Source organism: Methylobacter sp. Wu8, assembly GCF_036440755.1.
GTDB classification, from domain to species: domain Bacteria; phylum Pseudomonadota; class Gammaproteobacteria; order Methylococcales; family Methylomonadaceae; genus Methylobacter_A; species Methylobacter_A tundripaludum_A.
Window position 1 is genome coordinate 115,344 of sequence record NZ_JAZGVT010000070.1, and the last position, 44,129, is coordinate 159,472.

The following is a 44,129-nucleotide window of genomic DNA, read 5'->3' on the forward strand; positions in this document are numbered from 1 at the left end:
ATCGAGAGCGAGCAACTGGCGCTGGACACGGCGGGTTACCTTAAGGAATTAACGACCCAGCTGAATATCCCTTTTATCTACAAGTCGTCTTTTGATAAAGCCAACCGTTCGTCGCACGAAAGTTATCGCGGTCCCGGCGTGGAAGAGGGGCTAAAAATACTGGAAAAAGTCAAACAGCAAATCGGCGTGCCGGTGTTGACCGATGTGCATGAAGATACGCCGCTGGCCGAAGTCGCGTCGGTCGTTGACGTGATGCAAACGCCTGCGTTTTTATGCCGGCAAACCAATTTTATTCAGCAAGTTGCCTCTCATGGCATTCCTGTCAATATCAAAAAAGGCCAGTTCCTGGCGCCTTGGGATATGGTGCATGTCGCCAACAAAGCCAAGGCGACCGGAAACCAGCAGATTATGGTCTGCGAGCGCGGCGTATCGTTCGGCTACAACAACTTGGTTTCCGACATGCGCTCATTGGCGGTCATGCGCGACACCGGTTGCCCGGTGGTTTTTGATGCGACGCACTCGGTGCAACTGCCCGGCGGACAAGGCACGGTATCAGGCGGACAACGCGAATTCGTACCGGTATTAGCCAGAGCGGCGGTAGCGGTAGGCATTGCAGGACTGTTTATGGAAACCCATCCTAATCCCGCGGAAGCAAAAAGTGACGGCCCCAACTCCTGGCCTTTACACAGAATGAAAGAATTACTGGAAATTTTATTAACTATCGACAAGGCGGTAAAAACAACCGGCCTGATCGAAACAACTCTCTAAATAAGGAAACATAATGACTGCAATAGTAGATATTCGTGCAAGAGAAATTTTAGATTCACGCGGCAACCCGACCCTGGAAGCGGACGTAATTTTGGCGTCCGGCGTGATCGGCAGCGCTATGGTTCCATCCGGTGCATCGACCGGCGAACGCGAAGCGATAGAATTGCGCGACAATGACAAAGGCCGTTATTTGGGTAAAGGCGTATTAACAGCGGTTAACAACGTTAATACTGAAATTCGCGCCGCGGTTGTCGGTATGGATGTTGCCGACCAAGCGGGCATCGACAAAAAAATGATCGCATTGGACGGCACTGAAAACAAAGGCCGTTTAGGCGCCAATGCGATTTTGGCAGTATCGATGGCGGCGGCTCATGCAGCGGCTAAAGAAGCGGGCGTACCTTTATACCGGCACTTGAACACCAGCGGTAAATTCGTGATGCCGGTACCGATGATGAACATCATCAACGGCGGCTCACACGCGGACAACAGCGTTGATTTGCAAGAATTCATGATCCTGCCCGTCGGCGCTCCTACTTTCCGCGAAGCTATCCGTTACGGCGCTGAAGTTTTCCATAACCTGAGCAAAGTTTTAAAAGGCAGAGGCTTGGCAACGACTGTCGGCGACGAAGGCGGATTCGCACCTAACCTGTCTTCTAACGAAGAAGCGATTGAAGTCATTCTGGAAGCGATCGAAAAAGCAGGTTACAAAGCCGGCGTCGATATTTACTTAGGTATGGACGCAGCCAGCTCCGAATACTACAAAGACGGCCGTTATGAGTTATCGGCGGAAGGCAGAAGCTTCAACTCTGTTGAAATGAACGATTTCTTTGTCGAATGGGTTAATAAATACCCGATCATTTCTATCGAAGACGGCCTGGATCAAAACGACTGGACCGGCTGGAAAGATCAAACCGAAAAATTGGGCAACAAAATCCAATTGGTTGGCGACGATTTGTTCGTGACTAACCCCGCTACTTTAAAAGAAGGCATTGAGAAAGGTATTGCCAACTCAATTCTGATTAAAGTAAATCAAATCGGTACTTTGACCGAAACGTTGGATGCGATTAACACCGCTCACGCGGCAGGTTACACCGCTGTCGTATCGCATCGTTCAGGCGAAACCGAAGATACCACCATTGCCGATTTGGCCGTTGCAACAGGAACAGGACAAATCAAAACCGGTTCTTTGAGCCGTTCCGACCGTGTCGCCAAGTACAACCGCCTGATGAAGATTGAAGAAGAGTTAGGCGAGTTGGCGGTTTACGCAGGCCGTAGCGCGTTTAAAATGCTGTAAAAAAGCAGACGAAGGGCGAAAGGCGAAAGACAAAGGGTGGAAATCATGAGTCTTGCGCCTTTAGCCCTTAGCCTTTTGCCTCATCCATGAAAATCCTCATTGCAATCATCATCCTGTTGATTATCCATTTTCAATACCGGATATGGATTGGCGACGGCAGTGTTGCGCAGATTGAAGCTTATCAACAGCGCCTTGATGTTTTGAAAAAACAGGCCGAGGAAAAAAGACAGCGCAACGAAGCGCTTTACGCTGAAGTGCTGGATTTAAGAAAAGGACAGGAAGCCATTGAGGAGCGGGCCAGGGACGAATTAGGGATGATTAAGGAAGATGAAACGTTTTTTCATGTGCTTGAATAAGGCGAAAGACGAAAGGCTAAGGGTGAAAAAAGCACCAGCCTTTCGCCTTCAGCCCTTCGCTTTTTTTATCCATGACCCATTCAATAAAATTCTGGGCTATCGTGCCCGCTGCCGGTGTCGGCAAACGTATGCAGGCCGATCGGCCTAAACAATATCTGGAACTTGCAGGGAAAACAGTCATAGAACATACCCTGTTACGCTTGTTGCAGGCCGATGTTTTTGCAGCCATTGCCGTTGCGGTTTCCGAGGAAGATCCTTACTGGCCTGAGCTGGCCGTATCGCAACATAAAAAAATCATCGCCGCTCCAGGCGGCAAAGAGCGGGCAGATTCCGTGCTCTCCGGGTTAAAGACCATCAGAGATCAGGCGTCCGATGAAGACTGGGTATTGGTGCATGATGCTGCCAGGCCCTGTATTACAGCGTCCGATATTCACTATCTGATTGATTCGCTGGTTAACGACGACGTGGGCGGAATTCTGGCTTTGGCATCGCCCGACACCTTAAAACAGGTGCAAGGTAACAGTATCACCGGAACGCTGGATAGAAGCCATATCTGGCGGGCATTGACGCCGCAAATGTTCCGTTACGGCATGTTAAAAACCGCACTGGAACAGACGCAAGGAAATCCGGCCATCACCGACGATGCCAGCGCCCTGGAATTACAAGGGATGCAGCCGAAAATTGTCGAGGGCCGTCCCGATAACATCAAAATCACCCGCCCGGAAGACCTGGCATTAGCGCAATTTTATATGGAGCAACAATGATTAGAGTAGGTCAAGGTTACGATGTTCACCGCTTCAAAGACGGCGGCGACGTAATACTAGGCGGGGTAAAAATACCTTACGAACAAGGCCTGGAAGCGCATTCCGACGGCGACGTGGTTTTGCATGCCTTGTGCGATGCGATATTGGGCGCGGCGGCCTTGGGCGACATCGGCAAGCATTTTCCCGATACCGATCCCGAATTTAAAGGCGCCGACAGCCGCGTGTTATTGCGCCATGTTTACGGCATCGTGCAGGAAAAAGGCTATAAGCTGGTCAATGCGGATATTACGATTATTGCCCAAGCGCCTAAAATGTCGCCGCATACAGCCACGATGTGCCGCAATATCGCCGACGACTTGCATGTCGATGTCGATTGCATCAACGTCAAAGCGACCACCACGGAAAAGCTGGGTTTTGAGGGACGAAAGGAAGGCATTGCCGTGCAGGCGATAGTCCTTATCGAAAAGTAAATTCAGACATAAAGAATGGAACACGGATGGCACGGATTAGGCTGATAACCGCTGATTAAAAGCAATCAGCAAACTTGGTTGCGGCTTTTAAAATCCGTTTAAATCCGTCTGATCCGTGCCATCCGTGTTCCGTTGAATAGTTGCCTTATGCAAAATATTGAAATCCCCATCTGGCCTTACGTTTACGGCGGGCCGTCCGGCACCGGCAAAATCCGCAGTTTACCCGAAGACTTTATCGTTAAAGAAAATCTGTCGTTCGAACCGTCGGGTGATGGCGAACACGTTTTCTTGCAGATAAAAAAGAAAGGCGAAAATACCGAATATGTCGCAAGGCAGTTGTCCAGGTTCGCCAATGTCAGGCAGCGCGATGTCAGTTATGCGGGCTTAAAAGACCGCTACGCCGTCACGACGCAATGGTTCAGCGTCTGGTTGCCGGGCAAAGCCGATCCTGACTGGACGCTGTTTGAATCGGACAGCATCAAGGTGCTGCAAGCTGTGCGCCATGCCAGAAAGCTCAAGCGCGGCGTATTGTCGGGCAACAGTTTTAAGCTGATTATCCGCAACTGGCAGGGGGATCAAGCAAAAACCATCCGACAACTGGAGCAGATTAAAGTCAACGGCATCGCCAATTATTTCGGCTCGCAGCGTTTTGGCAATGAGGGCCAGAATGTCAGCAAGGCTTTGGGCATGTTTGAGGGAGCGAAAGTGGGCCGGGAGCAACGCAGCATCTATTTGTCGGCGGCCCGGTCTTATCTGTTTAACCTGATTTTGGCTGAACGGGTAGCTCAAAATAACTGGAATCAGCCGGTTGTCGGCGACACCTATCAATTCGATCTGTCGCACAGCTGTTTCCAATCGGATCAGCCGGACGCTGAAATTATCCGACGGCTAGAAGCAAAAGAAATTCATCCCACCGGCGTGTTATGGGGCAGGGGAAATGCCGATGTGTCCGTCGATGCGCTCGCTATTGAACAAGCCGTTATCGATACGCACCCGCAATTGGTTCAGGGATTGATGGCGAGTGATGTTGACCGGGATAGACGCGCCTTAAGGGTTAACGTGCAGGATTTACGCTGGCAGTTTATTGATGATGCGGTGTTAGAGCTTTGCTTTACCTTACCGGCTGGGAGCTACGCCACGTCGGTGTTGCGGGAAATTATTGTATAAAAAGAACACCACGAAGACATGAAAAGCACGAAGAAAAACATAAAACTTCGTGCTCTTCGCGCCTCGGCAATTGCTCCTGCATTGCTCTACCTCCTGCATCCATGCAGTCGTTCGTGGTGAATCAAAGTTTTAATCAGCGGTTTACCACGTTGTACTTAGGAATGTGCATGAAATAATTTGAGTAAGTTTTATTTTTCATTTTTTAACCATGAAGGACATGAAGAGCATGAAGGACATGAAAGGTTTAAGTCTTCATGTCCTTCATGCTCTTCATGGTAATTGCCTAAATTAATTTATGCACGATCCTTAGTCGGTTTTTCTAAGTAAAAACGGCCCCAAAACCAACGCATCCAGACCGGCGGCCTGAAAGGCGCGAATAGCCTCGTCGGCAGTCCGAACAATAGGCTCTTCGTGCATATTGAAGCTGGTGTTAATGACGCTGGGTACGCCTGTAACATCGTAATATTCTTTAATAATATCGTAATAGTCCGGGTTGTCTTCCCGGCGTAACACTTGCGGGCGCGCCGTGTTATCGATATGCACGGCGGCGGGAATATTTCTTTTCGCCAGGTCGGAAACATGGTAGGTAAGCGTCATAAAGCGCGCGGTAATATGATCTTCTTCCCATTCCGGGAAATATTCCTTCGCATGTTCCTGAAGGATAACCGGGGCAAAAGGCATGAACTCGGTGCGGGCAAACTTTTTGTTCAGCCAATCGTTAATGGTTGGATCATTGCACGCCGCCATTACGGTGCGATTGCCCAAGGCGCGAGGGCCGTATTCCATCTTGCCGTCGGCGCGCGCAATCACCTTACCGTCGGCTAATAATCCGGCAACGGTCAATGCAAGATTGTCGGGTTCTTCATACGCGAGTCCCTGTTTTTCGAGTGCGGCTAATGCATTATCGCGGTTAATTTCGGTGCCCAGATAAACTTGCTGATTAAACTGGGGTTCAAAACCCTGATTCAAACGTGAGTAAAGCTCAAATGCGGCGCCTGTCGCCAAACCGCCGTCACCCATGTTCGGATGTACATAAATGGTTTCAACTTCCGGCAACGCCAGGATCAGTTGATTCAGTTTTACATTGGAAAATACGCCGCCGGCTAAGGCCAATTTGGCGACTTTTAATGCTTTGGCTTGATCTTGCACCCACTTGCAAATCAATTTTTCGGTATAGGCCTGAATACCGGCCGCTACATCTTCTTTGGACAGATCGGCGCACAATTCCTTAATAACGGATTGGCCAAGGTCGGACCCGAATTTTAGAACAACCCGGACCAATTTAGAGTCAAAAAGTTCATCCCAATTTTCTCTGTTGGTATGCGCAAGTAAACGGGATAATAACGGCTCCGGCTTACCGAAAGCGGCCAAACCCAATACTTTGCCTTCATGTCTGCTGGGCTTAAAGCCTAAGTAAATGGTAACGGCGGAGTACAATAGACCGATGCTGTTTATCTGATGCAAATGGTCTACATGCCGTAACTTTCCGTGTTCGCCTATCCAAACCGAACCCCAGGAAAAGTCGCCTACGCCGTCCAAAGTAATCACACCTACACGTTCGTTGCCAAAAGGCGAGGCATAATAAGCCGATGCGGCATGGGCTAAATGATGTTCGACCGTTTGATAGGGTTTTTGCGCCAAAATCCCTAGCGGGGTTTTACGCCGGTGAAATACGCGACGATAACGCTCAAATTGCTTTTTCCAGAAAATACTTCTGACTGACGTATCGGTTTTCGCCACCTTGGCCATATGATCGTAATATCGGTTAAGATAAGGTATTTGTTGCCGGCGCGATAAATTAGCCTTGGCGACTATATCAACATCTTCAGCGTTCAATCCCGCTATAGCTAAAGCTTCATCGATTGCGGCATGAGGAAAGGAGCCGTCATTTTTAATCCTGGAAATACGTTCCAATTCAATAGAAGCAACCAATTTGCCATCGATTAAAATTGAAGCGGCGGAATTATGATGGCAACGATCATTAATGCCGAGAATAATCATAAAAAACTCCAAAGAAATTGTTCTTAAGGTGGAAACTATGGCGGATGCAATCATTATCCGCTGGGTGAATATGTCATAATCCGTCAACAGAGACATTTTATCATATATAAAGTTCATGTAATCAACGCCCCCCTTAAGGGGCTCATGGGGTATCAGCAATCCGAGTTAACGCGATTAACAGGATGAGGAGATAAAAACAGTTTATAACGCCACTTGCATAGAAAAATAGAGTTTGGAAAGGGGGATGATTTAAACAGTATTCAGTAAAATGAGGCCGACTCAATGCATTAAAAATAGTATAAGTATGTTGTTTATATAGTTATTATATTTATCGTCGGCAAGTATTTGGCCTGTATTTTAGATTTTTAGCGCTAAGTTGTGTGAGCATATAAGTTATGTGGATTCGATAATAAAATAAATAATTTTCATTATCTGTGGTTAAATGCAAGCCTAAATCATATTGATTTTTTAATTTTCAATGCCGCTCATTTTCTTTATACAGGAATTAATTATGCAGACTAAACTTGAATTCTTGCTGGATAAAATAAAAGTCCTGGAAAACGAACTGGTCGATGAGTTACAAAAGCAACAGGAAGAGTTTGCCTACGAAGTTACTAAACGGCGGGTTTATTTTGAAGAAAACGTTATTATTCGGCATAAGGAATATGCCAAACATTTATTTAAATATATAACCGATGCGAAACTGAAACATATAATCAGCGCTCCATTTATCTGGATGTGTATTTTCCCTGTGATATTAATGGATGTAACTATCAGCCTGTATCAGGCAGTCTGTTTCCCTATTTACGGTATCCCCAAAGTAAAGCGGCAAGACTATATCGTCTTCGATAGACAATATCTCAACTACTTGAATCTTATAGAAAAGATAAATTGCGCCTATTGCAGCTATGTCAATGGCTTGTTTGGTTATTTGCAGGAGATAGCCGGTCGCACAGAACAATTCTGGTGTCCGATTAAACACGCCAAACGCATTAAAAACTTACACAGCCGCTATCAGAAATTTACCGATTACGGCGATGCCGAAACATATCGCTCTAAACTTGAGCTAACCCGGCATGATTTTAACGATTTATAATAAAATCAAGGCATGCCTGAATAACTCATTAGCCCGGAACATTCGTTGCTAAGGGTAAACAATACTGGCTTGCGGGCCGAGATCGTCGGTTTCTTCGATATAGCGAATTTCATCGCCCACTTTTAACGAATCAAACCCGGTCCCTGATACACTGTTTCGGTGGAAATAAATTTCCCGGCCATCTTCCGATTCAATGAGGCCGTGGTCTTTTTCCTGTAATAACCGGATTACGGCGCCTCTGCTTTGCAAGTCATGCGTTTTAACCTTACCGCGTTGAATTCGTGCGTAATCCTCCAGTTGTCTGGTCGCAGCATCAAATGCATCGCGGATCGCTACGTAAACATCTTCATAAGCCTGCTTGTCATGGTGCTCTCGGCTGATGACCAATTCCTTGCGCGGCGTAGTGATGTCAATGCGGATATGGTATTGATTGCCTTGATGGTGATGGTGATGTTCGGCTTCGACCGCAACCCGGCAACTCATAATATGCGAGTGGAATCTGTCCAGTTTGCCCGCTTTTTCGCGAATTCTGGCTTCTACAGCATCAGAATGAGGTATTCCGCGAAAAGTGATTTGTAATGGGATTTGCATGTTAGTCACCTTATTGAACTTAGCTAAAAGCAAGAGTTTACTGTTGCTGGAGCAAGGAATAATTAAATCTTCATCTTTTTCTGCGTTATATTGAATTTAACTGCCCCTTTATTTGTTTTATCGGCATAATCAAAAATATTAAATAATAAACCTATCAGTTAAAGAGTTCCGGTTTTATTTCTTTATAAATAGTATTAAATGCTGATAGTGAAACAAAAAGTTCAGTGTAAACCTATTGGTATAAATACTTAGAGCCACAGTAGTTTCAGTATTGCGCTGAAAGATAAATGAATCTTTATGGCAGTTTGATAGGCGGCATGGGTGGGACCGCCGGTTATATCTGTCCAAACAGTGTCGGGAACAATGTTCTGGAAATGCGCTTAAATGGCGGTTATCATCAAAATACGGATCTCATTGCTGTGTCCGGTGTGTTTAATGGTCGATATTTAACTTAAAATCGGTCATAACCTTTATTATACGGTAATCATTTTTTACACAAACGCATGCTTAATGCTGGCAATCAATAAAACCAAGCTCTCCGCGAAGACTATATAACCTATGAAAAACAAACCGTTGGATCCTGCGCAACTCTATAAGCCATGCAATATTGAACAATTAAAATTCAACTCCACCGAGGAGCTTGAAGACATAGACATTACCGTCGGCCAGCAACGCGCCGTAGATGCCGTCAAATTGGGTATCCGCATGCATAAAAACGGCTACAACATCTTCGCAATGGCGCCTTCCGGCACAGGCAAACTGACTACCGTAAGACAGTTGGTCGAGCACGAAGCCAGCCGCCAAAACATTCCTTCGGATTGGTGTTATGTCAACAACTTTAATCAGCCTGCCAAACCGAAAGCGATTAAGTTAATGCCGGGGCAAGGCAAGGTTTTCAAGCACGATATGGCGCAGTTGATTGACGAGTTAAGCATCGCCATTCCTACAGCGTTTGACGGTGAAGAATACCGTTCCAGAACGGGTGAGATTGAAACCGAATCGCGGCAACGGGAAATAAGCGAACTCAACCAGTTACGCGAAGAGGCCGTTAACGCCCATATTATCCTGACGGAAACTCCGACCGGTTACGCATTTTCGCCGTCCGATGAAAACAACGAGATTATCAGCCCCGAGCAGTTCGGCAAGCTGGATAAAGACAAGCAGCACGAAATTCAAAAATCCATTTTTGAGTTGCAGGAACGCCTGGCCAAGCTGCTGAAAAATTTTCCGATCTGGCGCAAGGAAACCAAACGCAAGCTTCAAGCGCTCAACCGCGAAGTTGCTGAGCAGGCCGTCAATCATTCCATAGACGATCTGATCGAAAAATACGCCAAACAAGAGGCCGTCCTTGACTACCTGAATGAGGTTCAGAAAGATATTGTCGAACATGTGCTGGATTTTCTTCCGCGTAGCGAAAAGATGTTTCCTTTCATGGAATTGCAGCAGGAATCCAACCCGTTTAAACGCTATTACGTTAACCTGATGGTGGATTTCAGCGACAAGAAATCGGCGCCGGTCATTTACGAAGACCATCCCAATTACAGCAATCTTGTCGGCCGTATCGATCATCAGGCCTATATGGGGTCACTGGTCACCGACTTCACGATGATCAAGCCCGGTGCGCTGCATAAGGCCAATGGCGGCTACCTGATTATCGATGCCCGGAAACTGCTGACTCAACCTTATGCCTGGGATACGCTTAAAAGGACCCTTCAGTCCGGCGAAATCCGTATTGAATCGTTGGAGCGGGCGCTCAGCCTGATCAGCGCCTCATCGTTGGAGCCTGAATCGATTCCGCTTAATTTAAAGCTTGTCCTGATGGGCGAGCCGCTGATTTATTATCTGCTGAGCCAGTATGATCCTGAATTTCATGATCTTTTTAAAATCGCGGCCGATTTTGACGAATCGGTTTCCAGGGAAGACAGCGTTAACGATTACGCCCGTTTGCTGGCGACGATCGCACGCCGCGAGAAGTTACGACCGCTGAGCCAAAATGCAGTCGCCCGGATTATAGAACACAGTTCCAGGATGGTCGGCGATGCGGAAAAACTGCTGACTCATTTGCGCAGTATCACGGATTTGTTAACGGAATCGGACTATTGGGCCGAAAATAACGGTCACGAACATATCGTTAACATCGACGTGCAACAAGCCATCGATCACAAAACTCATCGGCTGGATAAACTCAGGGAAAAGCTGTACGAGAATATACACCGGGGCACCGTATTAATTGACACGGAAGGCCGGGTCACCGGTCAGGTCAACGGCCTTTCGGTATTGCAGCTGGGCGAATTCAGTTTCGGGCAACCCTCACGGATCACTGCAACCACCCGCTTAGGCAGCGGCAAAGTGGTGGATATTGAGCGCGAAACCGAATTAGGCGGCGCTATTCATTCAAAAGGCGTATTGATCTTATCGAGTTTTATCGCCTCCCGGTATTCCAGAACAACGCCGTTCTCGGTAGCGGCTAGTCTGGTGTTCGAGCAATCCTATGGACATATTGAAGGCGACAGCGCCTCTCTGGCCGAGCTTTGCGTTATCCTGTCGTCGATTGCCCAGGTCCCGTTACGGCAGGATCTGGCGATCACCGGTTCGGTCAATCAGCTGGGGAATGTGCAGCCGATAGGCGGGGTTAATGAAAAAATAGAAGGTTTCTTCGATATTTGCACCCAAAAAGGTTTAACCGGCAGTCAGGGAGTGATCATTCCCGCCACTAACATTAAGCATTTGATGCTGCGCTGGGATGTGGTGCATGCCGCTAAATCCGGCCAATTCAGTATTTACGCGGTATCAACCGTAGATGAGGCGTTTGAGCTACTGACCGGAATGGAGGCCGGCGTTACCAACGAGCAAGGCGTTTATCCGCCGGAATCGTTTAACGGCCGGGTTGACGCACAGCTGTCGCAATTTACCAAAATTAAAAAGGAGTTTAATAGAAAACAGATTAAGGAAGCATCAAACCCAGGTTCGGACGACTGAAGCTTGTGACATCCCTATGTCCCGGCAATCGGACATAGGGACATCTTAAGGCAAAAACAATTGCGCGGCGGCACTGGGGTTTGAAGCAAAGTAGCAGTGCAGGTAACTGGCCGTTAACCGTTTTAGCTGATAAATGGCTTCCCCTTCCGAAGTGTTTTGCACTCGCTCACCAAAGGCGGCAGGGACAAGCGGCGACTCTATCAGGGAATGGTGAAAAGTGTGGCCGCGCAATAATCCGCCGGGCATCGGCGCGGATTGATATCCCAAGCCTTTCAGCCGGTTTTGCATAACGGTGTGTCCGGGTAACAGGCCGACCATGTCACCGCGCAAACCGGCTTTATCGGTCAATGATTCCAGCAAATACAACATGCCGCCGCATTCGGCGTATATCGGTTTGCCCTGTTGGAAGTGTGTTTGCAACGCCGACTTCATCGCCCGATTATCCTGAAGCGTTTGCAAATGCAGTTCGGGATAACCGCCCGGCAGGTAAATACTGTCCACATCGGGCAGCACCGCATCGGCAAGCGGCGAGAAGAAAACCAGCGTCGCTCCCATCGCCCGCAGCAGATCCAGGTTGGCGGCGTAAATAAAGGAAAAAGCGGTATCGCGGGCTATGCCGATGCGGATGCCGGCAAGCAGCTGAGGCGGCGCTTTATGAGCGGGCGATATAAATTCGACGGCTTCCGGCAAGTCTGCCAGCCCGGTTGCAGCAATTGCCGCTGCGGCGGCCGACATCCTCGATTCGAGATCATGCACTTCTTCGGCCTGAACTAAACCCAGATGGCGTTCCGGCAATACAAACCGGTTATCGCGCGGCATCCCGCCGAAATAGCGCAGATCGGGCGGCATGCCTTGCAGGATCATTTCGTTATGCCGGATGCTGGCGACGTTGTTGGCTAAAACGCCGGTAAATAATAAGTTAGGCCGATAATTGGCAAGTCCGTAAGCAATAGCGCCGAGCGTTTGGGCGGAGCCGGTGGCATCGATCGCCGCCAGCACCGGCACCGAGAATAATTCGGCAATATCGGCGCTGCAAGGTTCGCCATCGAACAAGCCCATGACGCCTTCGATCAGGATCAAATCCGCTTCCAGCGCGGCTTCGTACAACAATCGCCTGCATTCGGCTTCACCGATCATCCAAAGGTCGAGCTGGTACACCGGCAAGCCGCAAGCGCGTTCCAGTATCATCGGATCGAGAAAATCGGGGCCGGATTTAAATACGCGGACTTTGCGGCCTTGCTCGACATGATAGCGGGCCAGCGCGGCAGTTATCGTGGTCTTGCCGTGATTGGATCCGGGCGCGGTGATGAACAGGGCAGGGCAGGATTGTGAGTGTGAACTGAAAGATGTCATTACACAGATGGTAATAGATTAATGAGGTATTTTCGTGCTTTTGCTGCTTCTTTGGCTCGGGCAGATGGATGGTGGATTCGATAGCAGCGAATGTCTTTATATAAATCAAATTCCCAGAGTTGATGGTTTGAAATGCCTTCGTTTGAGTAGTCTCGGCCATTCGTACACACTTGATTTTCACCGTGAATGGGAAAAAGATCGCGTCGATAGGGGACTGAAGTCATTCCATTGGCAAAGATTATTATTTGTGGTTTAAGAATCTCAATTTGAGCTTTAAGCAATAGCGCTGAATATTTTTTTATGGTTTCAAAATATTTACAATGAATTGGACTTCCTTCTTTCCAAGCAAAGCAAAACAAATTTGAATAAACTAACCCGTCTTTTCCGCATTTATCTGATACATCCCTTGTAAAGTTATGGAATGCGTATCCTTTTGAATCTTTTTCTTCTTCCAGTTTGTTTTTGAAAAATTTTTGATGTTTGTTCATTGATCTTTCAATGTAGTCATTCAAGTTAGTAAATTCTTCATTTTTTTTCAGAATATTCCACTCTCTTGTTTCGCTTCCAATAATCATGATTTTGTTTTTTGCGAGAGGATATTCATCAAATACGCTCGTCAAAAAAAGTCCAGACAGATTAGCCGGGCTTTTCCCTTCTGGATGTTTCCTGTCAAGATACATAATATCCAGGTTTTTTAATATTTTAGAATATTCATTGGCAAGAGAATTGTTATCCATTTAAGTTTTCCTTGTATACCAGTTTCTGGTTTTAAGTTTTATTTCCAATTGGTTGCAGTCATCTGAGATAACAGCACCGCGACCGTGTTACGGTTCAGGTGATAGCCGATAAAAACCAGCTCCGAATCCTTTGCGGATTGTTTGGCGGTATCGGCGCTTATAGCCACCCGTGTACGCACGCCCTGTACCAGAATGGATTGTTCAGGTGTGGATATAAAGCCTTTGCAGCGCAGTAAAGGTTCGGCTTTTGCCGTCTCGATCAACGCGTGTTTCAGCGTTTCCGCCTGCTGCGGCTCTTGGCAGCGCAATACGAACGACAGCCAGCCCGGATCCTGTTCGTGGAAATGTTTGTGCGTTGCCAGTCCGTGACTATGGCCCGCCAAACCGGAATGGGCGTGGCCGTTCAGTCTTAGATGGCTCGTCAAGGTCGGCGTATCGGAACCGGGTATCGGCGTAAACCGGTGGCTGTGCGGCGTGAAGGTCGGCTGGTGCAGGCGCAGGCCCAAGGCCAGCCGGATGTCCAGTTGCGCGTTGTAAGCGAGTTCGAGGAAACGCACGTTCGGTGCGCGGTCGCGAACCCGTTGTTCCGCTTGTAACAAAGCCTCTTCATCCAACGCGTCGACTTTGTTCAACACCACCACATCGGCAAATTCGAGTTGCTGCTCAAACAAGGTCGCGACTGAATCGGCAACCGCAGCATGCGGGCTGTCAGGATTGTGTTCACGGTCGAATTGATCGGACAGCAGCAGCGGCGTATCCACGACGGCCAGCGTCGCATCCAGGATGAAATCCTTGGCCAATTCGGGCGTCTGCAACAGCTCCATGACCGCAGTAGGCAACGCGAGCCCGGAGGTTTCGATCAGCACATGATCGACATTGGCCCGCCGCCCGGCGATGGCCTGCATGGTCGGGATAAAGTGTTCGTCATCGCCGTAGGCAATCAACCCATAAGGAAAATCATGAATCCGCACATGTTCGTCATCGCCAACGCAGTCGTTAATCAGCGCGCCGTCTATCGAAACCTCGCCGAACTCATTAATCAATAGGGCCAGGCGGCGGCTTTGCCGGGTTTTAATCAGGCTGCTCAGCAAGGTGGTTTTACCGGAACCGAGAAAACCGGTAACGATGGTGACAGGAATCATGCTTCGATATTCCATGCTTGCAACTGCGCTAAGACCTTATCGAAAATCGAGGCGGCGAACGGGTATTCAAGTTTCGGACGCTTGATGACCAGCAACGGTATATTCAGCGCCTGCGTTGCGGCCACTTTGGCGTTATAGCCGCCTGCATCGCCGGAATCCTTGGTGATTACGCAATCTATTTTCAAATCGCGCCACAAGGCTTCATTGAACGCTTGCGAGAACGGCCCCTGCATCGCGCAAATATGGCTGCGCGGCACGCCCAGATCGATGGCCCGTTGGATGAATTCAGGTTCGGGCGTCATCCGTACAAACCATTCGCGTTCGGCGGCGCCCGGCGCTTGAAGAAAGGTAGCCAAATCCTTTGAGCCGGTAGTCAGGAAAATGCGTGATCCGAAGGCGATGGCTTGTTTGGCAGCTTGCTCTGTAGACTCGCATTCAATGCCGCTGTCTGCTGCAAAAGAGCTGGGGCGCTCATAGCGCAGATAGGGGATAGCCAAACTTTTCGACAAGCCCATCAATTGTTCCGAGATCAGGCTGGCGTAAGGATGCGTTGCATCGACAATTGCCCGCGCCTGATTTTGGCTTAGCGCCTGTTTTCGCGCTTCAACGCCCTGATGCCCGGCCCAGACCGACACGCCCGAACAATGCCGGGCCGCAACCTCGCCGCCGTATTCAGTCGCCGCGGACACCACGACCGGATAACCTTGCCCTGCCAATTCGTTAGCCAGTGCATTGCCGTCGCCGGTGCCGGAGAACACCCATAGCGCGTGCTTGGGCAGTTCATCAACAACCGGCTGTTCGGCGGGCGTATCCCAGTTATTGTAGCCACGCGGGGTAAAAATAAAGCTGCGTTTGCGCTGGGTGAAGCGGTTGCCGATCACGATCGTGGTCAGCATGTCGAACTGCAAGGACAGCAAGTCCTCCAGATGGTGAATGCTGACTTTCTGGCCGGGCCGATAGGCATTGTGTATTACGCCGCACAGTGTCTTAGGCGATTTGGATTCCAGCATGATGTTGATAATGCGGTACACGCCTTCCTGCCGACCGGCGCTTTGTACGTTATACAACACGCAGGCGAGGTCGGCCTGGGCGATATGGCGTCCGCGCTGTTCTATCCAGTCCCAGGGGCATAAAAGGTCGGACAGGCTCAGCGTCGCAAAGTCGTGCGACAACGGCGAGCCCAATAACGAGGCGCAGGCATTGGCGGAAGTAATGCCCGGTATCACGTTGACCTCATAGTCGTCATCTTCGCGCATTTCATCGAAAGCCAGCGCCGCCATCGCATAAATGCCGATGTCTCCGCTGGAAATCAGCGCGACTTTAGCGCCGCTACGGGCTTTTTCAATCGCCAACAAAGCGCGCTCACGTTCCTGAGTCAGCGGCGGCGTGTGGATTTCCTTGCCGGTAATCCAGGGCTCTATCCAGTGCAAATACAGGTCATAAGCAACGATCACATCGCTGTCCCGCAACGCCGCTTGGGCCCTAGGGACGATCAAGTCGCTAAATCCCGGTCCGACCGAAACCAAATTCAATACACCTTTCATTCTTTTATCCACTGATTATTGCTCTGTATATTTAAAAGCTATCACCACGAAGGCGCGAAGAACTCGAAGAAAAAACTTCGTACTTTCGTGGTGAATTTGTTTTTTTCGCGCGGGTTCCCAAGCTGGAGCTTGGGAATGAGCGATCTGGCGCACGGCGCGCCCTACATATTATCTTCAACCACGGCAACGGCCACTCCACCCAAGGCCGTTTTCGGCACGATCAATCTGCCGCGCGAACCGGTAATCAATGCACAAGGTTCGCATACGCCCGGCAACCCCACATTCTGCTGCACCCAGTCCGAGGCTTTAGTCACCCAGGGCCTAGCCGCGACTGTCGCACTTGCCAATACGCGCAACGGTAAATCGTGCTGGCGGCAAAACTCCAGCAAACCCGGTTCGTTGGCCTTCAAGTCTATGGTCGCTATTTCGCGCACTTCATTTAACTGCCGATCGCCGAGCGCCAGTTTTACTGCTGCCGTGATTTGTCCGGCAGTGACGCCTTTGCGGCAACCTATACCGACGACCAGCGGTTTCAAGGCTTCGGTCGCCGTGGTGATGACCGGCACCGCACCGATTGCATTGGCGACGCGATAAGCCAAACGGTTTGCGCCGCCTTCATGACCGGCCAACAGCGACACCGCGAATCGTCCTGCTTCGTCGAGCACCACGACGGCCGGGTCGCTATGCTTGTCCTGCGCCAAGCCATCGAGAAAGCGGACCGCAATGCCGCCGGCCGCTATCATGATCCATTGCGCATGCTGCCGGTAGGCGGCGGCAAACTGTTGTTTTTGGCCGGTGACAGTATCGAGCCAAGGCCGATAAAGTACGCCGCCAAGCCGTTCTTGCAAGGTTAAAGCCAAGGCTTCGCTTTCCGGCCGCACCAGCCAGATGCCGCAATCAGTCATGCCGCTGCCTTTTCTTCTGAAACACACATTAACTTAAGCAAACAAACCATATATTCAATCAATAAAATGTAAGTCGATTAATTCACCACGAAGAAAAGCTAAAGTAGAACCTTCGTGTTCTTCGTGTCTTCTTGGTGAAATGTTTTAGGAACATGCATGAAAATAGTTTTATTCATGAACCATGAAGAACATGAAAGGCATGAAGAATTTAACTCTTCATGTCCTTCATGGTAATTGTTTAAATTAATTTATGCATATCACTTAAGTTGTCGAGGGCGACTTTTGCTTTTTCACGACCCGGAATATATGCGTGAAGTCTTTCGAATACAAACTGGATTCGGTTTGATCTTCGCGCCCCAAAGCTCTACCCACTAATAGCATCGTGGTCAGGTTCCACTCGCTTTTCTTGGTTTCTTTAAGAATGGCGCCCAAAGTCCCCTGGTAAGACCGCTCTTCCGGCCAAGTTGCCCGATAGACCAGCGCCACCGGCGTGTCATCCGGGTAATGCAGGCGCAGGTCGGCGACTATTTTTTTCAAATGCGGCCCGGACAGGAAGATGCACATCGTCGCTTGGTGTTCGGCCAACCGTGCAATCGATTCGAGTTCCGGCACGGCGGAGGCGCGGCCGGAAACACGGGTTAGGATCACGGTTTGCGAGACTTCCGGCTTGGTCAGCTCGGCTTTAATGGACGCCGCCGCCGACGTGAACGAAGACACGCCCGGCACAATTTCGTATTCGATACCGAGGGCATCGAGCCTGCGCATTTGTTCGGCGGTTGCGCCGTAAATGGCAGGGTCGCCGGAATGCAAACGCGCCACATCGGAAGCGGCTTCCTGAGCGCGACGGTAGCAGGCTTCCTGTTGTTCAAGGTCGAGCGTGGCGGTGTCGATCAGTTCCGCATCGGGGCGGCAATGTTGCAGCATGTCGGTAGGCACCAGGGAGCCTGCATACAGCACCATGCTGACCCGGCCGAGAATAGCCGCGCCGCGCAACGTGATCAGATCGGAAGCGCCGGGGCCTGCGCCGATAAAGTAAACTTTCATGCGTGTCTTCTCTCTCTGGGTGTTTTGCGTATTAATAAGGTGGCGAGATAGCCCATCGCTGAGGTGGCGCATAAATCGCTGACATCGTCGGCCAGCATTTCGTCTTCCAAGCCTATGCGGCGGGCAAATGCGCAGTGCTCGGCGATGCCCATTTCCCGGAGCAGCGCCAGCACCCAGGGCAGGCGCGGGCCGATCTTCATCAGCACGACGATGTCATGGCTTTCGATGTCCTGCCGCAAAGCGGCCGCGTCTTCGGGGCAGGGCAAAATCAAGGTGCGCTCCTTGCCTACGCCCAACGGCCAGCCCATAGCGGAGGCCGCAGCCGCGTAGCTGGTGATGCCGGGAAAAGTGCGGTGCGGCAAACCCGGCAGATATTCGCGCAAAGCTGCCAATATGTAGCCGTAAGTGGAATAGGTCAGGCTGTCGCCTATGGTCAGGTAAGCCACGTTCAGCCCTGCGCGCAAATCGACGGCGATGGTCTCGGCCAGTTGCGCGTAATGATCGCTCAGCACGCTACGGTCGGGGTCCATCGTAAACTCGATTTCCCGTATTCGTTGCTGATTGATGTCGATGCCCGCTAAACATTGCAGGGCCACCGAGGTTTCCGAGCTGTGCGCACGCGGTGCATAGATGATGTCGGCCTGTTGCAGCGCTTCGACCGCCGCCAGCGGGATGTAGCCCGCAGGCCCAGGTCCTACGCCTATGCCCCACAATGTACCTAACAAACTCATACTGCTCCTCTCATAAGTAAGTATTATCTCGTTCCCACGCTTCGGCGTGGGAATTCAGTCTGCAACGCTTCAGCGTTGCGGGACGCTGGCCATTTACTGCGGCATTCCCAAACGGGAGAGACTGTGAAAGTATTATCCAAATTAGGCTAAAAACATTTTTCACCACGAAGGCACGAAGAACACGAAGTTTTCAATGTATTGAATTAAGACGATTGTTTTTCCTCGTGCCTTCGTGTCTTCGTGGTGAATTCTTTAATTTTTTCTAAAAACGAATACTTTCACAGCCTCGGGAGCGTGGGAACGATGTGCCCAAAGCATCGCCTTGTAAATTAAACAGCCTCACTTCGACTTTTTTCACGGCAGGCACACGGCCATGAACAAGCGCGGCGATTCGTTGTTCGACGTCTATCCATAACGCCTGCGAACCGGGTTCGTTCGTTAACCGTTGAATGGCCGCTTCCACCGTGTTGGCCTGTTCCAGTTCCCGCGCCAGAAGACTGTTAAATCCGCGTTCCGCCGCTATCCGCGCCACGACATTCATGGCCATGTCGCTCCTGCTGGAGTGCGTATCCCATACGCCGTCGAGCACTTTGGCAAGTTTGCCCGGATGTCCCAATAACCACAACACATCCAGATGGCGCTGTTGTTCGGTCAAGGCCTGCTGTAAAAAATCTAACGCGTCGCCAAGAAAATTGGCGATCTGCACCGAGCGTTGCTCGGGCAACCCCAGAACGTCTTTGGCATAGACGCGGCCGATTTTGCCGGGCAGCAACGCAATGCTGTTCGCATCATTACCCAGCGCGACCCGCACATAAACCTCTATCGAGGCAATCCATGACGCCAGCGACAAGGGCTCGACGATGCCCGAAGTGCCGAGTATCGAGATACCGCCGACTATGCCCAGCTTCGGGTTGAAAGTCTTTCTGGCAATCGCTTCGCCGTTGACACAGCCTATGGTCAGGTCGAAGCCTTGATCCTTATTACCGCACACTTCGAAGGCCGCCTGCCGCATCATCCAACGCGGAGTAGGATTGATTGCGGGCTCTCCAACGGCCACGCGCAGGCCGGGCTGGGTCGCGGTGCCGACGCCGTCACCGGCGAAAAAGCGTATTTCTCCTTTGTCGTTCCTTCTCACCTCGGCGAAGATGGTCGCTCCGTGCGTGTTATCCGGGTCATCGCCGCCGTCTTTCAAAATTTCGGCGCGTGTTGTGTGTTCATTCAACACGCGGCTGTCCTGTATCGGTACGTTTAAATAATGAATGTCGTCCGGCAATGTTATTTGCACCTGTGTACGTCGCTCGCCGTGCAGTAACAGATACAGCGCAGCTTTAACCGCTGCCGCAGCGCAGCTGCCCGTGGTGCGGCCGCGCCGTAAACCGTTCGCTGCGAGCACGCTGAGATCGAATTCTTTAAGCTCCGTCCGAGCCATACTCTGCAAGCTGGTTCACCGCATCGATCATCAAGCCGTTGACGACAGTCGCCGCCCACGGCGAACCGCCGCGCGTGCCGGTGTTGGTGATGCGCGGCACTTGCAGGCAGCGCTTCAACTCCGCCTTCGACTCACGGGTGCCGACAAAGCCGACCGGCAAGCCGATCACCAGCTGCGGCCGCCAGCCGTGTTCGCGGATCAGGCGTACCGCTTCCATGATCGCAGTCGGCGCATCGCCGATCGACAGCACGATGTCGTTGCCGAATTTTTCGAACGCGCGCCGTATTCCGGCTGCGGAGCGGGTGATGCCTTGGGTTTGCGCCATCAGAACCGTCTCGCGATCATGCACCCCGCACCAGGTTTCGATGCCGAGCTGTTCGAGTAGCGCGCGCTTTAGGCCGGTCTGCACCATAGTTACGTCGGTTACCACCTGCTTGCAGCGCAGCAGCGCGCGGATGCCGGTTTCGACAGCCCCCGCCGAAAAATAAATGTCATCGACCGCGTTAAAATCGCCGCTGGTATGCACCAGCCGTTGCAGCACGGTCAGATGCGCCTTGGGGAAGACCGACCAGTCGCGCCCGGCAGCAATGATGCGGAAGCTTTCGGCCTCTATCGGATGCGGCACGTAAGGCGCAAATTCCGTTGCGGCTTCACCTAAAACGGCTTTTTCGGGCAGACCGCGAACCTGGAGATGATGGGGGCGCTGCGGTTCGCCGACCTGCTGTTCAAAGCCGACGATTTGCACCCGGTATTTACACAACGAGCAGTTCATCTCAGCATGGCCTTCGACGGCTTCCTGCGCCCTGGCGATGATTACATCGGCGACATTCGGATGCACGCCGAGATAACCGGCCTTGAGCACTTCAAGATCGGGTTCGCGCTGCTGCAACGCATCGGCGGCGTCATAAATGCGCTTGACCAAGATGCCGTCGAACAGGAAAAACGGCACGACGATCAGCCGCGCATAACCCAGTTTAGCGGCAGCGCGCAGACCGTCGGCGACCAGCGGTTTCGCCGTGCCTGAATAGCAGACGTAAGATGCGCCAAAGCCCATGCCTTCCTCGATCATCCGCGCGAACTTGGCGACTTCGCCGTTGGCGTCCGGGTCGGTTGTGCCGCGGCCGACCAGCACCAGGCAGGTGTCGTCTCTGCGGACAGTTTTAGACGATGCCGATTCGGTCTCGACGATGCGCTGCTGAACCACTTGCAGCAACAGCGGATGCAAGCCCATCGGTGCACCGAAATGAAAGTCGATGTCGGGGTGTTCGCGGGCGGCGGTCAGCAGTTCGCCGGGTAGATCGTTTTTGGCGTGGGTCGCCGCAAGCAATATGCCGGGTACCATGACGACTTGTTTGGCGTCAGCGCTTAGCTGATCTGAAATCGCCTGGTCGATAGTCGGGCCGGCGAATTCCAGATAGCCGTGGCTGACCTGATGCTGAGGCGCACGCTCCCTGACCAGTTCAACCAGCTGCTCGAATTCCCGTATGCCGTCGGCATCGCGGCTGCCGTGGCCTGCGATAACAATGCCGAATTGTCGGTTTTTTTCAGCCTGCATCAGACAGCGGCTCCCGGCGGTTCGATCTGGCTGGACATAGGGCTGCGGGTGCGGATCAGCATGATGCTCATGTCGCTGAATTCCTGTGTCGCGCAGTCGGCGAGCGTGCCGTGCCATTCGGCTTCCGACCTTGTCAGATTCTCCCAAACTTCGGTCGGATGATCGGGCGATATGCCTTGCTCCAACAAATAAGCTGCGATATGGCGCGGCATGAACGAGCGCGCCTCGTCCCAAGGGCAGGGGATCACGATCGCATTGCGCTGGTCTTGCAGCACGTGCACCAGATGTTGCTTAAACGGGGTCAGATCGCCGCGGCGGTGAAAAGTGATAAACGTCGTTTCATCGAAACAGACCTTGGCGCGCGACGCAAGAATCTGTGCCGACGATATACCCGGCACGGTTTCGACCGGATGGCCGCAAGCGCGTTCGACCCGCTCCAAATACTGGAAGCCGCTGAAATGGATGTCGCCCATGAACACTACGACGCAGTTCTTGCCTGCATGGTGTTCGGCAGCCACTTTCGCCAATTGCTCGGTCTGGTCGCGGTAATTCATCAGTACGGTTTGTGCGGTTTCGGGAATCAGGCTTTGCACGACGTTAATAACGGCATCGAATCCGGCTACCACGTCGGCATTGCGGATCAGTTCCGCGCCGCACTGAGTCAGATAAGCCACGTCGCCGGGGCCTGCGCCTATGCAGATAATCATAATTGTTCCTTATTAATAAGCTTTTTTGTCCACGAAAAACACGAAAAGCGCGAAAAATTGTAGGGTGCGCTCGTTCCCAAGCTCTAGCTTGGGAATGCAGTCTTGGAAGCTCCAGCTTCCTGTCCTGTTTCGCGAAGCAACGACTTGCATGGATGCAGGAGGTAGAGCAACGCAGGAGCGGTTGCCGAGAGCTTCGCGTACTGGGTTCCCAAGCAGGAGCTTGGGAACCAGCATAAATCTCATGCTCATTTAATACATCCACGTACCGTAAGCGCTAGGTTTTCCGCCGACAATTCTTCCAGCATCAGGCATTCGGCACTCAAGGCTTGCGCCAGTTGCCGGGCTTTTCCCAAGCGCAAATAACCGGTTTCGGTATCGAGCACCAGCGCAGGCACGCCGCGTTCTGCCAGTAATCCTGCAAATCTTAGCGACTCCTGCCAAGGGTCGTTGCCGTCGTTCAGCGCAACATTGGCCTTGCCGTCGCTAAGCAGTACCAGCAACGGCGGCATGCCGGTTTTTTCCAGCGTTTCCAGCGCCACGGACAGCGCATGGGGCAACGGCGTGCGGCCGCCGGTAGGCAGTTCGCGCAGGTTCTGTTCGGCAAGGTCGACGCTGCGGGTCGGCGGCAGCAACAACTGTGCGGACGCGCCGCGAAAGCTGATCACCGCGACTTCATCGCGCTGCTGGTAGGCATCGGTCAGCAGCGATAACACAGCGCCTTTGACGGCCTCCATGCGCCGTTGCGCCGCCATCGACCCGGAGGCGTCGACGACAAACAAGATCAGGTTGGCGGTTCTGCCAGTGCGGATTTGCTGGTGTAGATCGTTTTTCGTCACCTGAAAATTATCGGAATCACGCAATGCCGCGCTACGCAATGTTGCGCCGACGGCGAGACTGCTTGGATTCTGATCAGGCACGGCGCGAATGACACGGCCGCGCGGCGCATCCTGCGCTGTGCTGCGTTTGCCGGAAGCGTAGCGGTTGGCAACCGTGTCGACTTCTATTTTCCGTACATAACCGGCAGATGCGGCGGCGAATACCTGTTGTTCGCTTTGCGAGTCGCCGTTGTTTTGCTCATGTTCCTGTTCGCTATCAGCGGCGGATTCGCCTTCATCATGCGGCTGCAACGCCTGCTGCATCAGCTCATCGAGCTGGTCTTGATCCAGCCCCGGCTGCTCGAACGGTTTGCGCCTGCGCCGATGCGGCAGCACCAGTTCCGCAGCGCCGCGCACGTCTTGCGAAGTGACCTGTGACCGGCCGTCTAATGCCGCCAATGCCCGCGCCGCTTTGTGCATGACAATGTCGGCGCGAAGGCTTGCTACTTCGAATTCGCAGCATAAATGGCTGATTAAATCGAGCAGCGCATCATCCAGAGTGACTTCTGTTAATAACTGCTGCGCCGTAGCGAGTTGATGTTTCAAGGCCTGTTGTTCGTGCATCCAGGCGGCGGCGTAAGCCGTAGGATTGGCCTCGAACGCGATGCGGCGGCGCACGACTTCGGAGCGCAGGGTTTTGTCGCGCGGCGCAGTCACTTCGACCATCAATCCAAACCGGTCCAACAGTTGCGGACGCAAATCGCCTTCTTCCAGATTCATCGTGCCGATCAGCGTAAAGCGGGCAGGGTGGCTGACCGACAAGCCTTCGCGCTGTACCGAATTAACGCCCATCGCCGCCGCATCCAGCAGCACGTCGACCAGATGGTCGGGCAGCAGGTTGACCTCGTCGATATAGAGTATGCCCCGGTGCGCCGCAGCCAGCAGGCCGGGCTTGAAAACGCGCTGGCCGCCTTTAAGCGCCTGCTCCAAATCCAGGGTACCGATAACGCGGTCTTCGGTCGCGCCGAGCGGCAAGGTGACGAAAGGCACGCTGTCGGCTTGCGCCGTTGCATGTTCGGCATTGCAGGTTTCGCAGTGCTGATACGGTGCGCCGGGCAGACAATTATATGCACAACCGGCAACCCGTTCGATCGGGGGCAGGATGTCGGTCAGCGCCCGTGCCGCCGTGCTTTTGGCCGTGCCTTTGTCGCCGCGTATCAGGACGCCGCCCAGCGACGGATCGACGGCGCACAGCAACAACGCGGTCTTGAGCCAGGTCTGTTCGACGATCGCGGAAAAAGGGAAGGTGGCGTGGTTCATTGGGTTACGCTCGTTCCCAAGCTCCAGCTTGGGAATGTTGTCTATCTGTGTCAATCCGTCCAATCGGTGTCATCCGTGCGCCATTTTCCAATAAATTCATCATGCCCCGCGCGGTGTTTCGCCACGCTCCTCCAGCAGGGTTTCGCTATGCAGGTATAAAGCCTGTAACGCGTCCAGCGTCTGTTGCTTGGGTTCGGCCCACATGCCGCGACCGGCGGCTTCCAGCAGGCGCTCGGCAATCGCGTTTTGCGCCCAGGGATTGGCTTCTTCCAGAAAACGTTGCATTTCGGGATCCATCGCGTAAGTTTCGGCGACTTGCTCGTACATCCAGTCGTCCATCACCTGCGCGGTGGCGTCGTAACCGAACAGATAATCGACGGTCGCGGTCAGCTCCAGTCCGCCTTTGTAGCCGTGACGGCGGATGCTGTCCAGCCATTTCGGGTTGACCACGCGCGAGCGGAACACCCGCAAGGTCTCTTCCTTCAAGTCGCGCACTTGCGCTCGTGACGGATCGTGGCTGTCGCCGAAATACTTGCGCGGCTGTGACCCGGTCAAGGCCCGGATTGTCGCGATCATGCCGCCGTGAAATTGCAGGTAATCGTCGCTGTCGAAAATGTCGTGCTCGCGGTTATCCTGGTTGTGCAAGGCCACCTGAACGCCGGACAGGCGGGTGCGGAACGCATCGCGCTGGTCGTGGCCCTGTTGGCTGCGGCCATAGGCATAGCCGCCCCAGTTGACGTAGGCTTCGGCAAAATCGGCGTCGGCCTGCCAGTTTTTCTCCTGGATCAGCGGCAATATGCCCGCTCCGTAACTGCCGGGTTTTGCACCGAAGATGCGGAAGGCTGCGCGGTTTGATGCGTCCTGTTCAGTCAGGCCTTGGCCGATCAATTCGCCCAGTTCGGCAAGATAATGCTTGCGCACGAAGTTCTGCGACAGCGGTTCGTCCAGTGCAATAACGGCATTGACCGCATCGTCGATCAAATCGATCAGTTGCGGAAACGCGTCGCGGAAAAAACCGCTGATGCGGGTCGTGACATCGATTCGCGGGCGTTTTAATTCGTCCAGCGGTATGACTTCGACGCCGGTCAATCGGCGGTTTTCATGCTGCCAGACCGGGCGCACGCCGAGCAGAGCCAGAATTTGGGCCACGTCGTCGCCGTGGGTGCGCATCGCACTGGTACCCCAGATGCTGATGGCGACGCTCTCGGGATAATCGCCCGTTTCGCGGACATAACGCGACAGCACTTCGTGGGCAAGTTGCTGACCGACGCGCCACGCGGATTGGGACGGTACGCTACGCGGATCGACCGAGTAAAAATTGCGCCCCGTCGGCAGGATGCTGGCCATGCCGCGTGTCGGCGATCCGCTGGGACCGGCCGGGACATAGCCGCCGGACAGGCCACGCAACAAGTTATCGATTTCGTCGGTGGCGCGAGTGAGATTAGGGGCTAATTCGCGGCAGGCAAAGTTCAGTATGCGTTTTAATGCAGTAAAATCAGCAGCTTTGTTGCCAAATGATTGATTGATGGCTTGGTCTATAGTCAATACTGTTGGCTTAAGAGTATGCGCTCCTTCTCCCTTAGGGAGAAGGCTGGGATGAGGGGATTTAAATAAGCTTTTTTCCTTATTTTGATTTCCCCTCACCCAACCCTCTCCCTCTGGAGAGGGCTTTGTACTGTTATCAAATGTTTTGTTGATGACTAGGTCTATGGCTGATTCAGCGTAAGCGTGGGCCTGTAGTTCACTGAATAGCTGTTTGCATAGCGCTTCGATAGTTTCCAGTACATCGGCATGAGTCGGCAATGGCCGCCCGGCCAGTTTTTCAAGCTCAGTGTTTGCTTGTTCCAATCGACGGCCCTGATGTTCAAGCAGCGAATCCATGCTCAGGCCGAACAGCTTGGCAATTTCTATCGGCAGACCGGGTACGTCCTGATTCGGCAAGCGAGTCAGCGAGACCAGCATATCTACCAGTTGCTCGTTTTCGGGAGCCAGTCCGAGTATGTGCAGACCGTCGCGGATTTGCGCCGCGCCCAGTTCGCAAAGATAGCCGTCCAGATCTTCGATCAAATGCGCGACATCAGCGCCGGCCATTTTGGTCAGCAGTTCTGGCAGTCCATTTTTATGATCGTGGTCATGATGCTCGGCATGGTGGTGCTCACCATGTTCATGCTCGTCGTCATGATCGTGATGATGTCCATGATGGTGTTCGTCATGCGCATGATCATGGCGATGATGCTCGTGACCGTGATGCTCATGTTCGTGGTGATCGTGGTCATGATGACCGGTATGGTGATCATCGTTGTGATCGTGATCGTGATCATGGTCGTGGTGCAGCAACCGGGCTTGCAAATCGGCATCCAGGTTGGTTTCTTTGACCAGATCCCAGATTTGCTGTTGCAACAGCGGCAGTTTGGACGGATCGAGCACTTCCACCTGATAATATTCATCGACCAGTTGGGTCAGTTGCGCCAACGCGCCGTAAGTATCGGCGGTGGTCATCGGCGGCGTCAGGTGATCGACCACGACGGCATGAGCGCGGCGCTTGGCCTGCGCGCCTTCGCCGGGATCGTTGATGATGAACGGGTAAAACAGCGGCATGTCGGCCAACAGCGCATCGGGGAAGCAGTTTTCCGACAAGCCAACGCCTTTGCCCGGCAGCCATTCGAGCGTGCCGTGCTTGCCGACATGCACGATGGCGTCGGCTTTCCATTCGTCGCGCAGCCAGCGGTACAGCGCATAGTAATGGTGGGTGGGCGGCAAGTCGGGCTGATGGTATATCGCGTCGGGATCCATGCCGTAACCGCGCGGCGGCTGCAATGCGACGAAACAGTTGCCCAGTTCCAGTCCCGCCAGCGCGAGTTGGCCGTCATGGACATAAGCTTCGCCGGGCGCAGCTCCCCATTGCGCGGTCATTTTCTGCTGCATCTCAAGCGGCAGGTTGTCAAACCAAGCTTGATATTGTGCTGCCGGTACGCGGCCGACGGCATTGGCCAGCTGTTCGCTGGTCAGATAGGTATTGTCGTAAGCGCAACGGTCGATCAGTTCGTGGATTAACGCCGTGCCGCTTTTCGGCAGCTTACCGATGTTATAACCGGCGGCTTGCATGGTTTTAAGAATACGCATCAAGGATGCCGGTGCATCCAGGCCGACCGCGTTGCCGATTTGCGAGGCCTTGCTGTTGGAGTTGGTGAACACAAAAGCGATGCGCTTATCGGTATTGTCCAGGCGTTTAAGCCGTGCAAAGCGCGAGGCGATTTGTGCGATGCGAGCGACCCGATCCGGCACGGGTTCGTATTCGATCAGTTCGTTCGATAAGCCGGAAGCTTTCGCTTTGAACGACAGCGGCACGGTGATGATCCGGCCGTCGAATTCCGGCAAGACAACATTCATTGCCGCATCCAGCGGGTTGAGTCCGCGTGCGGATTGCTCCCATTGATGCTGCATCATGCCGCTGGTGATGGCTTGCAGCACGGGTACATTGAGACTCTCCAGCACGTCCACCGACCAGCCTGCGGGCGTGGCTCCGCCGGGGGTGATTTCGCCCATCGCAAACGCGGTGGTGTTGATCAGCACGTCGATATGCGCGCCTTTTTCACCGCTAAAGTATTGCAATGCGGAAGGAAGGGGGGTGTCGCTATGGCCTGCGCGTAATGACGAAGTGAAAACGGGCAATACGTTCAGTCCGCGTTTTTCAAGGGCGTCAACCAACGCGTCGATAAAGCGCGTGTTGCCGCTGATCCAGTGGGCGCGATAAAACACGATGCCGACACTGGCCCGTTCCGGCGCTCGCAGGCCAAGCCAGTCGTCTATGCTCGCATCTTGGGATAAATCGGGATGATAAATGCCGTGTTCGGGCAAATCGACTGCCGGTTCAAAGCCGAAGCCGCTCAGCAAAAAATGATCGGACAGGTAGCGCAGCAGTTGCGCCATATTGACGCTGCCGCCCGCCTGGAAATAAGCCTGCACCTGATGCAGCACGTCGGACGATACGGTGGACGCGGCTGCCAATTCGGGGTCAGGCTCGCCGGTGCCGCTGATCGCGATCAGTTGCCGTCCTTGGCTTTTAGCGTGACGCAGCAGATCGGCAAAGCCGGGCACGCTGCCAAGACGTCCCAGTACGCGCAGCACGATGATCCGCGCCGAAACAAGCTGATGTTCCAACAGATCGGCCATTTGCGCGTCGCTTTCCAAAGCCTGCAAGTTGACGCCGGTTATTTCCGGGAAACCTTCCGGCATTTGCGCCTGTGCGCTTTGCAGCACCATCAGGTCGTTGGGCGCATGGGTCAACAGCGCAATAGGCTTGCTCAAATCAGACATCGCCGGTACCCAAGCGGTGGAAAACGTGTTCGCTGACTTCGACGTCATTTTCCAGGTGTTCGCTGACGATGCGTTCCAGCACCGACTCGTCGGTACAGGAATACCAAACGCCTTCAGGATAAACGACCAGGATCGGCCCGTTTTTGCAGATCGCGAAACAGTTCGAGCGGGTGCGTTTTACTTTAAGCTCGGGGCGGGCGTCGATTTTTCGGCCCAGCTGTTGAAACGCGGTTTCGTTGTTTCCAGAGCAGCGCGGGCCAACGCACATCAATACGTGTTTGTTGTGGGTTCTCATGACTGTTTTTTGTAAAACCGCCCCATCAAGCCGCCGATAGCCAGCCAAAAGACCGCATTGGCAAAAACGGTGGCCATTATAAAAGACTGCCTCAATTCGGCAGGCGCGGCGCTGCTGTGAACGTCCGGCTGCGGCGCACCGATTAAATGAGGCGCTACGAGTAACACCGCACCGAAAAACTTATAGGTCCTGGTAAGGGCAAAAGCCAGCAGAGACAGGCCGAAGCCGGTATCAAGCACAGTTATCAGCCACCAGCTTTGCCGGTCTGCCAGTTTGGCGGCTTCGGTACCGGGAACTTCCGGCGGCAAGCCTAAAGACGGCGCAACGAAAAAAGTCAGATAACCTGCCAGTCCCCACAACAGTCCCATGCGCCAATGGCTGGGGCGGCCGCGCAAACACATGACCGCGCCAATCAACAAGGCAAAACCCACGCCCAAGCCGATATTGGCTACTGCGGTAAAAAACGTCCGTTCCCAGCCGTTTCCAGGCTGCCAGTCGTGGTGTTCGTGGGTATTGGCAACGGCCGCAGCTTCCTCGTACACTTCGGCCTGGAGCAATGTCGGGAGGACTTGGATTTGTTGAACGGCGGTTAGTAATAGACCCGCCAGTAGGCCCGTCCAGAGAGCCGCAACAACAAGCTCTCTGAAGGTGGTCAGATTAAACATTAATGGCACGGAAAACTGGCGGAATGGCGTCCATCATGGGCAGCGTTATGCAGTTGTGCGGCTTCTGCGAAACCGGCGGCATACAGCAGTCCCAAGCCCAGCATGCCGGCCAGCATGGCGGGCAGGATTCTGTCTTTTAAGACTTCAGAGCGGGTTTGAGTGTTGTCGAGCAAAACAGGTGTTGATGACATGTGTTTTCTCCTGGGTAAAGGGACAGTAAAGCCGGTAACGTTGCCGGCGGAAATAATCTGTACAGGGAGAAAGTGCAGGACGGACGCGAAGGAGAGCAATCCATCTGAGCGCCCTCCGCGCACAAATTTGATTATCACTTCAGGCCGGTCTCCGGGCTTGCAAGTTGAAAGCTAATGCTCGCGCTTTCAAGGTTAGCGCCTTCCCATGTATGACACAGTGGCGTTTACCAACCTTTTACTTGTTTACCGTTGCGGGGGCAGCGCGGGCTTTGTTTGCATCTCGAGCAAACTCACCAACTTCCCGTTTCAATTCTGCGGACAATAGTCCATGAATACCTAAAAGCAAGTTATACCGGGCCAGTATATTCACTCGATAAAGAACTAGCAAGTTTGAGTCATTGTTGATGAAGACTTAATTTAACACAGCAAGGCTTTATCCGCTGAACGATGCTAAAAGTGCTGGCAGTTTCCCGCCTAATGACCGATTACACAAAAATCCTTATGCCCTTTGGCGTCCGTCCGTTTAACAATGGAAAGGTTCCAGTTGAACATGTTTTTCGCCCATTCGACTAAAACACCGCTATAACCGCCATCCGCCCAAATTACACCCAAGGCCGCAAACATCGCATACAGCCGGATCATGAGCAACCGAGCGCCGCGCCGGTCTTGTATGCCCGCTGAATGAACGCACACCGCCAGAAGATTTCCCATCGTATCGACAGCAATATGGCGTTTCCTCCCTTTAACCTTTTTACCCGCGTCAAAACCTCGTTGCTCGCTTGGTCCCGTTGTTTTTACCGATTGTGCATCAATAATAGCCGCTGTCGGTCGAGCATTTTTACCGGATTGGATTCGGTAGGTTTCACGACAGAGCGTTAATGCCTTATCCCATACTCCAGAGAGTTTCCATCATTTTGGTTTTTAAACTGCTTCTAACATCAGTCATTAAGTTAAAAGCTCAACGCTCTAAAAAAATGATTAGGCGGCAGCCGGACGAATTTATCGACAATGCTATGAGGAAAAAATGACAAGCAATCGTCTACGCTGTATTGGAGTCATTCAGGTCCAGACTGCATAGAGTTTTCCACAGACATCAAGGAACAGTTTATGAATCAATTACAGCTGATCGACGCTGCGAAAGCGGGCGATATTTATTGGGTGCAATCTTTAATTGAAACCGGCGAGGATTTGGAACAAAAAGACGACTACGGCTGGACGGCGTTGAATTGGGCTGCCGGTTGCGGCAATCTGGCCATAGTACGAACTTTACTCGAAGCAGGGGCCAATGCGGTTAACAGCGGCCGCGATCTCCGAACGCCTTATCGAATCGCGTTGGCGGCCGCCCAAGTGGAAGTCGCGGCCCTGCTGCAACAAGCGGAGCAAAACAGCGGCATGAAGCCGGAAAGTCCTGAGCGTCCGTATTGCAAGGCCTACCCAGTCAAAGCGTTTGATAGCAACCCGGTTGGCTGGCAGGCGCGGCCAGCGCTGGCTGATGATGCGGTCGTCTACCTGCATCAGGATTTTAGCGTTACAACGTCGATGTGGCATGGAGAAGGCGTCTTGTTTGACCGGGTTTCTGACGCTTGGCAAAGTTATTGCCGGGATATACTGGGTTTTTACGTGCCGACCGATTTGGAACTAGCCACCGATTATCGGCAATGCAAGCCTCAATAAGGCTGTCAAATACAGACACAACTGCCTGCCGGAATGACGTGCTTTTAAATAGAAATAAGGGTGTGCGCGAGGCGGCGGTTCCAGCCTAAGACTGCAATTCAACAGACGACTCATTCAACGAGAGTAGGCAGATATGTTAAACAAACAACACAGTTTTGACTGCGTCGATAACGATGCATTACCAGACAACGCGGCTTCCCTGGTTGCTTTATTAAATTTGCGGGCGGAGCGTCAAGCCCTGCATACGGCTTATACGTTCATGGAGAATGGCGAACGCCCGCTCGGATCGATAACATACGGCGAGTTGGACTTGCAGGCCAGACAGCTGGCCGTGCAATTGCAGGAACTGGGTATGCGGGGCGAACGCGCCATCTTGCTCTATCCGCCGGGTTTGGATTATATCGTGGCGTTTTTCGCCTGTTTATATGGCGGTTTGATTGCAGTACCGGCCTATCCGCCGACCAACGGCCGGCATATGCCCAGGTTGCAGGCGATCATCGATGACAGCCAGGCGGCTGTGATACTCAGCACACAGAGCGTCGCCAATGCGGTGCGCCAATTCCCTGTCGGCTCTTCTGATTTGTTAGATAAGCATTGGCTGGTTACCGACAATCTTGCCAACGGCGATGCAAGCGCCTGGCGTTTGCCGGCATTGCGCGACGATGATCCGGCTTTTCTGCAATACACCTCGGGTTCCACCGGCAACGCCAAGGGCGTGATGATCAGCCACGGCAATCTGATGGCGAATCAGCAATTGATCAAACGCCGCTTCGGCCACAACGCCCATTCGACGGTGGTCGGTTGGTTGCCGCTGTACCACGACATGGGCTTGATCGGCAATGTCATGCAGCCGTTATATTGCGGGACCAGCGCTATTTTAATGTCGCCGATGGCGTTCCTGGAAAAACCTGTCCGTTGGCTGCAAGCGATCAGCGATTACCGCGCCCATACCAGCGGCGGGCCGAATTTTGCGTTCGAGCTGTGCGCGCAAAAAATCTCGGCCGAAGAAAAAGCCGGCTTGGATCTTAGCAGCTGGCAATTGGCTTTTAACGGCGCCGAACCGATTAACCCGGATACCTTGGATCGTTTTGCCGCCGCTTTTGCAGAATGCGGATTTAGCCGCGAGGCTTTTTATCCCTGTTACGGTTTGGCGGAAGCGACCTTGCTGGCTACCGGCGGCGATAAGAATGCCGAACCCATAGTCGCGTCTTTTGACAAGAACGGTCTGGAACAAGGCAAAGCACAGCAGGTCATCGATGATCAGACAGCCCGACGCCTGGTCGGCTGCGGCAAGATAGCCACCGACGCCGCGCAGCGGATTAGGATCGTCGATCCTGAGTCCGGCGAATTATGCAGCGATGGCCGGATCGGCGAGATTCAGCTTGGCGGCCCCAGCATCAGCCTGGGCTATTGGCAAAATGCGCTAGCCACCGGGCAGGCTTTTGTCGGCGACAGCAACGGCCAATGGCTGCGCACCGGCGATTTAGGCTTTATTGAAGACGACGAATTGTTCGTTTCCGGACGGTTGAAGGATTTGATCATTATCCGCGGCCGTAACTATTACCCGCACGACCTGGAATACGCGGCCGAAGCCGCGACCGATGCCTTAAATCCCGGCTGTGCGGCCGCTTTTGCCGTCAGCGGAGGCGACAGCGAAAAGCTGATCGTATTGGCGGAACTAAAGCGCAACCGCTTAAGACAGCCCGATTACAAGGCCGAATTCGCCGCGATACGCACCCGGCTGGTCGAAGAATGCGGCATACAGGCCGACACCGTGATGTTGCTGAAGCCGGGCTCGATCTTAAAAACCAGCAGCGGCAAAATCAGGCGCTCGGCTTGCCGGCAGGCTTTTGAACAGCAGCAGTTTAAAGCGGTCGCCGTCGATGCGTTGGACGGTGTAACTCAAGGCGGCGGCAGTGACGCGTCGGCTAAACCGGGGATTAGCCTGGAACGGGCTTTACTGAGGCAGGCTTTGCTGTCGATTGACGACGCCGAAGGCGCACAGCTGCTGGCACAGTATCTGGCCGAAAAGGCGGCGGCCCTGTCCGGCTTGGCCGTCGAAGCCGTGGACATAACGCAATCGCTGACCGGCTTGGGCATGGACTCGCTGAAAGCGGTGGAACTGAAATACTTTATCGACGAGCTGTTGGCTATCGATTTGCCGGTCATGCATTTGCTCGGCAATCAGTCGCTGGGCGAGTGCGCGGAACAGGCGTTGAAACTGGCCAAGACAGCGCAGGCGCAAATTGCGCCGGCACCGGTCAAAGACAACGGCGAACAGCCGCTCTCCTATGGGCAGCAGGCGCTGTGGACCGTCAACCGGATAGAAGCGGGCAGCTCGCTATATAACATGTCGGTTGCGATACATGTCCGCGCCAAGCTCGATAAAACGGCAGTACGGGATGCATTGGCGGCACTGTTCGAGCGTCATGCGCAATTGCGCAGCGGCTTTCGGCTTAACCAACACAGCCGGATCGTGCGCATCCCGCTGACGGAATTACAGCCCCGGTTCGCCGAGATCAGTTGCGACGATGCGCGGCAACGCAGTGAAAATATCGCCGCTTTCGTGCATGAACCGTTCGATTTGGCGAATGAACCGTTACTGGTCGCAGCGGTGTTCAGTTGCGCCGACGACGATCAGGTGCTGGTGTTTTGCGCGCATCACATCGCCGTCGATTTCCGCTCGTTCACGATTTTGCTGGAAGAATTCAAGACGCTTTATCTGGGACAGGTAGCCGGGCGTACCCCGGATCTGCCGAATTTGGCGGCGAGTTACGGCGATTATGTCGCCTGGCAATCAGCCTACTTGGCCGATCAACGCGCAGAGCAGGACTGGCAATACTGGCGAGACCGGTTGTCCGGCGAATTGCCTAGGCTGGCGTTGCCTGCCGAGCGGCAGACGGCAGGCTCGCGGTCATGCCGGGGCCGCTCGGAAAATCTTAATATCGCGCCGGATACCCTGCAAAAGCTTAAACGATTGGCAGCAGAGCAGCACACGACCCTGTATGCGTTGTTGCTGACGGTGTTTAAAACCCTGCTTTACCGCTACAGCGGCCAACAGGACATCATTGTCGGCTCGCCGACGCTGGGCAGGCCAAAAAAAGAGTTCGCCGATACCGTCGGTTATTTCGTCAACCCGGTGGCGTTGCGTTCGCACCCTGTCGCCGGACAGCGTTTTAGCGATTATTTAGCCGAGGTCAACGCTACCGTATTGGGCGCTATGGAGCATCAGCATTACCCGTTTTCGCTGCTGGTGGAAAAATTGCAGCCTGAGCGCGATCAGGGGCCGTCGGCGTTTTACCAAGTGTGGTTCGGATTGCAAAGCGGCGCCGACCCTGCATCGGCCGCAGCCGGGCTGGCGCTGGGCATACCCGGCATAGCGCTGGATTGGGCGGGGCTGCCGGCCGAAAGTTATGCGTTGGAGGATGTCGCCGTACAATTCGATCTTACTTTGCTGATGGCGGAGACTGCGCAGGGTTTGGCCGCCTCGTTCCAATACCGTAGCGATCTGCTGTCCCGTTCTGTGGTTTTAAGGCTTATCGGCCATTTCCAATGCCTGCTGCACGGCATACTTGCCAATCCCTCCGGCCGGTTGTCGGAGCTGCCGCTGCTGACCGTGCCGGAACGCAAACAGCTGTCGGCCTGGAATGAAACCGGTTCCGGTTACCCGCGTAACGGCACGGTACACAGCGTTTTCGAAGCCGTCGCCCGGCAACAACCGCACGCGGCAGCCCTGGTTTATCAGGAAACGCGCCTTAGCTATGCCGAGCTTAATGAGCAGGCCAACCGTCTGGCGCATCGCCTTCTGGCGCAAGGTGCGGGGCCGGAAAAACGCATCGCCTTATGCATTCCGCGCAGCGCTGAATTGGTCGTTGGCATATTGGCCATCCTCAAAGCCGGTGCGGTTTACGTGCCGGTCGATCCCGCCTATCCCAAAGAGCGGCTGACGTACTTGATGCAGGATGCCGGTTGCGAATTTCTACTGACCGGTACCGCGTTGCTGCCTAGCCTAGACTGCGGCGGTATGGCGACGATTTGCATCGATAATGTTGACGCCTATGCCGGCTACTGTAGCGATAACCCCGAAATACCGTTGCATGCGGATAACGCGGCTTATGTCATTTACACTTCGGGGTCGACCGGAAAACCCAAAGGCGTGGTGGTCGGCCACGGCAACCTGATGCACTCGACCTGGGCCCGAGGCGCTTATTACCGGGAGCCGGTCGGCTGTTATCTGCTGCTGTCGTCGTTCGCGTTCGACAGTTCGGTGGCGGGCATTTTTTGGACCTTAAGCCAGGGCGGCTGTTTGTGCTTGCCGGAGGATAGCCGGATCAAGGATCCGGTCGCTTTGGGCGCGCTGATCGAATACCGGCGGGTAACGCATATATTGGCGTTGCCGTCGCTGTACGAACTGTTGCTGGAGCATGTGCCGACGGCCGCACTAAAAACATTGAATACCGTTATCGTTGCCGGAGAAGCCTGCACCAATCCGCTGACTGAATTGCATTTCAAACGTCTGCCCGATACCGCGTTATTTAACGAATACGGTCCGACCGAAGCCACAGTATGGAGTAGCGTTTACGCTATTGCCCAGCCGCAAGATGGAGATTCGATACCGATAGGCAAACCGATCAACAACATGCATATCTATGTCGTGGACGATGAGCTGAACAGACTGCCGATCGGCGTTGCCGGGGAATTGCTGGTCGGCGGCGCAGGCATCAGCCGCGGATATCTCGATCAAGCCGGGCTGACGGCGGAAAGGTTTATCCCCGACCCGTTCGGTGCGGATGGCGGCAGGTTGTATAGAACCGGCGACCGGGTGCGTTATCTGGCCGACGGCAATATCGAGTTTTTAGGCCGGTTCGATCAACAGGTCAAAATCAGGGGTTACCGCATAGAACTCGGCGAAATCGAAGCCTGCCTGTTGCGCCACCCGGCGATAAAAGCAGCGGCAGTGGCCATACGCGAGGATGTGCCGGGCAATAAACGGCTGACCGCTTACTTGGTCACGGAATCCGGCACAGTGACCGATACGGAAGCGTTAAAAGCGCATATCAAACACTGCCTGCCTGAGTACATGCTGCCGTCGGCTTGGCTGTGGCTGGACGCAATGCCGCTGAACGCGAACGGCAAGCTCGATCGCAATGCGTTGCTTGGGCTGGCAAACCAGGTCGACAGCACACAGCCGTTCGTCGCGCCGCGCGACGAAGCGGAAGAAGCCGTAGCCGATATTTGGCGGGAAGTGTTGGGTGTCCAGCAACTGAGCATACATGACGATTTTTTCGAATTGGGCGGCCATTCGCTGTCCGGCGTGCAGGTGACGGCAAAAGTCCAGGAACTATTCAATATCGAGGTGCCGGTCAATGTTTTGTTCGAAGCCACGACGGTCGCCAAATTTGTCGACAGGATGGCGGAGTATCAGGCGACAGAGCCGCTTGACGCGTTGGAATGAGTTGTATGCGTCAGCCAAGCTCATAAAGCATAAAACCGTAAAGTTCGAGAACGATTGCGTGGCAGATATTTGCTCCCGCGTCCATGCAGTCTTGCAATATCCGTATTCACTACATCTACAGGCGATACCGGAGCGGCGTAGCGCGCTTTGCTGAGCGCGTGGGAGAGAGCGCCGCCCGGATGTCGCGGGCGCGCCCCGCTCCTACAGTGTTATTTCGCTTTATTTAACGGCGGTATTTAACGGCGGTGGCTAAAACATCCGGGAGTTAGGCTAAAACTATGGAAAAAATCATGACCAACACAGCGATGCAGAGCGCGTCAAACAGCGACAAATTACAGCAAGCCCAGCGCACACAGCTGATTGCCAGACTCAGGAAAACCGATCATATCACCGGCGGCGTTATCGGCAGACGTGGCGCCGGCCAGCCGGCGCCGTTATCGTACTCGCAGGAACGGTTGTGGATCATGTCGGAGCTGGAGCCGGACAATCCGATCTATAACGTCGCCGGCGCCGTGCAATTCGATGGATTGCTGAATACGCAAGCCTTGCAGCAAGGCTTGGACGAGGTGGTCAGGCGTCATGAAATCCTGCGCAGCCGCTTTGTCGCCGAAGGCCAGCAGGTATTATCCGGCGGCGGCTTGCCGCTGACTCGCTTGGATCTTGCCGGCTTTCGCCAAGACCGGGCGATGGAGCTGTTCCAGCGGTGCGCCGACGATTTTAACCGCCAGCCGTTTCGGCTTGCCGGGCAGCCGCCGTTACGTGCGCTGTTGGTGATCTTGGGCGAGCGGAAGCATATTTTATTGCTGGCTTTGCATCATATCGTTTCGGATCGCTGGTCGGTCGGGGTGCTAATGCAGGAAGTCGCCGCGTTGTACCGCGCATACGGCGACGGCCAGTCTTCCGCCTTGCCGGAATTGCCGATTCAGTATGGCGATTTTTGCGTATGGCAACGCGGGCGGCAGCAAAAATGGGCCAAGGATCTGGATTATTGGCGGCAAAAACTGGCGGGCGCGCCGCCTCTGCTGGAATTGCCGACCGACCGGCCAAGGCCGCCGGTACCCAGCTACCGAGGCGAGATGTACAGTTTCGAGCTTTCCGCCGAATTGAGCCGGGAAGTAATAGAACTGGGCAAGCAATACAATGCCACGCTGTTCATGGTGATGGCCGCCGCCTTTAATACGTTGTTGTATCGCTATACCGGCAGCAAAGAACTTTGCATCGGGTATCCGGTGGCCGGGCGCAGCCAAACGCAAACAGCAGCTTTGATAGGTTTTTTTGTCAATACGCTGGTGTTGCGCTGCCGGTCAGAGGCCGATCTGCCGTTCTCGGAGCTGCTGCTGCAATTGCGGGAGCAAGCCTTGCAGGATCAGAATCATCAGGAACTTTCTTTCGGTCAATTGCTGGATGCGTTGAATCCGGTCCGCAACACCAGCCATGCGCCTTTATTCCAGGTGATGCTGGCGGTGCAGAATGTGCCGATGGCGGATTTTCGGATGCAGGACGTGTCGGCTATGCCGCTGGCGATCAACACCCATACAGCGCAATTCGATCTGACCTTGTTTGTCGATCAGCGCGACGGCAAGTTGTTGGGCGGCTTCGAATACAACACCGATTTATTCGATGCCGCGACGATTCAAAGAATGGCCGGGCATCTGCAAATGCTGCTGGCGGGCGTTGTCAGCAAGCCCGAACTGCCGCTGAAACAATTGCCGCTGATGACTCAAGCGGAAACCAAGCGGCTGCTCGAGGACTGGAGTGGCGTGGGGCGAGCCGTGCAGGCCTTTAAAGCTATGCCGATCAGTGAACGCCCTACAGCGATTCACCAGCTTTTTGAGATACAGGCGCAAACAATGCCGGATAAAACGGCATTGGCTTTCGCCGGCCGGCGCATCAGTTACGGCGAACTTAACAGCCGCGCGCAGCGATGGGCCGAACGCCTGATGGATTTGGGGATCGGCGCCGAATGCCGGGTCGGTGTCTGCGCCGAGCGTTCCGTCGAGCTGATTGTCGGATTGCTGGCCGCGCTGAAAGCCGGGGCCGCCTATGTTCCGCTGGACCCGAGCTATCCCGAAGAGCGGCTGGATTATATGCTTGATAACGCAGGTATCGAGTTGTTGCTGACGCAAAGCGCATTGGTCGACAAGTTTAAGCATCGCGGCATCAACATGCTTTACTTGGATCAAGCTTTAGTCGAAGGCCAAACAACGCGAACAGCCTCCCGTCCGGTATCACCGAACAACACCGCCTATATTATTTATACCTCCGGCTCTACCGGGCAGCCTAAAGGCGTTCCGGTCAGCCACCGCAATTTGCTGCATTCGACACTGGTCAGGACGGATTATTACCGCGAGCCGCTGGAATGCTTTCTGTTGCTGTCTTCGTTCGCATTCGACAGTTCGGTCGCCGGGATATTCTGGACCCTAAGCCAAGGCGGCTGCTTATGTCTGCCGCAACAGGAAGATTTGACCGATCCTTCAGCCCTGGCCGAACTCATTGACCGGCACCGGGTCAGCCATTTGTTGGCCTTGCCTTCGTTTTATACGGCTATTATCAATGACGGCAATATTCCTCACTTAAATAGTTTGCGGGCGGTTATCGTCGCTGGCGAAGCCTGTTCGGGCGAAACCGCCGCAGAGCATCACCGCAAGTTGCCGGCAGTCCAGCTTTACAACGAATACGGGCCTACCGAAGGGACGGTTTGGAGCAGCGTTTACCGCAGCGAGAAAACCGATGCGGACACCATGTTGCCGATCGGCCGGGCTATAGCCGGCGTGCGGATTTATATCCTGGACGAACAATGCCAACCGGTGCCGATAGGCATCAGCGGCGAGTTGTGCATAGGCGGAGCCGGTTTGGCGCAAGGCTACCTGAATCAGCCGGCGTTGACTGCGGAAAAATTCATACCCAATCCGTTTAGCGCGGATGGCGAGCGGCTGTACAAAACCGGCGACCTGGCGCGCTTTCGCGCCGATGGCGAAATTGAATTTTTGGGCCGCATCGACAACCAGGTCAAGATTCGCGGCTACCGGATCGAGCTCGGCGAAATCGAAGCCCGCTTGCTGCAACATCCGGCCATTGCCGCCGCCGCGGTGCTGGCGACAGAGGACAATCCCGGCAATAAACGCCTGACCGCCTATATCGTCCCGTCGTCGTCTGAGCCGGAAACGCAGGACTTGCAGCGCTATCTTGGACAAGCCTTGCCGGATTTTATGGTGCCGTCTTTATTTATTAGCCTGGACAAACTGCCGCTAACGCCTAACGGAAAATTGGACCACAAGCGCTTGCCGCAACCGGATCTCAGTGGGCTATCAGCAAAGCACTATGAGGAACCGCAAACGCCGGTTGAAAGGGCTTTGGCCGATATTTGGAGTGAGTTGCTTGCGGTTAAGCGCGTCGGACGGCACGACAATTTCTTCGAGCTGGGCGGCGACTCGATACTGAGCATTCAGGCCGTGAGCAGGGCTCGCCAAGCCGGTATCGTCATTACCCCCAAACTATTATTCCAGCATCAGACGGTTGCCTCGTTGGCAATGGCGGCCGGGCATAGCCGGCAAATTCCGGCCGAACAAGGCGTTGTGACCGGCGATGTGGCGTTGACGCCGATTCAGCATTGGTTTTTCGAACAAAACCTCAGCAATCCCCATCACTGGAATCAGGCCTTGTTTCTGGAAATAAAGCCCGGACTGACGCCGGATATTTTAGATAGCGCAATCAAGCAATTGCTGATCCACCATGACGTGCTGCGGACGCGGTTCACTCAAGAAAACGGCGAATGGAAACAATACATTCTTAACGACGAAACGCAGGTTGCTGTCGAACATATCGATTTGTCCGGCGTCGCGGCAGAACGGCAGGCGGCGACGCTCGAATCGGCGGCATCGGTCCAGCAAGCCCGACTGCATTTAACCGGGGGGCCTGTACTGCGTGCAGTGTGGTTCGACTTAGGTCCAGGGCAATCCAGCCGGGTATTGATTGCGATACACCATTTAGTCGTGGACGGCGTTTCCTGGCGGATTTTACTGGAAGATTTGGCGGCCGTTTGCCTGCAACTGATGTCGGGGCAAACACCGGTATTACCGGCAAAAACCACTTCATTCAAATATTGGTCGGAACAAATCGTTAAACAAGCAGGGAAGGGCGGATTGCCGATCGATAACGCGTATTGGCTGGATTCGCGGCGTAATCGGGTTGCCGTTTTACCGGTAGATGAGCCCGCCGGCCGCAACCTGGTTGCAATGGAAGACGAGGTAACGCTTGCATTGACGGCGGCCGAGACGCGCACGCTGTTGCAGGACGTTCCCGGCGCTTACCGCACCAAAATAGATGAATTGTTGTTGACCGCGCTGACCCGCACCTTATGCGACTGGATGCGTTGCGAATCGGTATTGATCGATATGGAAGGACACGGACGCGAGGATATTGCAAACGAGTTGGATGTTTCCCGTACAGTCGGCTGGTTTACGGCGGTATATCCTGCGCTGTTGACTGTTGCCGGCGATTCCTCATCAGCCGATATGTTGAAATCGGTCAAGGAGCAATTGCGGGCTGTCCCGATGAACGGGATCGGCTACGGTTTATTGCGCTATGCATCGGAGGATGCGGAAGCGTTGGCCCTGCAACCTAAGGCGCAGGTTATTTTCAACTATCTCGGGCAGCTCGATACGGTCATGGCGGCCGATGCGCCGTTTGTGCCGACCCGTGCAGCGACCGGGCAAAGCTGCGATCCGGCCGGCGTCAGGCCCCATGAATTGGCTATTGTCGGCAGCATTTCGGATGGACAAATGCAGTTGAGTTGGCGCTACAGCGGGGAGCGCTACCGCAAGGCTACGATTGAAACGCTGGCCGGCAACTATCGGCAGCATCTTAAGGCGCTGATAGCGCATTGCGTATTGCCGGATTCCGGCGGCTACACGCCTTCCGATTTTCCGTTAATCGCGTTGCCGCAATCCGAATTGGACGCGATGGCCTTGAAGCCCAGGCAGATTGAAGATGTTTACCCGTTGGCGCCGCTGCAATACGGTCTGGTGTTTCACAGCCTGTATGCGCCCGAATCCGGTGTTTACTGCATCCAGCTCGGTTGCCGCTTATCGGGCGAGCTCAATGTTCCGGCGTTCAAACAAGCCTGGCAGTTGCTTGCCGATCGCCACTCGATTCTACGCAGCAGTTTTCAGGTCAAGAACCAGGATCAACTGTTACAAATCGTGCATAAGCATGTACAGTTGCCGATTACCGAATACGACTGGCGCCGGTATTCGGAGCAGGAACAAGCGCTGCGTTGGCAACAGCTATTGGCCGATGATCAGGCAAACGGCTTCGACTTTGCCTGCGCGCCGTTGATGCGATTGGCATTGGTGCATTGCTCGGATAAGGCGCATTACTTTGTCTGGAGTTATCACCACGTATTGCTGGATGGTTGGAGTGCGCCGTTGCTGATAAAAGACGTATTTTCCGCCTATCATGCGCTGCGGCGCGGGGATGCGCCGTCTTTTCCCTCAGTGCAGCCTTATAGCGGCTATATCGCCTGGCTGCAAAAACAGGATATGGGCGCGGCCGAAGCTTACTGGCGGTCGGCGCTTGGCGGCTTTACCGCCCCGACGCCGTTAATCATCGATAAAACGCCGGATCATGCGGCGGACAGCCATGCCAAAGAGGGCTTGGCTTTATCGGCGTCACTTAGCCAAGCGTTACAGGCTTTCGCAAAACACCATCAGCTGACTTTGAACACGCTGGTGCAAGGCGCCTGGGGGTTATTGCTCAGCCGTTACAGCGGCGAGAATGATGTGGTATTCGGCGCTACGGTGTCGGGCCGGCCCGCCGATATGGCCGATATCGAGTCTATGGTCGGCTTGTTCATCAACTCGCTGCCGGTGCGGGTCAAGGTGACCGCAGACAGCACGGCGCTTGTCTGGCTGCAAGCGCTGTTTGCGCAAAATCAGGACATGCATCGTTTTGAATATGCGCCGTTAACGCACATCCAAGGTTGGTCGGACGTGCCGCGCGGCGCGTCTTTATTCGAAAGTTTGCTAGTTTTCGAGAACTATCCTATCGATCAGGCGCTGACCGGAAATCTGGACGGTCTGACTATCGATGAGGTCAGTGTCGTTGACCAAACCAGCTACCCGTTAACCGTATCCGTTTTTCCGGGAACGGAGCTGCTGTTGGAAATAAGCTATGCCGCAGGCCGGTTCGAAGCTGAGACGATCAAGCGGATGCTGGGGCATTTGCAAGGCCTGCTCGAAGTCTTTATCGAGCAGCCGCAAACCCGCTTATCCGAATTGCCGTTCCTGAATGCGGCGGAGCAACAGCAAATCCTGCTCGACTGGAATGCGACAGAAGTCGCCTACCCGAAGGACCGATACATCCATCAACTGATCGAAGCCCAGGCGGAAGCAACGCCGGATGCACCCGCCGTGGCGTTCGAAGGCCAGGCGCTGACTTACGCCGAGCTGAACGGCAAAGCCAACCGGCTGGCGCATTACCTGCTTAAGCAAGGCGTCGGGCCGGATGTGCTGGTCGGCGTTTGCGTTGAACGTTCGCTGGAAATGGTGATCGGCCTGCTGGGGATTTTGAAAGCCGGCGGCGCTTACCTGCCGCTCGACCCGAGCTATCCGCAAGACCGGCTTGAATTCATGCTGAGCGACGTCGCCCCGCCGGTAATTTTGACCCAGGCGGCGTTGTCGGCAAAACAGGATTTCGGTTCGGCAGCCGTCTTCCGCCTGGATAGCGATTGGGCGCAACTGGCGCAGGAAAGCGCAGCCAATCCC

The 44,129-nt window shown here is 53.8% G+C and carries 29 protein-coding genes and 1 riboswitch (1 of these 30 only partly in view); of the genes, 11 read left to right on the top strand and 18 right to left on the bottom strand.

The genetic code is table 11. From position 1 onward, the window contains the following. The 6 genes from kdsA to truD form a co-directional block, all read left to right on the top strand. Nucleotides 1-768: the 3' portion of a 3-deoxy-8-phosphooctulonate synthase gene (gene kdsA, locus V3O24_RS14020; RefSeq protein ID WP_331307693.1), read on the top strand. 66 nt of this gene lie to the left of the window's left edge; 768 of the gene's 834 nt are visible here — the last part of the coding sequence; the start codon falls outside the window, past its left edge; it ends in the stop codon at nt 766-768. A gap of 13 nt (nt 769-781) precedes the next feature. Further along, complete coding sequence (eno, locus tag V3O24_RS14025; RefSeq protein WP_331307694.1) at nt 782-2,062, top strand: phosphopyruvate hydratase; 1,281 nt, start codon at nt 782-784, stop codon at nt 2,060-2,062. Nucleotides 2,063-2,148: 86 nt separating this feature from the next. Beyond that, nucleotides 2,149-2,418 carry a septum formation initiator family protein gene (locus V3O24_RS14030; protein WP_331307695.1) on the top strand — a complete coding sequence of 90 codons (270 nt, stop codon included), beginning with the start codon at nt 2,149-2,151 and terminating at the stop codon, nt 2,416-2,418. Between the two features lie 71 nt (nt 2,419-2,489). After that, nucleotides 2,490-3,182: a 2-C-methyl-D-erythritol 4-phosphate cytidylyltransferase gene (gene ispD / locus V3O24_RS14035; RefSeq protein WP_331307696.1), complete on the top strand. Its 693-nt coding sequence runs from the start codon at nt 2,490-2,492 to the stop codon at nt 3,180-3,182. Continuing rightward, the gene (gene ispF / locus V3O24_RS14040) at nt 3,179-3,652 is read left to right on the top strand and encodes a 2-C-methyl-D-erythritol 2,4-cyclodiphosphate synthase (protein WP_331307697.1); all 474 of its coding nucleotides are present in this window, start codon (nt 3,179-3,181) and stop codon (nt 3,650-3,652) included. Before ispD ends, ispF begins: the two co-directional genes overlap by 4 nt. Nucleotides 3,653-3,799: 147 nt before the next feature. Then, nucleotides 3,800-4,819 (top strand): tRNA pseudouridine(13) synthase TruD, encoded by a 1,020-nt coding sequence (gene truD / locus V3O24_RS14045; RefSeq protein ID WP_331307698.1) that lies wholly within the window; start codon nt 3,800-3,802, stop codon nt 4,817-4,819. 306 nt (nt 4,820-5,125) lie between these two features. Here truD and V3O24_RS14050 read toward each other — a convergent pair whose 3' ends face one another. Next, nucleotides 5,126-6,820: a carbamoyltransferase N-terminal domain-containing protein gene (locus V3O24_RS14050; RefSeq protein ID WP_331307699.1), complete on the bottom strand. Its 1,695-nt coding sequence runs from the start codon at nt 6,818-6,820 to the stop codon at nt 5,126-5,128. A 511-nt stretch (nt 6,821-7,331) separates the two neighbouring features. On the opposite strand from V3O24_RS14050, the gene V3O24_RS14055 reads away from it, so the two are divergent. Further along, complete coding sequence (locus tag V3O24_RS14055) at nt 7,332-7,916, top strand: hypothetical protein (RefSeq protein ID WP_104425043.1); 585 nt, start codon at nt 7,332-7,334, stop codon at nt 7,914-7,916. 48 nt (nt 7,917-7,964) lie between these two features. Here V3O24_RS14055 and V3O24_RS14060 read toward each other — a convergent pair whose 3' ends face one another. Next, complete coding sequence (locus V3O24_RS14060) at nt 7,965-8,507, bottom strand: HPF/RaiA family ribosome-associated protein (protein WP_331307700.1); 543 nt, start codon at nt 8,505-8,507, stop codon at nt 7,965-7,967. Nucleotides 8,508-9,065: 558 nt separating this feature from the next. Between V3O24_RS14060 and V3O24_RS14065 the strand changes: the two genes are divergently transcribed. Then, nucleotides 9,066-11,486, top strand: coding sequence for an ATP-binding protein (locus tag V3O24_RS14065; protein ID WP_331307701.1), 2,421 nt, complete (start codon nt 9,066-9,068; stop codon nt 11,484-11,486). 45 nt (nt 11,487-11,531) lie between these two features. Here the strand turns inward: V3O24_RS14065 and V3O24_RS14070 are convergent, their stop codons facing one another. From V3O24_RS14070 to V3O24_RS14145, 16 genes are all read right to left on the bottom strand, one after another. Beyond that, nucleotides 11,532-12,839, bottom strand: coding sequence for a cobyrinate a,c-diamide synthase (locus tag V3O24_RS14070; RefSeq protein ID WP_331307702.1), 1,308 nt, complete (start codon nt 12,837-12,839; stop codon nt 11,532-11,534). Then, nucleotides 12,839-13,576 (bottom strand): hypothetical protein, encoded by a 738-nt coding sequence (locus tag V3O24_RS14075; protein WP_331307703.1) that lies wholly within the window; start codon nt 13,574-13,576, stop codon nt 12,839-12,841. The genes V3O24_RS14070 and V3O24_RS14075 overlap by 1 nt, the downstream gene beginning before the upstream one ends. A gap of 38 nt (nt 13,577-13,614) precedes the next feature. Next, nucleotides 13,615-14,718, bottom strand: a complete 1,104-nt coding sequence (locus V3O24_RS14080; RefSeq protein WP_331307704.1) for a GTP-binding protein — start codon at nt 14,716-14,718, stop codon at nt 13,615-13,617. Next, nucleotides 14,715-16,262 carry a precorrin-3B C(17)-methyltransferase gene (gene cobJ, locus V3O24_RS14085; protein WP_331307705.1) on the bottom strand — a complete coding sequence of 516 codons (1,548 nt, stop codon included), beginning with the start codon at nt 16,260-16,262 and terminating at the stop codon, nt 14,715-14,717. The genes V3O24_RS14080 and cobJ overlap by 4 nt, the downstream gene beginning before the upstream one ends. Nucleotides 16,263-16,423: 161 nt before the next feature. Continuing rightward, nucleotides 16,424-17,167 (bottom strand): cobalamin biosynthesis protein, encoded by a 744-nt coding sequence (locus V3O24_RS14090; RefSeq protein ID WP_331307706.1) that lies wholly within the window; start codon nt 17,165-17,167, stop codon nt 16,424-16,426. A 261-nt stretch (nt 17,168-17,428) separates the two neighbouring features. After that, entirely contained in the window at nt 17,429-18,211 is a 783-nt protein-coding gene (cobM, locus tag V3O24_RS14095; protein ID WP_331307707.1) for a precorrin-4 C(11)-methyltransferase, read from the bottom strand. Next, on the bottom strand, nt 18,208-18,942 hold the full coding sequence (cobI, locus tag V3O24_RS14100) for a precorrin-2 C(20)-methyltransferase (protein WP_331307708.1): 735 nt from the start codon (nt 18,940-18,942) through the stop codon (nt 18,208-18,210). The genes cobM and cobI overlap by 4 nt, the downstream gene beginning before the upstream one ends. Nucleotides 18,943-19,204: 262 nt before the next feature. Beyond that, nucleotides 19,205-20,371 carry a cobalt-precorrin-5B (C(1))-methyltransferase CbiD gene (gene cbiD / locus V3O24_RS14105; protein ID WP_331307720.1) on the bottom strand — a complete coding sequence of 389 codons (1,167 nt, stop codon included), beginning with the start codon at nt 20,369-20,371 and terminating at the stop codon, nt 19,205-19,207. Then, a complete protein-coding gene (locus V3O24_RS14110) occupies nt 20,352-21,926 on the bottom strand; it encodes a precorrin-8X methylmutase (RefSeq protein WP_331307709.1) in 1,575 nt (524 codons plus the stop codon). Before V3O24_RS14110 ends, cbiD begins: the two co-directional genes overlap by 20 nt. Next, nucleotides 21,926-22,633, bottom strand: a complete 708-nt coding sequence (locus tag V3O24_RS14115; RefSeq protein WP_331307710.1) for a cobalt-precorrin-7 (C(5))-methyltransferase — start codon at nt 22,631-22,633, stop codon at nt 21,926-21,928. The genes V3O24_RS14110 and V3O24_RS14115 overlap by 1 nt, the downstream gene beginning before the upstream one ends. A 245-nt stretch (nt 22,634-22,878) precedes the next feature. Then, nucleotides 22,879-24,768 carry a putative cobaltochelatase gene (locus V3O24_RS14120; protein WP_331307711.1) on the bottom strand — a complete coding sequence of 630 codons (1,890 nt, stop codon included), beginning with the start codon at nt 24,766-24,768 and terminating at the stop codon, nt 22,879-22,881. Nucleotides 24,769-24,867: 99 nt separating this feature from the next. Then, complete coding sequence (locus tag V3O24_RS14125) at nt 24,868-29,085, bottom strand: cobaltochelatase subunit CobN (RefSeq protein WP_331307712.1); 4,218 nt, start codon at nt 29,083-29,085, stop codon at nt 24,868-24,870. Further along, nucleotides 29,078-29,380, bottom strand: a complete 303-nt coding sequence (locus tag V3O24_RS14130; protein ID WP_331307713.1) for a ferredoxin — start codon at nt 29,378-29,380, stop codon at nt 29,078-29,080. Before V3O24_RS14130 ends, V3O24_RS14125 begins: the two co-directional genes overlap by 8 nt. Next, nucleotides 29,377-30,045, bottom strand: coding sequence for a CbtA family protein (locus V3O24_RS14135; RefSeq protein ID WP_331307714.1), 669 nt, complete (start codon nt 30,043-30,045; stop codon nt 29,377-29,379). The genes V3O24_RS14130 and V3O24_RS14135 overlap by 4 nt, the downstream gene beginning before the upstream one ends. Continuing rightward, on the bottom strand, nt 30,045-30,236 hold the full coding sequence (locus tag V3O24_RS14140; RefSeq protein WP_331307715.1) for a CbtB domain-containing protein: 192 nt from the start codon (nt 30,234-30,236) through the stop codon (nt 30,045-30,047). The genes V3O24_RS14135 and V3O24_RS14140 overlap by 1 nt, the downstream gene beginning before the upstream one ends. 124 nt (nt 30,237-30,360) lie before the next feature. After that, nucleotides 30,361-30,591, bottom strand: a riboswitch (cobalamin riboswitch). A gap of 119 nt (nt 30,592-30,710) precedes the next feature. Beyond that, nucleotides 30,711-31,088, bottom strand: a complete 378-nt coding sequence (locus tag V3O24_RS14145) for a transposase (RefSeq protein WP_331307721.1) — start codon at nt 31,086-31,088, stop codon at nt 30,711-30,713. A gap of 255 nt (nt 31,089-31,343) precedes the next feature. Here V3O24_RS14145 and V3O24_RS14150 point away from each other — a divergent pair, with 255 nt between their 5' ends. The 3 genes from V3O24_RS14150 to V3O24_RS14160 all read left to right on the top strand — a co-directional run. Beyond that, on the top strand, nt 31,344-31,910 hold the full coding sequence (locus V3O24_RS14150; RefSeq protein ID WP_104425035.1) for an ankyrin repeat domain-containing protein: 567 nt from the start codon (nt 31,344-31,346) through the stop codon (nt 31,908-31,910). 133 nt (nt 31,911-32,043) lie between these two features. Next, nucleotides 32,044-37,365, top strand: a complete 5,322-nt coding sequence (locus V3O24_RS14155; protein ID WP_331307716.1) for an amino acid adenylation domain-containing protein — start codon at nt 32,044-32,046, stop codon at nt 37,363-37,365. A 290-nt stretch (nt 37,366-37,655) separates the two neighbouring features. Further along, nucleotides 37,656-44,129 (top strand): amino acid adenylation domain-containing protein (locus tag V3O24_RS14160; RefSeq protein WP_331307717.1); only part of this gene is annotated, 6,474 nt, incomplete at its 3' end.

What these genes read in the sequence shown, in the direction of transcription:
- eno (WP_331307694.1), top strand. Translation starts at nt 782, where the DNA reads ATGACTGCAATAGTAGATATTCGTGCAAGAGAAATTTTAGATTCACGC.
- V3O24_RS14030 (WP_331307695.1), top strand. Translation starts at nt 2,149, where the DNA reads ATGAAAATCCTCATTGCAATCATCATCCTGTTGATTATCCATTTTCAA.
- ispD (WP_331307696.1), top strand. Translation starts at nt 2,490, where the DNA reads ATGACCCATTCAATAAAATTCTGGGCTATCGTGCCCGCTGCCGGTGTC.
- ispF (WP_331307697.1), top strand. Translation starts at nt 3,179, where the DNA reads ATGATTAGAGTAGGTCAAGGTTACGATGTTCACCGCTTCAAAGACGGC.
- truD (WP_331307698.1), top strand. Translation starts at nt 3,800, where the DNA reads ATGCAAAATATTGAAATCCCCATCTGGCCTTACGTTTACGGCGGGCCG.
- V3O24_RS14050 (WP_331307699.1), bottom strand. Translation starts at nt 6,820, where the DNA reads ATGATTATTCTCGGCATTAATGATCGTTGCCATCATAATTCCGCCGCT.
- V3O24_RS14055 (WP_104425043.1), top strand. Translation starts at nt 7,332, where the DNA reads ATGCAGACTAAACTTGAATTCTTGCTGGATAAAATAAAAGTCCTGGAA.
- V3O24_RS14060 (WP_331307700.1), bottom strand. Translation starts at nt 8,507, where the DNA reads ATGCAAATCCCATTACAAATCACTTTTCGCGGAATACCTCATTCTGAT.
- V3O24_RS14065 (WP_331307701.1), top strand. Translation starts at nt 9,066, where the DNA reads ATGAAAAACAAACCGTTGGATCCTGCGCAACTCTATAAGCCATGCAAT.
- V3O24_RS14070 (WP_331307702.1), bottom strand. Translation starts at nt 12,839, where the DNA reads ATGACATCTTTCAGTTCACACTCACAATCCTGCCCTGCCCTGTTCATC.
- V3O24_RS14075 (WP_331307703.1), bottom strand. Translation starts at nt 13,576, where the DNA reads ATGGATAACAATTCTCTTGCCAATGAATATTCTAAAATATTAAAAAAC.
- V3O24_RS14080 (WP_331307704.1), bottom strand. Translation starts at nt 14,718, where the DNA reads ATGATTCCTGTCACCATCGTTACCGGTTTTCTCGGTTCCGGTAAAACC.
- cobJ (WP_331307705.1), bottom strand. Translation starts at nt 16,262, where the DNA reads ATGAAAGGTGTATTGAATTTGGTTTCGGTCGGACCGGGATTTAGCGAC.
- V3O24_RS14090 (WP_331307706.1), bottom strand. Translation starts at nt 17,167, where the DNA reads ATGACTGATTGCGGCATCTGGCTGGTGCGGCCGGAAAGCGAAGCCTTG.
- cobM (WP_331307707.1), bottom strand. Translation starts at nt 18,211, where the DNA reads ATGAAAGTTTACTTTATCGGCGCAGGCCCCGGCGCTTCCGATCTGATC.
- cobI (WP_331307708.1), bottom strand. Translation starts at nt 18,942, where the DNA reads ATGAGTTTGTTAGGTACATTGTGGGGCATAGGCGTAGGACCTGGGCCT.
- cbiD (WP_331307720.1), bottom strand. Translation starts at nt 20,371, where the DNA reads ATGGCTCGGACGGAGCTTAAAGAATTCGATCTCAGCGTGCTCGCAGCG.
- V3O24_RS14110 (WP_331307709.1), bottom strand. Translation starts at nt 21,926, where the DNA reads ATGCAGGCTGAAAAAAACCGACAATTCGGCATTGTTATCGCAGGCCAC.
- V3O24_RS14115 (WP_331307710.1), bottom strand. Translation starts at nt 22,633, where the DNA reads ATGATTATCTGCATAGGCGCAGGCCCCGGCGACGTGGCTTATCTGACT.
- V3O24_RS14120 (WP_331307711.1), bottom strand. Translation starts at nt 24,768, where the DNA reads ATGAACCACGCCACCTTCCCTTTTTCCGCGATCGTCGAACAGACCTGG.
- V3O24_RS14125 (WP_331307712.1), bottom strand. Translation starts at nt 29,085, where the DNA reads ATGTCTGATTTGAGCAAGCCTATTGCGCTGTTGACCCATGCGCCCAAC.
- V3O24_RS14130 (WP_331307713.1), bottom strand. Translation starts at nt 29,380, where the DNA reads ATGAGAACCCACAACAAACACGTATTGATGTGCGTTGGCCCGCGCTGC.
- V3O24_RS14135 (WP_331307714.1), bottom strand. Translation starts at nt 30,045, where the DNA reads ATGTTTAATCTGACCACCTTCAGAGAGCTTGTTGTTGCGGCTCTCTGG.
- V3O24_RS14140 (WP_331307715.1), bottom strand. Translation starts at nt 30,236, where the DNA reads ATGTCATCAACACCTGTTTTGCTCGACAACACTCAAACCCGCTCTGAA.
- V3O24_RS14150 (WP_104425035.1), top strand. Translation starts at nt 31,344, where the DNA reads ATGAATCAATTACAGCTGATCGACGCTGCGAAAGCGGGCGATATTTAT.
- V3O24_RS14155 (WP_331307716.1), top strand. Translation starts at nt 32,044, where the DNA reads ATGTTAAACAAACAACACAGTTTTGACTGCGTCGATAACGATGCATTA.